The following is a 56,325-nucleotide window of genomic DNA, read 5'->3' as shown; positions in this document are numbered from 1 at the left end:
GTCGAGGCATCGAGCCTCGACCACGCGCTGCAGCTCGCCACCGAGGCCCGCGACAAGCGGCAGCCGCTCTCCATCGGCCTGCTCGGCAACGCCGCCGACCTGCTGCCGCAGCTGCTCGCGATGGACGCCCCGATCGACATCGTCACCGACCAGACCAGCGCCCACGACCCGCTGGCCTACCTGCCGACCGGCGTCGCCTTCGAGGACATGGCGACCTACGCGGCCGAGAAGCCCGCCGAGTTCACCCAGCGCGCCCGCGAGTCGATGGCCCGGCACGTGGAGGCCATGGTCGGCTTCCAGGACCGCGGCGCGGAGGTCTTCGACTACGGCAACTCGATCCGCGGCGAAGCCCAGCTCGCCGGTTACGACCGGGCGTTCGCGTTCCCCGGCTTCGTCCCCGCGTACATCCGGCCGCTGTTCTGCGAGGGCAAGGGCCCGTTCCGCTGGGCCGCGCTGTCCGGCGACCCGAAGGACATCCACAAGACCGACAAGGCCGTCCTCGACCTGTTCCCGGAGAACGAGTCGCTGCACCGCTGGATCAAGATGGCCCAGGAGAAGGTGCACTTCCAGGGCCTGCCCGCGCGGATCTGCTGGCTCGGCTACGGCGAACGCGACAAGGCCGGCGAGCGGTTCAACGACATGGTGGCGTCCGGCGAGCTGTCCGCCCCGATCGTGATCGGCCGCGACCACCTCGACTGCGGCTCCGTCGCCTCCCCCTACCGGGAGACCGAGGCGATGCTCGACGGCTCCGACGCGATCGCCGACTGGCCGCTGCTCAACGCCATGGTCAACGTCGCCTCCGGCGCGTCCTGGGTGTCCATCCACCACGGCGGCGGCGTCGGCATCGGCCGCTCCATCCACGCCGGTCAGGTCACCGTCGCCGACGGCACCGCGCTGGCCGGCGAGAAGATCCGCCGCGTCCTCACCAACGACCCCGGCATGGGCGTCATCCGGCACGTGGACGCCGGCTACGACCGGGCCTCGGAAGTTGCTCAGGAGCGGGGCGTTCGCGTCCCGATGGCCGAGCTGTGACCGAGGGCTTCGACGCGATGTGGGCGGAGCTGCTCCCCGTGGGCCGCTCCGCCTCCTCCGGCGGCTACCGCCGGTACGCCTGGAACTCCGCCGACGCCGAATGCCGGTCCTGGTTCGAGGAGCAGGCCCGCGCCCGCGGCCTGCACTACGAGATGGACCGCAACGGCAACCAGTGGGCCTGGCTCGGCGACCCGACCGCCGGGAACGCCGTCGTCACCGGCTCGCACCTGGACTCCGTCCCCGACGGCGGCGCCTACGACGGCCCGCTCGGCGTGATCTCCTCGTTCGCCGCACTCGACGAACTCCGCTCGCGCGGCACCGAGTTGACCCGCCCGCTGGCGATCACCAACTTCGGCGACGAGGAGGGCGCCCGGTTCGGCGTCGCCTGCGTGGGCAGCCGGCTCGCCACCGGCGTCCTCGACCGGGACGCCGCCTACCGGCTGCGCGACGCCGACGGAGTGTGGCTGGCCGACGCGATGCTCAAGGCCGGCCACGACCCGGCGCAGATCGGCCCCGACCCCGAACTGCTCGGCCGGATCGGCGCGTTCGTCGAACTCCACATCGAACAGGGCCGGTGGCTGACGGACGAACAGCCGGTCGGCGTGGCCAGCGCGATCTGGCCGCACGGCCGTTGGCGGTTCGACTTCCACGGCGAGGCCAACCACGCCGGCACCACCCGGCTCGCCGACCGCCGTGACCCGATGCTCACCTACGCCACCACCGTCCTCGGCGCCCGCAAGAAGGCCCGCCTCGCCGGGGCGCTCGCCACCTTCGGCAAGGTCGCCGTCGAACCCAACGGCACCAACGCCATCGCCTCACTCGTCCGCGGCTGGCTCGACTCGCGGGCGGCCGACGAGGCGACGCTCGGTGAACTCGTCGACGCCATCGAGAAGTTGGCGGTCGAACGCGGCGACCGCGACGGCGTCCGGGTCACCCTCACCCGCGAATCCTTCACCCCCGTCGTCGACTTCGACGGCCCGCTCCGCGACCACCTGGCCGGGCTGCTGCACGCCCCCGTGCTGCCCACCGGAGCGGGACACGACGCCGGAATCCTGGCGTCCACCGTCCCGACCGCCATGCTGTTCGTACGGAACCCCACCGGTGTCTCGCACTCCCCGGCCGAACACGCCGAGCAGGCCGACTGCCACGCGGGCGTCGCCGCCCTCGCCGACGTACTGGAGGACCTCGCATGCCGCCCGTCGTGACGTACTGGGCCGAACACGCCTGGCTGCCGCACGCCGACGGCCACGCGGTCCGACGCGACGTACTGATCGCCGTCGGCCCCGGCGGGCGGATCGCCAAGGTCACCCCCGAGAGCGGGCCCTGCCCCGCCGGGGCGGTCCGGCTGGCCGGACTCGCCCTGCCCGGGCAGGCGAACGCGCACTCGCACGCCTTCCACCGGGCACTGCGGTCCAGCGTGCAGGTCGGATCGGGGACGTTCTGGACCTGGCGCGACACCATGTACCGGGTCGCCTCCGCGCTCGACCCCGACACCTACCTGGCGCTCGCCACCGCCACCTACGCCGAGATGGCGCTGGCCGGCATCACCGCCGTCGGCGAGTTCCACTACCTGCACCACGCGCCCGGCGGCGTCCGGTACGACAACCCGAACGCGATGGGCGAGGCGCTGATCGAGGCCGCGCAACGGGCCGGCATCCGGATCACCCTGCTCGACACCTGCTACCTGTCCTCCGGCTTCGGCGCCGAACCCACCGAGACCCAACTCCGGTTCTCCGACGGTGACGCCGAATCCTGGGCTTCCCGGGTCTCGTCGCTGACCGGCGCGGAACACGCCCGGATCGGCGCCGCGGTGCACTCCGTGCGGGCCGTCCCCGCCGAACAGCTCGGCACCGTCGCGCACTTCTCCGCGATGCGAAAGGCCCCGCTGCACGTCCACCTCTCCGAACAGACCGCCGAGAACGACGCCTGCCTCGCCGCGCACGGCGTCACCCCCACCCGGCTGCTCGCCGACCACGGCGTCCTCGGACCGCGCACCTCGGCCGTCCACGCGACGCACCTGACCGACGAGGACATCCGCCTCCTCTCCGACAGCACCACCACCATCTGCATGTGCCCCACCACCGAACGGGACCTCGCCGACGGCATCGGCCCCGCCAAGCGGCTGGCCGCCGCAGGCTGCCCGATCAGCCTCGGCTCCGACAGCCACGCCGTCATCGACCCGTTCGAAGAGGCCCGCGCGCTGGAACTCGACGAACGGCTGCGCACCCGGACCCGTGGTCACTGGACGGCGAACGCGCTGCTCCGGGCCGGCACGGCGGACGGGCACGCCTCGCTGGGCTGGTCCGAGGCCGGGCGGCTGGAGGCGGGCGCACTGGCCGACTTCTGCGTGGTCGCGCTGGACAGTGTGCGGACGGCGGGCGCGCCCCCGGAACTGGGTGCGGAGATCGCGGTGTTCGCGGCGAGTGCGGCGGACGTGCGGCACCTGGTGGTGGGCGGGCGGCACATCGTCAAGGACGGGGTGCACCAGCTTGTGCCGGACGTTGCCGGGCAGCTGGCCGACGCTGTGGGCGCACTGCGGTAGCGAAACTCCCTGAGGCGCGACCTCACCGACGTTCACCTTCCGCCTCGCGCAGTTCCCCGCGCCCCTGACGGGGCGCGGGGGTTGAGTGGGGCCGGAACACCACTTGAGGACAACGACCTTCATGAGTCTGCTGATCAACAACATCGGTTCACTGGTGACCAACGACCCGGAGCTCGGGGACGGGCCGCTCGGGCTGCTGGCCGACGCCGCCGTGGTCATTGAGGGCGATCGGGTGGTGTGGGTGGGGCGGAGCGGCGATGCCCCCGCCGCGGACGAGAGCTTCGACGCCGCCGGGCGGGCGTTGCTGCCCGGGTTCGTGGACAGTCACTCGCATCTGGTGTTCGCCGGGGACCGCACCGCGGAGTTCAACGCGCGGATGTCGGGCCGTCCGTACTCGGCCGGGGGGATCCGGACCACGGTGGCGGCGACCAGGGCCGCGTCCGACGCCGAGCTGAACGCGAACCTGACCCGCTACCTGTCGGAGATGTTGCGGCAGGGCACCACGACGGTGGAGGTGAAGTCGGGGTACGGGCTGAGCACCGTCGACGAGGCGCGGTCGCTCCGGATCGCGGCGGGGCACACGCAGGAGACGACGTACCTCGGGGCGCACGTGGTGGGCCCCGAGTTCGCGGAGGACCCGGCGGGGTACGTCGAGCTGGTGACGGGGGAGATGCTGGAGGCGTGCGCCCCGTTCGCGCGGTGGGTGGACGTGTTCTGCGAGCGCGGGGCGTTCGACGGCGACCAGGCGCGGGCGGTGCTGACGGCGGGGATGGCGAAGGGGCTGCGGCCGCGGATCCACGCCAACCAGCTGAGCTTCGGTCCGGGCGTGCAGCTCGCGGTGGAGCTGGGCGCGGCGTCCGCCGACCACTGCACGCACCTGACCGACCAGGACGTGGCGGCGCTGGCCGACGGTGACACGGTGGCCACCCTGCTGCCGGGCGCGGAGTTCTCCACCCGGGCGCCCTACCCGGACGCCCGGCGGCTGCTGGACGCCGGGGCGCGGGTCGCGCTGTCCACGGACTGCAACCCGGGTTCCAGCTTCACCAGCTCGATGCCGTTCTGCCTGGCCGTCGCGGTGCGCGAGATGGGCATGACCCCCGACGAGGCGGTGCACGCCGCCACCGCGGGCGGGGCGCTGGCGCTGCGCCGCACCGACGTGGGCCGGGTCTCCCCGGGTGCCCGGGCGGACCTGCTGCTGCTGGACGCGCCGTCGCACGTGCACCTGGCGTACCGTCCGGGCGTCCCGTTGACCGCCGCCGTCTGGCAGGGCGGGGTCCGGAAGGTCTAGTGCCGCCTTCAAGGGCGGTGGCCGACGCGAGGCGGGTCGCCGGGTGTCAGCGGCGGGGACGCTTCTTCGCCGCCGGCTCGTCCAGGTCCAGGGTGGTGAGTGCCGTGGACGCGGGGATCCCGGTGCCGGCCGAGGCCGCCAGCCGCGTCCTGACCTCGCGAGGGGTACGGGGCCGCCAGCCGGGGCCGTCGCAGCAGGACGAGTGGAAGGTGACTCCGGCGTTCAGCAGCGCGGTGAGCGCGCGCCAGCCGGCGGTGTCGCGGCGGGCCGGCACGGCGAGGTCGTGGCCTGCGTCGATCAGCTCGCCCCGGCACCGCGGGCAGTGGTGCACTCGCCGCGGCTCCGACCTCTTCTTGCAGGAGGCCCGGCAGGCCAGGCAGACGAAGTGCCGGCTCGAACTGATTCGACGGAAGCACATCTGCGCATCGTAGGGTTCCGCCGCCGGGGGCGGAACACCGAATCGCCCCCCAGCTCCGAAGGGCTGGGGGGCGATCCGACCGGGATCGGCCGGACAGGCCTAGCGAACGTCGCCCATCAGCTTGCCGACCCGGCCGCGGGCGGCGAACAGGCCGACGCCGGCGGCGATGGCCAGCAGGCCCTGGACGGCGAAGTACCAGGTGGAGCCGACCACGCTGTCGCCCAGCGCCAGCTGGGCCAGGGCGGCCACGCAGTCGCCGGCGGTGACCGCGAGGAACCAGATGCCCATCATCTGGCTGGCGTACTTGGCGGGCGCCAGCTTGGTGGTGACGGACAGGCCGACGGGGGAGAGGGTGAGCTCGCCGGTGGTCTGGATCAGGTAGACCATCGCCAGCCACAGCGGGGTGACCTTGGCGCCGCCGTCGGCCGCCGCCATCGCCAGCATCATCACCAGGAACGACACGCCGATCATCAGCAGGCCGAAGGCAAACTTGGAGGTGGTGGAGGGGTTGCGGTTGCGGCGGGCGGCGGCGTTCCACAGCCAGGCGAACACCGGGGCGAGCGCCATGATGTACAGCGGGTTCAGCGACTGGAACCAGCTGGACGGGAACGAGAAGCCGAACAGGCTGCCGGCGGTGTTGCGGTCGGCGAACACGCTGAGCGTCGAACCGGACTGGTCGTAGATCATCCAGAACACCGCGGCGGCGGCGAAGAACCACAGGTAGCCGCTCATCCGCGAGCGCTCCTCGCCGGTCAGGTCGGGGTCGCGGCGGATCCGGCTGAAGACCAGGACGGGGACGGCGATGCCGGCCAGCGAGAGCGGCCAGATCGCCCAGTCGACGCTGAAGTTGCCGGTGCCGACGACCACGCCGTAGAACACCGCGGCGGCGGCCAGCCACAGGCCGGCCTTGCGCAGCACGTTGCGGCGCTCGTCGGGGGTGATCGGGGCGCTGACCACGCTGGAGCGCGGGCTGAGGTGGCGGGTGCCCAGCAGGTACTGGATCAGGCCGAGGGCCATGCCGACGCCGGCCATCGCGAAGCCCAGGTGCCAGTCGACCTTCTGGCCGACGGTGCCGATGGCCAGCGGCGCGAGGAAGGCACCGAGGTTGATGCCCATGTAGAAGATCGTGAAGCCGCCGTCCCGGCGCGGGTCGTTGGGCCCGTCGTAGAGGTGGCCGACCATGGTCGAGATGTTGGCCTTCAGCAGGCCGGAGCCGACCGCGATGAAGACCAGGCCGGCGAAGAACGACGCCGAGGCGGGCACGGCGAGCAGGAAGTGGCCGACCATGATGATCGCGCCGCCGAGGGCGACGGTGCGCCTGGCGCCGAGCAGCCGGTCGGCGATCCAGCCGCCGGGCAGCGCGAGCAGGTAGACCATCGCGTTGTACACGGAGTAGACCGCGGTGGCGGTGGCGACCTGCATCTCCAGGCCGCCGTCGGCCGCCTTGGCGGACATGTAGACCACCAGCAGAGCGCGCATGCCGTAGAAGCTGAAGCGCTCCCACGTCTCCGTCATGAAGAGGGTGGCGAGGCCGCGGGGGTGGCCGAGGAAGGTCCGTCCGTTACCGGGGGAGGTCCCTACCTCTGACTCCAGGGTGCTCGAAGCCATGCTGTTTCCTTGCCTGTCTTGCTCGGGTTCTCCACCACTGTAAGTCGCGAGTTCGGTTGACTGCGGAGCGTGAATGGTATTCAGAAGGTAAAGCGGAGTGTCATTGCACTGCGCCTTTCGATGCTCAGGCAGGAGAATTGCCTGCGATGACAAGGCTCGTGCGAAGAATGTCCATGTAAGCGCAGTTGTTGCGGAAGATGCCCGCAAACGCAAATCGATCACGCCCTGTGACAGTGTTCACAGCGGTCAAGTAGGGCGCGTCACAACCCCCGAAGACCCCCTGATCAGGCGTGCCCGAGCGGTCTACCATCGCCCCTATGACCTGTGTGCTGCTGGCCGAGGACGACCCGGCAATCTCCGAACCGCTGGCCCGCGCCCTGCGCCGCGAGGGCTACGAGGTGCTCGTCCGCGAGGACGGACCGGCCGCCCTGGGCGCCGGCCTCAGCGAGGACGTCGACCTGATCGTGCTGGACCTCGGGCTTCCCGAGATGGACGGCCTGGAGGTGTGCCGGCGGCTGCGTGCCGACGGCAAGAGCTTCCCGGTCCTGGTGCTCACCGCCCGCGCGGACGAGGTGGACACCGTCGTCGGCCTGGACGCCGGCGCCGACGACTACGTCACCAAGCCGTTCCGGCTGGCCGAGCTGCTCGCCCGGGTCCGCGCCCTGCTCCGGCGCGGCAACGTCGACCAGCTCACCACCGGCGCGCACGGCGTGAAGATCGACATCGAGTCGCACCGCGCCTGGCTCGGCGAGGAGGAACTCACCCTCTCCGCCAAGGAGTTCGAGCTGCTGCGGGTGCTGGTGCGGGACGCCGGACGAGTGGTCACCCGCGAGGAGATCATGCGCCAGGTCTGGGACACCACCTGGTGGACCTCCACCAAGACCCTGGACATGCACATCTCCTGGCTGCGCAAGAAGCTCGGCGACGACGCCGCCAACCCGCGCTACATCGCCACCGTGCGCGGCGTCGGCTTCCGTTTCGAGAAGAACTGAAGGTCCACCCGGCGTGAAGCGCAGGATGATCAACTCACTGCTGGGCGTCGTCCTGGTGGTGGTCGCGGTGTTCTGCGTGCCGCTGGCCCTGATCGAGAAGCAGTCCATCACCAACGCCGCCAACGACCGGGTGGACGCGGTGTCGGTCCGGGTGCTCGGTCTGGTGGAGAGCCGGCTCGTCGCCAACGAGCCGGTCACCGGTGAGAAGTTCGCCGCCGTGGTGACCGAGAACTTCTACGTCACCGTGGACATCCCCGGACAGCCGCAGATTGTCCTCGGCCGCCCGGTCGAGGGGCCGGCGCTGACCGCCACCGAGTCCGGGGCCAGCGGTGAGACCGTCACCGTCGCACAGTCCCGCGCCGCGCTCGACCACGAGATCGGCAACATGCTGCTGCTGCTCGGCGTGGTCGCGCTGCTGGCCGTGCAGGCCGCCGTGGCGCTCGCCGTCTGGCAGGCCAAGCGGCTGGCCCGCCCGCTCACCGACCTCGCCGAGACCGCCGAACGGCTCGGCTCCGGCGACCCCCGGCCGCAGGGCCGCCGCTACGGCGTGCCCGAACTCGACCGGATCGCCGAGGTGTTGGACACCAGCGCGGAACGCATCGCGCGGATGCTCACCGCCGAACGCCGGCTCGCCGCCGACGCCTCCCACCAGCTGCGCACCCCGCTCACCGCGCTCTCCATGCGGCTGGAGGAGATCACCGCGCTCGCCGAGGACCCGGACACCGTCCGCGAGGAGGCCACCATCGGCCTCCAGCAGGTCGAACGGCTCACCGACGTGGTGCAGCGGCTGCTCACCAACCAGCGCGACCCCAACAGCCCCACCGCGGTGAGCTTCTGCCTGGACGAGGTCATCAAGCAGCAGGTCGAGGAGTGGGCCCCGACGCTGCGCGACAGCGGACGCCGGCTGGTCGTCGAGGGCCTGCGCGACGTCGAGGTGATCGGCACCCCCGGCACCGTCTCCCAGGTGCTGGCCACCCTGATCGAGAACTCGCTGATGCACGGCGCCGGCACCATCACCCTGCGGGCCCGCCGCTCCGGCAGCTCGGTGGTCGCCGAGGTGCAGGACGAGGGGCCGGGCGTCCCCCGGGAACTCGGCAACCGGGTCTTCGAACGGGCCGTCAGCGGCCGCAACTCCACCGGGATCGGACTGGCCGTCGCCCGCGACCTCGCGGAAGCCGACGGCGGCCGCCTCGAACTGCTGTCGCTGCGGCCGCCGGTGTTCGCACTGTTCCTCGCCTACGCGGGCGAGTGAGGACGCGTCAGTTGGCCAGCGTGGAACGGCTGCCCTCGGCGGCCAGCAGCAGCTCGGCCTCCTGCACCACCTCGGGGTCCTCCAGCTCCGGCATCGCCTTGAACACCCAGGTGCGGTAGGAGATGAACCGGAACACGGTGCCCGCCGCCAGGCCGAGCACGTTCTTCGCGATCACCTGGCTGAAGTGCGACTGGAAGCCGAGCACGTGCACCGAGAATGCCAGGATGCCGTTCTCGATCAGCAGGCCGATGCCGCTGAACAGCAGGAACAGCGTGATCTCCCGCTTGCGGGAGGCGGCGTCGCGGTCTTTGTAGAGCCAGAAGCGGTAGCCCAGATAGTTGGTGCCGATCGCCACCGCGCCGGAGATCACACCGGCCGCCGAGTAGATCAGGCCGCTGGCCTGGAGACAGGCGGTGAAGACCACCAGGTTCACCAGGAAACCGACGCCGCCGATCACGGCGAAGCCGACCGCTTCCAGCGACAGACCGCGCAGTCGCTGGGACAACGAAGGACGCGATTCTGTGGTGCTCGTCATCCGGGCGGCTCCGTGTGCTTCACATGATCGGATAAGTGGTGTCGTGCAATCCGGCCCACCAGGCTACCCGCCCCTTCTGAGTGCTCCGTACCACGCCCGGTGCGTACGCCCCACCCGCACGCCGGTGTTGGGGCTTTGACCGGCCCGGATATCCTGGAGCGCGTGACTGTAGCGGGCAATGCGAACTTTCCAGTGGTCGGAGTCATCGGCGGCGGGCAGCTCGCCCGCATGATGCACCAGGCGGGTATACCGCTGGGCATCCGCTTCAAACTCCTCGCCGACACCCCCCAGGAGTCGGCCGCGCAGGTGGTCGGCACCACCGTGCTCGGCGACTACCGCGACCTCGACGTGCTGCGGGCCTTCGCCGCCGACTGCGACGTCATCACCTTCGACCACGAGCACGTGCCCACCGAGCACCTGCGCGCCCTGCAGGCCGAGGGCGTCGCCGTCCGCCCCGGGCCGGACGCGCTGGTCAACGCCCAGGACAAGGGCGTCATGCGGGCCAAGCTCGACTCCATCGGCGTCCCCTGCCCCCGGCATCGGATCGTCGCCGACCCGGCCGACGTCACCGCGTTCGCCGCGGAGGGCGTGGGCTACCCCGTCGTCCTGAAGACCGTGCGCGGCGGCTACGACGGCAAGGGCGTCTGGGTCGTCAAGGGCGAGGCCGAGGCCGCGGCCCCGTTCCTGGCCGGCGTGCCCGTGCTCGCCGAGGAGAAGGTCGACTTCGTCCGCGAACTCGCCGCCAACGTGGTGCGCTCGCCCAGCGGCCAGGCCGTCGCCTACCCGGTGGTCGAGTCGGTGCAGGAGAACGGCATCTGCGCCGAAGTCACCGCCCCCGCCCCCGACCTGGACCCGGCGCTCTCCGACGAGGCCCAGCAGCTCGCCCTCCGGATCGCCGGCGAACTCGACATCACCGGCCACCTCGCGGTCGAACTCTTCCAGACCCGCGACGGCCGCATCCTGGTCAACGAACTCGCCATGCGCCCGCACAACTCCGGCCACTGGACCCAGGACGGCGCCGTCACCTCCCAGTTCGAGAACCACCTCCGGGCCGTCCTCGACCTCCCCCTCGGCGACCCCCGCCCCCGCGCCAAGTGGACCGTCATGGTCAACGTCCTCGGCGGCGACTACCCCGACATGTACCACGCCTTCCTGCACTGCATGGCCCGCGACCCCGGCCTCAAGATCCACATGTACGGAAAGGACGTGAAGCCCGGCCGCAAGGTCGGCCACGTCAACGTCTTCGGGGACGACCTCGAAGACGTCCGCGAGCGCGCCCGCCACGCGGCCGCCTACCTGCGAGGAACGATCACCGATTGACCTTCCCCTCCTCCTCGGAGGGGGTCCCTCAGCCTCGCGACCGAGCCGCCGCGCGTGAGCGCGGCGGTGGGACGACTTCCTGCTTCATCGACGACTGCCCGCCCGGAGTGCTCCGTTGAGGTCTTACGCCGTCTCCACAGGCTGCTGCCGCCAGCCCGGCGGCCAGGATGTTGCGTGCCGCGTTGATGTCCCGGTCGTGGACCGCGCCGCAGCCGCACTCCCAGTCGCGGACGGTCAGGGGCATGGTGTCGCGGACGGTTCCGCACGCGCCGCACAGCTTGGAGCTGGGGAACCACCGGTCGACGGTGATCAGCTCACGGCCGTACCAGACACACTTGTACGTCAATATGGCCCGCAACTCGCTCCAGGAACAGTCCGCGACAGCGCGGGACAGCTTCCGGTTCCTGAGCAGACTGCGAACCGTCAGGTCCTCGATCACGACCGCTTGGTTCTCGCGGACGAGCCGAGTGGTGAGCTTGTGCAGGTGGTCCCGGCGCCGGTCGGCGATTCGCGCGTGGACGCGGGCGACCTCGCGCCGGGCCTTCTCCCAGTTCGCCGATCCCTGAGCTTTGCGCGCGAGGGCTCGCTGGGCCCTGGCCAGGCGTTCCCGGTCGGCACGCTCGTGCTTCGGGTTGGGGATCTTCTCGCCGGTGGAGAGCGTCACCAGGGAAGTGATGCCGACATCGAGCCCCACAGCCGAGTCCAGCACGGGCAGTGGCCGGATGCCCGGGTCGTCGCACAGCATCGACACGAACCACCGTCCCGCCGCGTCCCGCGAGACGGTCACCGTGGACGGGGTGGCGCCCCCGGGCAGTGGCCGCGACCAGACGATGTCGAGCGGTTCGGCCATCTTTGCCAGCGTCAGCAGTCCGTCCCGGTAGCGGAATGCGGAGCGGGTGTACTCGGCGCTGTCACGGGATCGCTTCTTCGATTTGAATCGGGGGTGTTTCGCCCGCCTCTGCCAGAAGTTGGTGAACGCTGTCTGCAAGTGCCGCAGGGCCTGCTGCAGGGGCACGGAGGAGACCTCGGCGAGGAACGACAGCTCCTCGGTCCGTTTCCACGCCGTCAGCATCGCCGACGTCGCGCCGTAGCCCACCCGCTCGCCGCGTGCCGCCCAGGCCTCGGAACGGGCCGCCAGCGCCCGGTTGTAGACGAGGCGCACGCATCCGAACGTGCGCAACAGCTCGGCCGCCTGCGCATCGGTCGGGCGGAAGCGGAACCTGAAGGCCCGCTTGACGTGAACGGCACTCACAGCCCACACGCTAGAACCTGCCACTGACACTGCGTCGGATGGCGACTTTGCTCCCGGCCGAAACCGGGGCATCAATGAAAGGATTGCTATGACTCAGGCCCCCCTTGTCGGCATCGTGATGGGCTCCGACTCCGACTGGCCCGTGATGGAGGCCGCCGCGCAGGCGCTCGACGAGTTCGAGGTGCCGTACGAGGTGGACGTGGTGTCCGCGCACCGGATGCCGCGCGAGATGGTCGCGTACGGGGAGCAGGCGCACGGGCGCGGGCTGAAGGCGATCATCGCCGGGGCCGGCGGCGCGGCGCACCTGCCGGGGATGCTGGCGTCGGTGACGCCGCTGCCGGTGATCGGGGTGCCGGTGCCGCTGCGGTACCTGGACGGGATGGACAGCCTGCTGTCGATCGTGCAGATGCCGGCCGGCGTGCCGGTGGCGACGGTCTCGGTGGCGGGGGCGCGCAACGCGGGCCTGCTCGCGGTGCGGATGCTGGCCGCGTTCGACGCCGAACTGGCGGAGAAGATGGTCGAGTTCCAGGCCGAGCTGAACAGCCAGGCGACCGAGAAGGGGCGCAAGCTTCGGGCCAAGGTCGCGGGGAACGAGTCCTTCGGCTTCGGCAAGTAGTAGAACGGGGGGATGACTCCCGAACTGATCGACCGTGCAAGGGCCGTCCTCCGCACCACCCCCGTGGTGGACGGCCACAACGACCTGCCGTGGGCGATGCGCGCCCAGGTCGGCTACGACCTCGACGCCATCGACCTGACGGCCGATCAGAGCCACCGGCTGCACACCGACTTCGGCCGCCTGCGGGCGGGCGGGGTCGGTGCCCAGTTCTGGTCGGTGTTCGTGCCCGCCGAGCTGTCCGGCGACAGCGCGGTCAGCGCGACGCTGGAGCAGATCGACTTCGTCCGGACGATGACCGAGCGGTACCCCGAGCACCTGCGGCTCGCGCTGACCGCCGACGACCTGGAGAGCGCCCGCGAGGCGGGCCTGATCGCCTCGCTGATGGGCGCCGAGGGCGGACACTCCGTCAACTCCTCGCTGGCCACCCTGCGGGCGCTGTACGAGCTCGGTGTGCGGTACCTGACGCTCACCCACAACTCCAACGTGCCGTGGGCGGACTCCGCCACCGACGAGCCGGTGCACGGCGGCCTCACCAAGTTCGGCGAGGAGGTCGTCCGGGAGATGAACCGGCTCGGCATGCTGGTCGACCTCTCGCACGTCTCCGCCGACACCATGCGCGACGCGCTGCGGGTCTCCGAGGCCCCGGTGGTCTTCTCGCACTCCTCCTCCCGCGCGGTCTGCGACCACCCGCGCAACATCCCCGACGACGTGCTCGCCGCGCTGCCCGGCAACGGCGGCGTCGCGATGGCCACCTTCGTGCCGATGTTCGTGCTGGCCGACGCCATCGAGTGGACGTACGCCGCCGACGCCAACATGACCGCGAACGGGTTCAGCCCGTTCGACAACTCCCCGGAGGCGATGGCCGTGCAGCAGGCCTTCGCGGCCGAGCGCCCGCGCCCGATCGCCACCGCCGCCGACGTGGCCGACCACCTCGACCACATGCGCGAGGTGGCGGGCATCGACCACATCGGCATCGGCGGCGACTTCGACGGCACCCCGTTCCTGCCGTCCGGCCTGGACGACGTGGCCGGCTACCCGGTACTGATCGCCGAACTCCTGCGCCGCAGCTGGTCCGAGGCCGACCTCGCCAAGCTCACCTGGCACAACGCCGTCCGGACGCTGCGCGAGGCCGAGACGGTGGCCCGCCGCCTGCGGTCCGAGCGCGGGCCGTCGATCGCCACCCGGGAGCAGCTGGACGGCGCATGAACGACCGGCTTGACCCTGCCCCTGGGGCAGGCCCGACGCTGACCGGCGTGGAGGAAGAACGGCTGCTCAGCACGGGTGAGTTCGCCCGCCGGGGCCTGCTGTCGCCGAAGGCGCTGCGGCTGTACGACCGGCAGGGCCTGCTCCCGCCGGACGTGGTCGACCCGGTCACCGGCTACCGGTACTACCGGGCCGGCCGGCTGCGCACCGCGCGGCTGATCGTCCGGCTGCGCGGCCTGGACATGCCGCTCGCCACGGTCGCCGAGGTGCTCGCCCTGCCGAGCGCCGAGGCGGCCGGGCGGGTCGCCGCGTACTGGGCGGCCGTCGAACGGCGCACCGCTTCGCAGCGGGCGCTGGCCGAACACCTCCGCATCCAACTCAGCGGACTGGAAGGAATCGACGAGATGTACCGGATCGAACAGCGCGAGGTGCCGGACCAGCTGGTGCTCACCGAGCAGCGCCGGGCCAGGCCGGAGGAGCTGGACGAGTTCATCGGCGGCGCCACCAGCAGGCTGACGAAGACGGCCGAGGGGCTCGGCGGCACGGTCGCCGCTCCGTTCGTGATCTACCACGGGGAGGTCAACGAGGACGCCGACGGCCCGGTCGAGGTCTGCGTGCCGATCGACCCGGCCCGGGCCGGCGAGGTCACCGTCCCGCACCGGGTCGAGCCCGCGCACCGTGAGGCGTACACCCGGATCACCAAGGCACAGGTGGACTTCCCGCAGATCCTCACCGCCTACGACGCGGTGTGCGGGTGGATCGAGTCGGCGGACACCGAGCGGACCGGGCCGGGCCGGGAGGTCTACTTCGCCGACTTCATGGCCGCCGGCCCGGACGAGCCGGTCTGCGACATCGCCTTCCCCGTCCGGGCGGTCTGACCCGGCGTCACAGCCGGGGCAGTTCGATCGCCGGGCAGCGGTTCATCACCATGTCCAGCCCGGCGGCCCGGGTACGGCCGTAGGCGGCCTCGTCGACCACCCCGAGCTGGAACCAGACGGCCTTGGCGCCCTTCGCCACCGCCTGGTCGGCGACCTCGCCGGCCAGCTCGGAGTTGACGAACACGTCCACCACGTCGACCGGGAACGGGATCTCGGCGAGCGAGGCGTAGCCCTGCTCGCCGAGCACCGTCTCGGCCTTCGGGTGCACCGGCACGACCCGCTTGCCGGCCCGCCGCAGCACCTGCGCCACCCCGTACGCGGCGCGCGCGGTGTTGGTGGACAGGCCGACCACGGCCCAGGTGTCGCCGCTGGAGGTGAGGATCTTCCGGACGGTGGCGTCGTCTCCGTAGCTCATGCCGGTGAGAACCCGCCGCCCCGCGCGGTCATTCCGCGAACGGCCGGCCCATCGCCCGGTACGTCCAGCCGGCGGCCCGCCAGGCGTCGCCGTCCAGCACGTTGCGGCCGTCCAGCAGACGGCGCTCCGCGACCAGGGCGCCGACCTCGGCCGGGTCCAGCTCGCGGAACTCCTGCCACTCGGTGAGGTGCAGCACCACGTGCGCACCCTGGACGGCCTCCAGCGCGGACGCCGCGTACGACAGGCTGGGGAACATCTTGCGGGCGTTGTCCATGGCCTTCGGGTCGTAGACCGTCACCTGGGCGCCCTGGAGCTGGATCTGGCCGGCCACGTTCAGGGCCGGCGAGTCCCGGATGTCGTCCGAGTTCGGCTTGAACGCCGCGCCCAGCACCGCCACCCGGCGGCCCAGGAAGCCGCCGCCGCACTGCTCGCGGGCCAGCTCCACCATCCGGGAGCGGCGCCGCATGTTGATCGAGTCGACCTCGCGCAGGAAGGTCAGCGCCTGGTCGGCGCCCAGCTCCCCGGCCCGGGCCATGAACGCCCGGATGTCCTTGGGCAGGCAGCCGCCGCCGAAGCCCAGCCCGGCGTTCAGGAACTTGCCGCCGATCCGCGCGTCGTAGGAGAGCGCCTTGGACAGCTGCACCACGTCGGCGCCGGCGCTCTCGCAGACCTCGGCCATCGCGTTTATGAACGAGATCTTGGTGGCCAGGAAGGAGTTCGCGGCGGCCTTCACCAGCTCCGCGGTCGCGAAGTCGGTCACCACGAACGGCACGCCGTCCGCGATCGGGCCCGCGTACACCTCGCGCAGCAGCTGCTCGGCGCGCTCGCTGCGCACGCCCACCACCAGGCGGTCCGGGTGCAGGGTGTCGCCGACGGCGTAGCCCTCGCGCAGGAACTCCGGGTTCCAGGCCAGCTCGACCTGCTCGCCGGCCGGGGCCAGCGCGGCCAGCCGCTCCGCCAGCCGGTTCGCCGAGCCCACCGGCACGGTGGACTTGCCGACCACCAGGACCGGCCGGTCCAGGTGCGGGGCGAGCGAGTCGACCGCGGCGTCCACGTAGCTCATGTCGGCCGCGAACTCGCCCTTGCGCTGCGGCGTGTTGACGCAGATGAAGTGCACGTCGCCGAAGGCCGCGACCTCTTCCCAGGAGTCGGTGAACCGCAGCCGCCCGGTCGAGCCCTCGTGGCCCTCCACGTGCTTCAGCAGCAGTTCCGACAGCCCGGGCTCGAACATCGGCACCCGGCCCGCGGCCAGCGACGCCAGCTTCTCCCGGTCGATGTCCAGCCCGAGGACCTCGAAACCGAGCTCGGCCATGCACGCGGCATGCGTGGCGCCCAGGTAGCCGGTACCGATCACCGTGATGCGCGGAGCCACGGGCGTTCCCTTCCGTTCGGGCCGTTCCAGGCAGTGCGACGGCCGCACGCACAGATGGTATCGGTACCGCTACCACCTGCGGGATCCGCCGATTTCACGGTTTCCCCCCGAAAGTCTGTACGGAAGGTTCACAATGCGCGCATGACTGCCGAGGAGCGGCCCGACGGGGCCGACGAGGACCAGGGGTTACTCAGCATCTTCGACCGCGACGACGAGCAGGACCCTTCGAGTGAGGAGAACGAGGGCGGGAAGGCGCCGCGCCGCCGCCGGGGCCGCCGGCTGCTGCTGTGGACCCTCGTCGTGCTGCTGGTGCTGTTCGGCACCGGCTTCGGCGCCCTGGTGTGGACCGCCGACCACTACGCGTCCTCGGTGGCCCGGATCCCGAACGCCTTCCCGACCGGCACCGCCGCGCAGCCCACCGCCGTCCCGCACACCGGCCAGACCTTCCTGCTGGTCGGCCTGGACGCCCGCTCCGACCAGCCCACCACCGGCAAGGACGCCAAGGCCCCCGCCTGGCAGCTGGGCGCCCAGCGCAGCGACACCATGATGCTGATGCACATCTCCGCCGACCGGAAGTCCGTCTCCGTGGTGTCCATCCCGCGCGACACCTGGGTGCCCGTCCCCGGCCACGGCAAGGCGAAGATCAACGCCGCGTACTCCTGGGGCGGCCCCGCGCTGATGGTGCAGACCGTCCAGGACCTCACCCACATCCGGATCGACCACATCGCGGTGATCGACTGGAACGGCTTCCAGGCCCTCACCGACGCCGTCGGCGGCGTCGACATCACCATCCCGCGCACCATCGAGGCCAAGGGCGACGCCCGCGAATGGCTGGCCGGTACCCACCACATGGACGGCGCCGAGGCCCTGCTCTACGTCCGCGAACGCCACGGCCTGCCGAACGGCGACCTCGACCGCACCAAGCGCCAGCAGAACTTCCTGCGTTCGCTGATGCTCCGCACCATGAACTCCGGCACCCTCTCCAGCCCCGGCAAACTCACCGGCCTGCTCGGCACCGTCGGCGACGTGGTCTCCGTCGACGACCGGCTCAGCAACAGCGACCTCTATGACCTCGCCTGGAGCCTGCGCGCGGTCCGCCCCGACGGCGTCCACTTCATGAACGCCCCCTTCGGCGGCTTCGACTCCATCGACGGCCAGTCCGTCGTCCTGATGGACGACGGCGCCGCCGGCCTGCTCTGGGACGCGATGCGCGGCGACCGGATGGACGAGTACCTCACCGAGCACCGCACCAGCGGCGACACCCTCGGCGACAAGGTCGACTGACGTCGGCGTGCGCGCCTACGATGGGCATTACTCAACGGTAACTATCGCAAGGGGCAGAGCAGATGGCGGGTAACTCCGGAGCGGACTTCGACCTCTACCGACTGAGCGAGGAGCACGACATGCTCCGCGAGGCGGTGCGTTCGCTGGCGGAGGCGAAGATCGCCCCGTTCGCGGCGGCGGTGGACGAGGAGGGGCGGTTCCCTTCGGAGGCCCTCGAGGCGCTGCAGGCGAACGACCTGCACGCGGTGCACGTGCCGGAGGAGTACGGCGGCGCGGGTGCGGACGCGCTGGCGACGGTGATCGTGATCGAGGAGGTGGCGCGGGTGTGCGCCTCCTCGTCGCTGATTCCGGCGGTGAACAAGCTGGGTTCGCTGCCGGTGCAGCTGTCCGGTTCGGAGGAGCTGAAGGCCAAGTACCTGGGGGCGCTGGCCCGCGGTGAGGGCATGTTCTCGTACTGCCTGTCGGAGCCGGAGGCGGGTTCGGACGCGGCCGGCATGAAGACCCGGGCGGTGCGGGACGGCGACTTCTGGGTGCTCAACGGCGTGAAGCGGTGGATCACCAACGCGGGTGTGTCGGAGTTCTACACGGTGATGGCCGTGACCGACCCCTCGCTGCGGTCGAAGGGCATCTCGGCGTTCGTGGTGGAGAAGGGCGACGAGGGCGTGTCGTTCGGCGCGCCGGAGAAGAAGCTCGGCATCAAGGGTTCGCCGACGCGTGAGGTGTACTTCGACAACGTGCGGATCCCGGCGGACCGGATGATGGGCGCCGAGGGCACGGGTTTCGCGACGGCGATGCGGACGCTGGACCACACCCGGGTGACGATCGCCGCGCAGGCGCTGGGCATCGCGCAGGGCGCGCTGGACTACGCGAAGGGCTATGTGAAGGAGCGCAAGCAGTTCGGGAAGGCGATCGCGGAGTTCCAGGGCGTCCAGTTCATGCTGGCGGACATGGCGATGAAGCTGGAGGCGGCGCGGCAGTTGACGTACGCGGCGGCGGCGAAGTCGCAGCGCGGTGACGGTGATCTGACGTTCTTCGGGGCGTCGGCGAAGTGCTTCGCTTCGGACGTGGCGATGGAGGTCACGACGGACGCGGTGCAGCTGCTGGGCGGGTACGGGTACACGCGGGACTACCCGGTGGAGCGGATGATGCGCGACGCGAAGATCACCCAGATCTACGAGGGCACCAACCAGGTCCAGCGCATCGTCATGGCCCGCAACCTGCCGTAGCAGGCGAGAACCACCAGGGGCGTTGGGAGCTGCGAGGGTGCGAAACCGGGGGCGCGGGGAACTGCGCGAAGCGGAAGGTGCCCGTCGGCAAGATCGCGACGTAGGGCAATGACTTGCACTTGATCGCGACCTAGCTGGCGTGCGCTCCTTGCCCGCGCAGTTCCGCCCCCTCGCTTCGCTGGGGGGACCCCCAGCGCCCCCGGTTGTGCTCTCCCTGGTCACGCTCTCCCTGGTTCGGCGCCCTCATCCCCACACGCCGGGCCGGGGCGCCGGCCCAAATTTCGTTGGGCCCAGTGGAACGCGTGAGCACCGCGTTCGCGCCGATGACGGTTCCGGCGCCGACCGTGAGGACGCCCGACTTGCAGACGATCTTCGCGCCGGCGCAGACCACCACCCCGTCCTCCAGGACGACCCGTCGCATCGCGGATTCCTCCTGCGGGACCCAGGGGTCGGCGCGGCCGATGGTGACGCCGTTGTAGAGGGTGACGTTCGCGCCGAGGGTGGTGAAGGGGTGCAGGACGGTGCCGAAGCCGCGGTGGTAGACGAGCAGGCCGGGGCCGATCTCGGCGGCGGCGGGGACCTCCACGCCGTAGAGGGCCAGGGCTTCCTGGACCAGGCGGCCGAACAGCCGGCTTCGGCGGCGGTAGATGAGGGAGGTCACCAGAGACATGGCGGACATTGTTCCGGCGAGCTGCCTGATGAAGGGTCAACGACGCGCCGGAGGGCGGGAGTTCGAAACCTCCCGCCCTCCGGTGGTGGTCACTTCGTGTCGGGAACCGCGGTGTCGTTCTTCATCGCGTCGAAGACGGCCTTGGACTTCGTCGGGTCCCACTTGACGGCGGATTCGCCGGTGGGGGTGCGGAAGTCGGGGTTGCCGATCGGGACGGTGATGGTCTGGCCGGCGCCGCCGGTGACGCCCTTCATGGCGAGGAACATCGAGCCGAGGTCGGTGAGGCCGGCGTCGTTGTCGACGATCAGGGTGTCGAGGCCGGCGGAGGCCAGCGGGTAGAAGGTGAAGGGGTTGAGCAGGGTGCCGGGGGAGGCGGCCTGCTTGGCGAGGGCGCCGAGGAACTTCTGCTGGTTCCGCATCCGGCCGAGGTCCTGGTCGGCCATCTGGTGCCGCTGGCGGACGAAGGCGAGGGCCTGCTTGCCGGTCAGGGTCTGGGTGCCGGCCTGGAGGTCGAGGCCGGAGTCCTTGTCCTTGATCGGCTGGTCGATGGTCATCTCGACGCCGCCGACGGCGTCGACCAGGCCGACGAATCCGGCGAAGCCGATCTCCGCGTAGTGGTCGATCCGCAGGCCGGTGTTGGTCTCGACGGTCTGCACCAGGAGCCGGCCGCCGCCGCTCGCGAAGGAGGCGTTGATCTTGTGGGTGCTGGCGGCTATGGACTTTCCGCTGCCGGAGGTGTCCTGGTGGGCGGGTATCTGCACCCAGGAGTCGCGCGGGATCGACATCAGGGTGTTTCCGTGGTCGCCGATGTGCAGGATCATCATCGAGTCGCTGCGCTTGCCCTCGGCGGAGCCGGTGTGGAGGTTGTCCTCCTGGGCGTCGGTGAGGCCCTCGCGGCTGTCCGAGCCCACGATCAGCCAGTTCGTTCCCTTGCCGGCCGCCGGGCGGCCCGGGTAGTCGGCGAGCACGTTCTCGTGCCGGAGCTTGCCGTCGGCCCAGAAGTAGGTGCCGATCCCGGTGGTGAGCAGCGCCAGGACCAGGCCGAGCGCCGAGTATCCGATGATCTTCTTGCGCGAGCGGCGCGGCCGGGCCGACTGCGGGGCGCCGTCGCCCCGCGGGTTCGGCTCCGGCTCGTACGACGGCTGCCCGTACGGCGGTTGGCCACCGTACGGAGGCTGGCCGCCAGGGCCGCCAGGGTCACTAGGGGCACCAGGCCCGCCCGGGTTGCTGGGCCCGCCGTACGGGGGCTGGTCGGGGCGGGAGAGCGGGACGCCCGTGCCGCGCGGATTCAACGACGGAGGCAGCGGCGGCTCCCCGCCCGCCCCGCCCCGGCCGCGTGCCGCGTCGCCCTGCCCGTATGCGCCGCCCCCCGGGCGCTCCTGCCACGTGTTCATGAGGGGAAGGATGCCCGAACCTCGGGCCGCGTGGTGATCGTCCGGCTCGGAGGGGGCTCCTTGTGGCCGTTTTGATGCAGGGCCCGGACCGTTCGGTGCGGTGTTCACCGGCCGGACACGGCCTTGACCCGGTAAAACCGCACGTGTTTGCATGGCCGCATGGAGCAGCGGAAGGTCCTCACCCGTCGGCGGCACGTCGACCACGGTCGGGTGTCCTGCTCGCTGTGTCGCGGCTGAGTCCTCGCCGCGCATTCACCCCCGGGCGAGCCCGCGCCCTCGCCCTCGCGTTCCCGTTTCTTCCGTTTCCGGCCGCCGTGCCCGCGGCCGTACGCACCGAGGTGACTCCATGGCCGTGATCCTTTCCGTCTCCGGCTCCCCGTCCGCGACCTCCCGCACCACGAAGCTGCTGCGCCACGTCGACCGCCGGCTGGTCTCGCACGGCCACCGGGTGGAGGCGCTGGACGCCCGCTCGCTGCCCGCCGGGGCGCTGCTGGCCGCCGATACGGCCGATCCGGCGATAGCCCGCGCCGTCGAGCTGTTCGAGCGGGCGGACGCGGTGGTGATCGGCACGCCGGTGTACAAGGCCGCCTACTCGGGGCTGCTGAAGGCGCTGCTCGACCTGCTGCCGCAGTACGCGCTGCGCGGCAAGACCGTTCTTCCGCTGGCCACCGGCGGCTCCACCGCGCACGTGCTGGCGGTGGACTACGCGCTGCGGCCGGTGCTGAACTCGATGGGCGCCGCGCACATCACCCAGGGCTGGTTCGTGCTGGACCGGCACATCGTGGTGCGCGAGGACGGCGGCACCGAGCTGGAGCGGGAGACCGAGGTGCTGCTGACCCCGGTGGTGGACGCGTTCTCCGCCGCGCTCCAGCCGCGGGCCGAACTGGCCGTCACGGCCTGACAGTTCGTCAACCACCGGGATCGGGACCCTTACCCCGCGGGGCGCGGACCCCTAGGGGAGAGGGCCCCGACCCCGGAGCGTTTCCCGGTGGTGGCCTTCGTCCCGGTGGAGGACGTAAGGGCGCGGTTAAGACGGGAGGCTTGAGGACATCGGGCGGACCCCACCCCACCTCAAGGAGCAAGCAGTGACCACGGCAGCGAGCGCCGCGCACCTCACACCCGTAGCCGAGCAGAACGACGTCGCCGCCCGGGCCCGGCAGGTGACCAAGGCGTACGGGACGGGCGAGACCCGGGTGACGGCGCTGAACGCGGTCGACGTGGACATCGAGCGCGGCCGGTTCACCGCGATCATGGGTCCGTCGGGCTCCGGCAAGTCGACCCTGATGCACTGCCTGGCCGGCCTGGACAGCGTCTCCGAGGGGCGGATCTGGATCGGTGACACCGAGGTCACCGGCCTGAAGGACAAGCAGCTGACCCGGCTGCGCCGCGACAAGATCGGCTTCATCTTCCAGGCGTTCAACCTGCTGCCGACGCTGAACGCGCTGGAGAACATCACGCTGCCGATGGACATCGCCGGCCGCAAGCCCGACCGGGCGTGGCTGGAGCAGGTGATCGAGACCGTCGGCCTGTCCGGCCGGCTCAAGCACCGGCCCGGGCAGCTCTCCGGCGGCCAGCAGCAGCGCGTCGCGGTGGCCCGGGCGCTGGCCGCCCGGCCCGAGATCATCTTCGGCGACGAGCCCACCGGCAACCTGGACTCCCGTTCCGGCGCGGAGGTGCTCGGCTTCCTGCGCCGCTCGGTCGACGAACTCGGCCAGACCATCGTCATGGTGACCCACGACCCGGTGGCCGCCGGCCACGCGGACCGGGTGCTGTTCCTGGCCGACGGCGTGATCGTCGACGAGATGCACAACCCGACCGCCGACTCCGTCCTGACCCGCATGCGCCGTTTCGACGGCAAGCGCACCAGCTGAGACGGGACCGGGAACGATGCTGCTCAAGACTTCGCTGCGGAGCTTCCTCGCGCACAAGTGGCGCCTGGTGCTCTCCCTGCTGGCCGTGGTGCTCTCGGTTGCCTTCGTGGCCGGCACCCTGGTCTTCTACAACACCGCCACCACCACCTTCGACCGGCTGTTCGCCGCCACCGCCTCCGACCTGTCGGTGCGCAAGGCGCAGGACGAACTGACCGCCGACGGCCCCGGCCGGGCCCCGACCGTCCCGGTCGACGTCCAGAAGAAGCTCGCCGCCGAACCGGGCGTCAAGGCCGCCGTCGGCAACGTCTTCGCCTCCACCGCGACCCTGGTCGACCCGGCCAGCAACAAGCTGGTCGGCCCGACCTCCGGCGCCCCCACCCTGACCGGCAACTGGACGGACTCGCCGCGCACGTCGGTCGACATCACCTCCGGCCACCAGCCCCAGGGCGTCGACCAGTTGATGCTGGACGCCGACACCGCCAAGAAGTCCGGCCTCGGCCTGGGCGGCAAGCTCCGGGTGATCACCGAGACCGGTAACTACGACTTCACCATCTCCGGCATCGTCACCTTCCGGACCACCAACCCCGGTGCGGCGCTGGCCTTCCTGGACACCCCGACCGCGCAGCGGGTGCTGCTCGGTACCGAGGCGTACACCTCCGTCGAGCTGTTCGGCGACGGCAGCCGCAGCAACGACGAGCTGAAGACCGCCGCGCTGGCCGACCTCGGCAACGGCTTCGAGGCGAAGACCGCCGCCGAGCAGCAGAAGGAGAACTCGGCGGGCGTCGGCTCGTTCCTGAAGTTCATGAAGTGGGCGATGCTCGGCTTCGCCTTCCTGTCGGCCGCCGTCGGCATCTTCCTGATCGTCAACACCTTCTCCATGCTGGTCACCCAGCGCACCCGGGAGATCGGCCTGCTGCGCGCCATCGGCGGCAGCCGGTCGCAGGTCAACCGCTCGGTGCTGGTCGAGGGCCTGATCCTCGGCCTGATCGGCTCCACCATCGGCATCGGCGCCGGCCTCGGCCTGGCCGCCGGCATGATCCAGCTGATGAAGGCGACCGGGATGAACCTGGACGCCTCCTCGCTCCAGATCACCTGGGCCGTCCCGGTGGTCGGCTACGCCGTCGGCCTGCCGGTCACCCTGCTCGCCGCGTTCTTCCCGGCCCGCCGCGCCGCCCGGATCACCCCGATGGCCGCGCTGCTCGACCACTCCGCCCCGGCCGAACCGCGCGCCAACCGGATCCGGGCCGCGGTCGGCCTGCTGATCACCGGTGCCGGCGTCGCCGCGCTGGTGCTCGCCGCGGGCTCGCCCGGCTCCACCGGCGGGATGCTGCTCGGCCTCGGCCTGCTGGCCACCCTGGCCGGTTCGGTGGTGCTCGGTCCGCTGCTGGTCTCCATGCTGGTCCGGCTGTTCGGCGGCCTGCTGCCCGCACTGTTCGGCCCGGCCGGGCGGCTCGCCCAGCGCAACGTGGTCCGCAACCCGCGGCGCACCGGCTCCACCGCCGCCGCGCTGATGATCGGACTGGCCGTGGTGATCGGCGCCTCGGTGGTCACCTCCTCGATGGTCGGCTCGATGACCTCGCAGATCGACAAGTCCGTCGGCGCCGACTACGTGGTGGACGGCGGCCACGGCGCCCTCACCCCCGCCATGGTCGACGCCGCCCGGCGCACCAACGGCCTCGACCACCTGACCGAGCAGCGGAACGTCCCCGCCGAGATCACGCTGCCCGACGGCGGTACCCTGCGCACCCGGCTCGCCGTCTCCGGCGCCAGCCTGCTGAAGGACTTCCGGCTCCCGATCGCCTCCGGCAACGCCGAGGCGGTGTTCGCCGACGGCGGCATCTCGGTCGGCCAGGACTTCGCCGACGAGCACCACCTCAAGGTCGGCGACCAGCTCAACGTCAACTACGGCGAGGGCCGCGGCCAGACCCTCAAGGTCGCCGCCGTCATCAAGACCGGCAACCAGCTGTTCGACCAGCGCTTCTTCACCGGCACCGACACCGTCGCCAAGGCGATGAACGGTCAACTGCCGCCCGTCGGCGTACTGCTCGGCGCCGCGTCGGCCGGCGCCGACAAGGGCGCGGTGCTCGCGGACCTGCAGAAGTCGCTGGCCGACTACCCGCAGCTGGTGGTCAAGGACCAGGCCGGCTACAAGGAGATGGTCAAGTCCCAGTTCGACCAGCTGCTCGCCATGGTCTACGGCCTGCTCGGCCTGACGATCGTGGTCGCCGTCCTCGGCGTGGTCAACACGCTGGCGCTGTCCGTGGTCGAACGCACCCGCGAGATCGGCCTGCTGCGCGCCATCGGCCTGTCCCGCCGTCAGCTGCGCCGCACCGTCCGCCTGGAGTCCGTGGTGATCGCCCTGTTCGGCGCCGTCCTCGGCACCGTGCTCGGCCTCAGCTGGGGCGTCACCGCCCGCGCCGTCCTCGCCGAACAGGGCCTGACGGTGCTGACCATCCCCACCGGCACAGTCGTCACCGTGCTGATCGGCTCCATCGTGGTCGGCCTGGTCGCCGCCCTCGTCCCGGCCTTCCGCGCCGCGAGGATGAACGTCCTGGCCGCCATCGCCACCGACTGACCGCTTGTCCCGACCAGCAGGCCCGCCCGGAATCCCCGGGCGGGCCTGCCGCCGTCTCAGGCCACGGTGAAGTGACTGCCGTTGCGCACCCCGAGCCGCGCCGAGACCGGCACCTGCGCCCCGTCCGCCACCGTCAGCTCGCGCATCCCCGCGCCCAACCGGGCCGCCCGCTGACCCCGGTACCGGAACCACACCGACACCACGTGCCGCCCCTCCGTCACCGGCACCCGGTTGACGCCCCAACGGGCCCGCGACCGAACCCCGTCCACGTCCACCACCGGCTCCGTCGCCATCCGGTGGAACCAGGCCGTGAACCAGTGCGGACGCACCTCGACCACCAGCACCGCCATTGCGGACACCCCCGTCGGATCGCTCTCCTCTTTAACGTAGCTCCACGGCTGAGCGTCAGCAGCGGTTCGGGCAACGGGAATTGAAGCTTCCTTTACCTCCGGTGCGAGCGCCCCGGAAGGCGCCTGCCAGAATCGCGCGCATGTCGGAATACCCCGCGCCCCCGTTGCCCGCCGCGCCCGCGCTGACGCTGGCCGCCGCCGACCAGTGGCGGGCCGCCCGGGTGTGGCGGCGGCTGAACAGCCGCTGGCTGGCGCTGCTGCCGGTGGTGACGGTGGTGCTGGCGATCGCGTTCGACCGGACGCCGGACCGGTGCGACTCGCTGCGGGCCTGCACCGTGCCGTACGCCGAGAGCGCCGCACCCGCCGTGCTGCTGGTGGAATTCCTGGCGCTGCTGCTGCGCCGCCGCACCAGCTTCGTGGTGCCCGCCGCGGCCGGCCTGCTGCTCTGGTTCCTGCCGAACGCGCTGCCCGGCCCTTGGCTGCCCACCGCCGCCTGCGCCGCGCACCTGCTGGCCGCCGCCGCGCTGTACCGGGAGGACGCCGGCCTGCGCCGCGCCGAGGCCCAACTGGCCACGCTGATGGGCCCGCCGGTGCCCTACCCGTGGACGCTGCGGGGTGCCGACTCCCCGATCGACCCGCCGTCCCGGCCCCGGGTGCGGCACATCCTGGCCGCCCTGTTCGGGGCGGCCGCGGTGGTGCTGCTGGCGGTCGGTGTGCGGCAGACCGAGGACGACCTCGCCCGGGCCGCCCGCGCCGACCGGACGTGGGGCACCGTCCGCAGCATCCACGACGGCGGAGACAGCGCCACCGTCGAGTACCGGCTGCCGCACGAGTACCGGACGCTCACCGCCGAGGTGGACGGCGACCGCACGGTCGGCGACCAGGTCCCGCTGCTGGTCGACGGCACCGGCTGGTACCGGGCCGCCGACGAGTGGCAGGACTCCGCCGCGTGGTGGCTCGGCGTCGGCGCGGCCGGCACCTTCGCCGTCCTGCTGCTCCTCTCCGCACGCCGCACCACCGTGGCGCGCCGAACCATCGGCGACAGCGCCCCCGCCCTGCGGGTCCGGGCCCGGCGGACGGCGAGCGGCGTCCTGGAAGTACTGCCGGTGGACGGCGGCGACCGCGAGGCCGGCCTGTGGCGAGTGATGCCCTTCGGCGACGAAGCCGCCCAGTACGCGCCCGCCGACCTCGACGGCCCGGCCGCGTGGATACCCGACCCCGAGGACGACGAGGACGACGAGGACGACGAGGACGACGAGGGCGAGGACGACGAGGACACGCCGGTCGCCCTCGGCAAGGCCGACGCCCCCGTCGAAGCGCTGCTCTACCACTGGGGCGGCGGCCGCAACCGGCTGGTGGTGCTCCGCTCCCCGGAGACGCCGCACAAGTGGACGGCCGCCCGCGCCGTCGTCCTGGCGGCCCCGTCCAAGCGGGACCGCGACGGCGAAGCGCGCGACGAGGAGGCGCAGGTGAAGGCCCAGGTCGCCCGCAGCCTGGCGGACGACCGCGCCGAAGACCCCGGCGGCAGCCCGGAACCGGCCCGGGTGTTCGGCCTGCCCACCGCGCTGCGCTGTGCGGCGGCCCCGGTCGCCGCCGTGCTGATCGGCGCGGTGATGAACTTCCTCGCCGATCAGGACAGCCTGGTGGACAACCTGCTCCGCCCGCTGGTGATGGGAAGCGGGCTCCTGCTCGGCGTGATGGGCGGGTTCGGCTGGCAGCTCGCGGTGGACCGCGACGGCGTCGTCCTCAGCGGCGTGCTGCGGGTGCGCCGGGCGAGCTGGCAGCAGGTGACGGCGGCGGCGCTGCACAGTGGCCGCGTCACGGTGCGGTACCGCAGCCGGCCGCTGTTCGGCTTCAGCGCGGGCCCGGCCCGCCTGCTGCACCGTCACTTCGGCGGCGAGTTCGATCCGCAGCAGGTCGCCCGCATCGTCACCGCGCTCGCCCAGCGCCCGGAGCGCCGCCCGCTGACGGCGCTGCCCGCGGGCACGGTCGGCTCGATGCTGTGGCTGAACCGCCTGGTGCTCGCCGGGTACATGGCGTGGGCGGTGGCCCAGTACCTGCTGCGCTGACCGCCCGTCAGGCCGGGCAGCTGATCTCGCTGCCGCTCTCCGCCCCGGCCACCGGGCTGCTGCCCGCGGCGGCCGGTTCGGGCGCGGTGGCGGCGGCCGGGCCCTTGTATTCGCTGCCCGCCACCACCTGGAGGGTCGCGCCGAGGTTCGGGACCTTGACCAGCTCGGCGTCCGGCAGCGCGGCGGCCAGCACCTTCACCGACTCGTCCCAGTGCGGGTCGTAGCGGATCACGGTGCGGGTGGCGGCCGGTCCGTTGCCGGGGGCGTTGGACGGGGTGCCGGTGGTGGCGAACCCGGCCTTGCGCAGGTCCTCGTCCACCCGGGTGCCCAGGCCCTGCACGCCCGCGCCGTTCAGCACCTGCACCCGGATCTGCCCGGGAGGAACCGTTCCGGCAGCCGGCGCCGTCGTGGGGGCCGCCGCCGTCGGCGCCGGACCGGTCAGCGGCCGCCCGGCGCGGACCGCCTCGAACAGCGCCTTCGCGCCCTTCTCGTCCCACAGCACGGTCGAGCCCCAGCCCTGCACCGGGTGGTCCACCGAGGACAGCGGCACCGTCGCGAAGTCCGCGTTCGACGCCGACACGTCCTTCAACCGGGTCGCGAAATCCAGCAGTTCGGCGTTGCCCAGGCCCTTGTCCACCTTCACCGAACGCAGCACGGTGTCCATCACCCCGGTCAGCTTCGCCGGGTTGAGCAGGGTGCCGCCGGAGGACGCCTGGTGCAGCAGCTGCGCCAGGAACTTCTGCTGGCGGTGCATCCGCCCCAGGTCCGAGGAGCCGTCCACGTGCCGGGCCCGGACGTAGCGCAGCGCGCCCGCGCCGTCCAGCCTGCTGGTGCCGGCCGGCAGGTCGAGGCCCGAGTAGTCGTCCTTCAGCGGCTTGGGCGAGCACACCTGGACGCCGCCGAGGGCGTCCACGGTGGAGACGAAGCCGAGGAAGTTCACCTCGATGTAGTGGTCGATCCGCAGCCCGGTGTTCTGCTCCACGGTGCGCACCGCGAGCGGCGCCCCGCCCATCCCGTACGCGGCGTTGATCTTGCCCTTGGAGGCGGCCACCTGCTTGCCGGAGATCCGGTCCTGGTGCGCGGGGATGTCCACGTACGAGTCGCGCGGCACGGACACCACGGTGGCCCGGCCGCGGTCCGCGGACAGCTGGACGACCATCATGGTGTCGGTGCAGTGGCAGGACTCGCCGCCCGCGTGCAGGACGTTCTTCAGGGTGGCTTCCGGGATGCCGTCCCGCTCGTCGGTGCCGACCACCAGGAACGTCGACGCCCCGTCGTCCGCGGGCCGGTCGGGGCCGCCGCCGATCGCGTCCACCCGGCCCAGCGAGGAGCCGACGCCGTTCAGCACCGCCCAGCCCGCGCAGGAGGCGGCCAGCACCGAGAAGGAGAGCGCCCCCGCCGTCCACAGCCCCCAGCGCCTGCGGCGCGTCCGACTGGATTTGGACAGGCGAACGAGCTGGCGCTGAACAGGCATTCTCCGGATGCTAAGCGCTGCGGCCCGCCCGGCCCCGACGGCGCGCCGGACCGGGACCGACCCGGGCCGACACCGGGCGGTCCGCGCCGGTACGCTCGGGCACGATGAACACCAAGGCTGCTGAGGAGCTGCCGGCGGTCTCCGTGATCATGCCGGTGCTCGACGAGGAACGTCACCTGCGCACTGCCGTCCACCGGATCCTGGAACAGGAGTACGGCGGCGAACTGGAGGTGGTGATCGCACTCGGCCCGTCCACGGACCGGACCGACGAGATCGCCGCCGCCCTGGTCGCCGAGGACCCGCGGGTGCGCACCGTCCCCAACCCGACCGGCCGCACCCCCGCCGGCCTGAACGCCGCGATCCGGGCCAGCCGGCACCCCGTGGTGGTCCGGGTGGACGGCCACGGGCTGCTGACGCCCGGTTACATCGCCACCGCCGTCCGGCTGCTGGACGAGATGAACGCCGCCAACGTCGGCGGCATCATGCACGCCGAGGGCGAGACCGAGTGGGAGCGGGCCGTCGCCACCGCGATGACCTCGAAGATAGGTGTCGGCAACGCCGCCTTCCACACCGGCGGCCTGGCCGGCAAGGCCGACACCGTGTACCTCGGGGTGTTCCGCCGCGAGGTGCTGGAGCAGCAGGGCGGCTACAACGAGGAGTTCATCCGCGCCCAGGACTGGGAGCTGAACTACCGGATCCGGCAGGCCGGCGGACTGGTCTGGTTCACCCCGCAGCTGAAGGTCACCTACCGGCCCCGGCCGACCCCGCGCGCGCTCGCCAAGCAGTACAAGGACTACGGCCGCTGGCGCCGCGTCGTCACCCGCTACCACCGCGGCTCGGTCAACCTGCGCTACCTGGCCCCGCCGTTCGCCCTGCTCGGCGTGGTCGGCGGCCTGGTGCTGGGCGCCGCCCTGCACCCGGTGTTCCTGGTGTTGCCGGGCGGCTACTTCGCGGCGATCATCGCCGGCGGCCTGGCGGAGGGCCGCGGCCTGTCCGCCAAGGCCCGGGTGCAGGTCCCGCTGGCCCTCGCCACCATGCACCTGAGCTGGGGCTTCGGCTTCCTCACCTCGCCGCGCAAGCTGGCCCGCAAGGTGATCGCCTCCACCCCGCCCGCACCGATCGACCCGGCCACCACCGCCGGAGCTTGACCGGCGGTCCAGGACGGTCCCCGGAAGCCCGGACGGGGGCCGTCCACCCGCGCTAGGGTCGCGCCATGACGAGCAGCGCTCCCAGGATCGAGGCCACCGCCGACGTCGACCCGCGCGCCAACCTCGGCCCGGGCAGCGCCGTCTGGCACCTCGCCCAGGTCCGCGAGCACGCCGAGATCGGCGCCGAGTGCATCATCGGGCGCGGCGCCTACGTCGGCCCGGGCGTGAAGCTCGGCGACCGGGTCAAGCTGCAGAACCACGCCCTGGTGTACGAGCCCGCGGTGCTGGAGGACGGCGTCTTCGTCGGCCCCGCCGCCGTCCTCACCAACGACCTGTACCCGCGCTCCGTCGACCCGGACGGCCGGCTCAAGCGCGGTGACGACTGGCACGCCCGCGGCGTCACGCTCCGGCAGGGCTGCTCGATCGGCGGCCGGGCCGTGCTGGTGGCCGGTGTCACCGTCGGCCGGTGGGCGCTGATCGCGGCCGGCGCGGTGGTGCACCGGGACGTCCCCGACTTCGCGCTGGTCGCCGGGGTGCCCGCCCGCCGGATCAAGTGGGTCGGCCGGGCCGGCGAACCGCTGGAGCCCGCCGGCGAAGGCCACTGGCGCTGCCCGCGCACCGGCGAGCAGTACACCGAGACCGCCCCCGACACGCTCGTGCCGGACGCCGAACTCCCGTCCTGACCTGCCTACTTGAACTTCGACGCGCAGACGTTGGTGTCGTCCGCCCGGACCCGCTGGAGATCCTTCGGCGCTTCGGTCGGCACCGCCGACGGCGAGCCCGCCCCGACGAAATCGGCGCCCAGCAGCACCGTCACGCCGTCCCGGCCACCCGCCCGCACGGCCGTCGCGGGCAGCCCGAGCGCGGCGGCCACCGCCCGCGCCCGGTCCTCCTGGCCCGCCGGGTAGGACACCGAACTGGCCTGCCGGACCTCCGCGTTGCTGGCGAAGGCGGCCAGCGCGAATCCCTTCGCCCTCAGCACCGAGACCGCCCGCCCGGCCTGCCCGGGCGTCCCGGTGCCGTTGCGGACCGTCACCTTCACGTCGTCGGCGTCCAGCTGGGACGGGGTCGGAGCGGGGGAAGGTGACGCCTGCTGCTGCGCGACCTCGGTCAGCGAACGGTCGGCGGCGATCATCGCGAACAGCTGCTGCGCGTCACCCGGCTTGAGGACCAGCCGGTTGCTGTCCGTCGGGTCGTCCAGCACCGGCACCGTGGTGAAGGTGATGTTCCCGGTGTTCACCCGGGAGATGTCCAGCGCCAGGTCCTTCAGCCGGTTGACGTCGTTGATGGCGCTGTCCACGGTCAGCGCCTTGGAGGCGGCGTCCGCCAGGCTCCACAGCTTGGCCGGGCTGGTCAGGGTGTCGCTGCTCTTCATCTTGCGGACCATCGAGCTGATGAACTGCTGCTGGAGCGGAATGCGCGTCAGATCACCGCCCAGTCCCACCGCGTGGCGGGTCCGGACGAACGCCAGCGCCTCCTCGCCCTGCACCACGTGCCGCCCGGCGGACATCTTCAGGTGCGAGTACGGGTCGTCGATGGCGGTGGCCGCGCACACCTCGACGCCGCCGACCGCCGTGGAGAGTGACTTCACCGCCTCGAAGTTGACCATCATGAAGTGGTTGATCCGGACGCCGGTCAGCTTCTCCACGGTCTTCCAGGTGCAGCCCGGGTCCCGCCCGTCCTGCCCCAGACTGCTGTTGAACATCGCCCGCGCCTCGCCCGGGATCCGCTTCTCGCCACTGCGGCACTCCGGGACGGCCACCATCAGGTCGCGCGGGATCGACAGCACCGTGGCGTTGCTGCGGTCCTTGGAGATGTGGAACAGCAGCGTGGTGTCCGCGTGCCCGGTGGACCCCTCGTCGCCGTACTCGCGGCCCAGGCCGACCCGGCTGTCGGTGCCGATCACCAGCAGGTTCAGCGCGTCGTTGGTCGCCTGCGGGCGCTCCGACTCGTCGCCGACCTGGACCTTCACCGAGGAGATGTTCCGATTGAAGTGCCGGTACACGTAGAACGCCCCGCCGCAGCCCGCCGCCAGCACCAGGCCCAGCGAGCCCGCCACCCAGGTCAGCACCCGCCGCCCGCGCACCACCCGGCCGCGCCGCCGCGCCGCCCGTCCGCCCGGCGCCGCACTGGCACCCGAGGGCCTGGACGGCCGCGCCCGCCGACTTGAGTGCTGCCGGCCCGAGTTGTCCGAGTCACCCCGGTTCGGGTGTCCGCTGTTCATCCGGGCCACCCTAGAGGAGCCCGCCCGGCGAACTCCCCGGCTCCGGGCGGCCGTCACCCGTCGGAGCGGCGGAAAACGGCAACGGCGCGCCCCGCCCGGATCACCTCACCGGGCAGTGCGCGCCGTTGCCGCAGAACTGTTCGGCCACGCGGGCCGGGCCGGGTCAGCCGAGACGCAGCGTCACCCGTTCGGATTCGATCCGCTGCTGCCACTGACCATCCGTCAACTGTTCGGAGTTCCGGCACAGAACGACCGAGGCCCCGGCCGCCAGCGGCGCCAGCAGGCCCGCTTCCAACCCCGTCCAGTCGTCGAACGACAGCGTCGACAGAACCCGGCTGCCGCTGTCCAGACCCAGCCGGGCCGCGCCCTCCCGGGCCAGCGCCACGGCCTGCTCGCCCGTCAGCTTCAGCGCCAGGCCGTCCACCGACGACTCCAGCGCCGCCGCCTGCGGATCCACCGGCGAGTACGGGGCGAACCGGTCGCCCTGCCCGGGCACCTCCGCCGCGTAGTCCAGGAACCCGTCCGGCCGCTGCGGGAACCGGCCGCCCAGCGGACGCAGCGCCAGCGCCACCCGCTCCCCGGGGCACTCCTGCGCCGCCTCCAGACCCTCCGGACCCGACACCACCAGGTCCGCGTCCTTCGGCTCACCGCCCGGCACCGCGACCACACCCACCGACCAGCACGCCAGCAGCCACACGGCGGTCTGCCAGTGCGCCGGCAGCAGCAGCGCCGCCCGGTCGTCCGGCGAGGCGTTCAGCTCGTCCTGCAACAGGTTGGCCGTCTTCGCCACCCAGTTGTCGAAGGTTTTCGCCGACAACTCCACCCGTTCCCCGGTCGAGTCGTCGTAGAAGGTCACCAGAGGGCGGGACGGATCGGCACCGGCCCCGGCGCGCAGGTAGGCCTGCAGCAGCTCGGCGGGGGTGCGGGCGTCGGCAGCGAAAGGCGCAGTCATGGTGCGCCCCAGCCTACGTCCTGCGCACGCCCGGACGGGAGGGTGCCCGCCCGTCCACCCGCCTCTCCGCGTTACCCTCGCAGACGCCCCCGCGAACGCGCACACCCCGAGGAACCCGATGCCAGAGCTGACCCGACAGTGGCGGCCCGGCTACCCCCTCGACCTCGGCCGCACCCTCTACCCGCTGCAACGCGGCACCGGCGACCCCGCCTTCCACCGCACCCCCGACGGCACCGTCTGGCGCGCCTCCCGCACCCCCGACGGCCCGGGCACCCTGCGCATCCGGCCCGACCACGACGAGATATCCGCCACCGCCTGGGGCCCCGGTGCAGGCTGGCTGCTCGAACAACTCCCCGCCCTGCTCGGCGCCGAGGACGACCCCGCCGGGCTCGTCCTGCCCCCCGGGCCGCTCCGCGAAGCCCAACGCACCTGCCCCGGACTCCGGTTGACCCGCACCGGCCTGGTGATGGAATCCCTCGTCCCCGCCATCCTGGAACAGAAAGTCACCACCGGCGAGGCCTACCGGGCCTGGCGCACCCTGCTCCGCGACTACGGCACCCCCGCCCCCGGCCCCGCCGCCGACCTCGGCCTGCGCGTCACCCCCACCGCCCGCGACTGGTCCCTGATCCCCAGCTGGGCCTGGCACCGCGCCGGCGTCGACCCCAAACGCTCCGCCACCGTCCAACGCGCCGTCCGCCTCGCCGCGAAGCTCGAAGCCGCCTCCACCATGCCCTCCGCCGACGCCTTCGCCCGCCTCACCGCCGTCCCCGGCATCGGCATCTGGACCGCCGCCGAAACCCTCCAGCGCAGCAACGGCGACCCCGACGCCGTCTCGGTCGGCGACTTCCACCTCCCCAACATCGTCGGTTGGGCCCTCGCCGGCCGCCCCCGCAGCGACGACGCCCAAATGCTCACCCTCCTCGAGCCCTACCGCCCCCACCGCTACCGCCTCTGCCGCATCCTCCCCCTCACAGGCGCGCGCCCACCCAAGTACGGTCCGCGCCTCACCCCGAACGACCACAGGGGACGCTAGGGGCGCGGAGGGCCCGGAGGGCCCGGAGGGCCCATCAGGGGCCCGGGGAACGGCGGCGCCAAGTCTGCGGATGACCAACAGGGCACTGTGCGTCCCGCCGTTTCCGGTCCCCGTCCGTACCGTTACCTCACCGTCAGAAAGTCATCCGCCGAGCGTGGTTGACGATCCCTCGGCCCCTCCGCCGGCCGCCCCACAGCAATCGCCCCCATGGGATCCCACCCGGCGGGCAGGTCCAGAACCTCCCGCACGGTCTCCCGGCAGAACATCGTCGACGACACCCACGCGGACCCGTACCCCTCGCCGGTGAGGGTGACCAGCAGGTTCTGCACCGCAGCCCCGATCGCGACCGTGAACATCTCCCGCTCGGCCCCGGCCCGCCGCCCGTCGGGGTAATCGTGCGACCCCTCCATCACCAGGCACGGAATCACCAAGTACGGCGCCCCGCGCAGCACTTCGCCACGCGCAGTACGCTGCGCGATCCGCTCCTCGGACCACCCGTCGAGCTCCCGCAGGTCCCGCTGCCAAGCGCCCAGCATCGCGTCCAGCAGCCGGGTCCGGCTCTCCGCGGATTCGAGCAGCACGAACCGCCACGGAGTGGTGTGGTGCGGCGCGGGCGCGGTGACGGCAGCGGCGACCGCCCGTCGCACCGCGCCCCCGTCCACCGGCTCATCCGTGAAGGAACGTACGGTCCGCCGCAGCGTGACGGCCTCCCGGATCGCCTCCGACGTCCCCAGCCGGAACATGTCGTCCTTCGCGGAGCGGATGATCGCCCGGACCCCGTCCCCGTCCTCCGCGGTGACCAGGCCGGCCAGGCCTCGCACGATCGCGACGGGCGTGCCAGTGGCCTTGCCCTTCACCAGGTCGGCGGCGGCGGCCAGTTCGTCGGCGGTGGCGGTGACGGTCAGCTGCAACTCGTTGCCGTGGCTGTCGGTCCGCCCCCGGTGGTCCTCCAGCACACGCAGCCCTGCCGCCCCGATGGCCACGTCCGTGAGCCCGTTGCGCCAGGGCCGCCCGAAGGTGTCGGTGACGATCACGGCGAGCCGTCGGCCCGTCAACTGCTGGAGCCGGGCGCGCAATCGGCGCGCGGATTCGTCCGGGTCGAGCGGCAGCAGCAGGACGGTGCCGGGGGCGGTGTTGGACGCGTCGACGCCCGCGGCGGCCATCACCAGGCCGTTGCGGTTCTCGACGATCCGGACGGGGCCGCGCCGGGCGACCACCCGGACGGTCTCGGCGTCGATCGCGGCTTCGCGGTCGTCCGCGTGCAGCAGCCGGCCCTCGGCCTTGGAGACGATCTTGGACGTTATCACCAGGATGTCGCCGTCCTCGAACTCGCCCGCCTTGGCGATCAGTTCGGCGATGTCGTCGCCCTCGGCGATCTCCGGCAGTCCGGTGACCGGCATCAACCGCAGTCCGTCGGTGGTCACTTGGCGACCTCGGCGGCCAACTTCAGTGCGGCGCGGGCCATCTCGGCGGTGGCGTCGACGTCGGTCATCAGCAGCGGCACGGCCCGGCAGGCGATGCCGGCGGCCTCCACCTCGGCGACGGCGGCGGCGTCCGAGCTGTCCACCAGCCAGCCGTCCAGCAGCCCGCCGTTGCCACGAGAGCCGTAGTGCCGGGCAACAGCGGCGGCCGAGGTCTCCACGCCGACAGCGGCGAGCACCTTGTCGGCCATGCCGCGCACGGGCGCGCCGCCGATGATGGGGGACAGGCCCATCACGGGGGCGTTCGCACCGGCCACCGCCTGCCGGATGCCGGGGACGGCGAGGATGGTGCCGATCGACACCACCGGGTTCGACGGCGGGAGCACCACCAGGTCGGCCCCGGCGATGGCCTCCAGCACGCCGGGCGCGGGCTTCGCGGTGTCCGCGCCGACCGGAATGATCGCCTCGGCGTCGACGGCGGCGTGCAGCCGCACCCAGTACTCCTGGAAGTGCACCACCCGCGGCCCGTCCGCGTCGGTGATCCGGACGTGAGTCTCCACCCGGTCGTCGCTCATCGGCAGCAGTCGCACGCCGGGCTGCCAGCGGTCGCACAGCGCCTCGGTGACGGCGGACAGCGGGTAGCCGGCGCCGAGCATCTGGGTCCGGACGATGTGGGTGGCGAAGTCCCGGTCGCCGAGCCCGAACCATTCGGGGCCGACGCCGTAGGCCTTCATCTCCTCCTTGATCGACCAGGTCTCGTCGCGGCGGCCCCAGCCCTGCTCCTCGTGGATGCCCTCGCCGAGGGTGTACATCACGGTGTCCAGGTCGGGGCAGACCTTCAGCCCGTACAGGTGGATGTCGTCGCCGGTGTTCCCGATGACGGTGATCTCGTCGGTGGGCGAGACCGCCGCCCGGAGTCCGCGCAGGAACCTGGCCCCGCCGATGCCGCCCGCCAGTGCAGTGATTCGCATGACTTCATCCTGCCAGCGGGTCAGTGCACCCGGTGACGGAGCTGCTGGGTCGCCGCCGGGTACTGGTTCATCTCGACCAGGCCGGGCGTGTACAGGTGGACGGAGACCGCGGGCTCCAGCGAGGCGTTGACCATCTCGTGCAGGTGGCCGGTGGAGAGCACCCGCAGGCCGCCGGGGGTCAGGGCGCGCGTGCCCTCGCCGCCCGCCGTCAACGAGCGTTCGGTGAGCTCACCCTGAAGGACGGTCATCACGCCGGCCGAGCGGCCGTGGTCGTGGAAGCCGCTGGACTGGCCGGGCAGCCAGCTGAGCAGCCACACCTCGTAGCCGGGGCCGGTCTCCAGCCGGGAGTACCAGCGGGTCAGCGCGTCGTAGCGGACCAGCGGCTCCCAGCGGGCGCGGTCGGCGGCGATCTCCCGGACCAGCCGGGCGTAGCCGGCGACGGTGGTGGGGTGCGCGGGCAGGTCGGTGCGGGCCAGGTGCGGGAAGGCCGTCGGGTCGCCCGCGATGGACACGTCGCTCAGACCGTCCGTCCAGCGAGGGGTGGCCACGGGCAGGGGCAGGGGCTTGCGGTCGCGGTTGCGCTTGCGGAGGCGGGGCATTCGCACGGTGTGACGTCCTCGGGTTCGGCTGCGGGCATGGATCAGCCGGATCCGCGAGAGCGTTCAGGGGGGACTGTCGCGCGGTCGGCCTCTGTTCCGGGGGCGGCGCGCGGTGGGACGCGGGCGCCTAGATACAGCGGAGACAGCGGCAACAACACGAGGAGTTCGCGGCAGCACCGAGGAGCGCCTGGCGGCGCCGGTCGGCGGAAAGGGCCGGGAACTCTGACATGCCGCCAAGCAGACCGCAACCGACCCTCCAGTGTCAAGGAGCCAGGTCGGACATTCGGGTCACATCGTCCTGGAACCGCCGGATGGGGTGATAAACGCCCAATCAGGTTTGGATGGGAAGATCACGGGGAAAGGACGGCGTGAGATCGCCTCGAACCGGCAGGTCGGGCACGATCGGGCGGGCTGACGACAGGTCAGGAACCAGGTGGGATGTCCAGGTTGTCCGGATATGTACACTATTCGTAGTGGCTTGGTTCCGGGGAGTGAATCCTTGGCCCAATACCAGAGCTCGGCTTGACTGGGCCAGAGTGACGCAACTGTAATTTCTCTCGTGTCGTTCCGCCGCACCGGCAACGGCAACACCACGGGGACGCCAAGAGGGGCAGAGGAGGCGCGCCAGAATGAGCGAGCTCTTTGAGCTGTTGATCGGTGAGGGCATCGAGGAAGACGAAGAGGAACTCGGCTGGCAGGAGCGCGCGTTGTGCGCCCAGACCGACCCCGAGTCGTTCTTCCCCGAGAAGGGCGGATCCACCCGGGAGGCCAAGAAGGTCTGCCTGGCGTGCGAGGTCCGCGCCGAGTGCCTGGAGTACGCCCTCGCCAACGACGAGCGGTTCGGCATCTGGGGCGGTCTCTCCGAGCGCGAACGCCGCCGTCTGAAGAAGAGTGCGGTCTGACCTCCCCGCAGACCTCACCCGTGTCGGCGCCTCACCACCAGGTGGGGCGCTTTCGCATTCCCGCAACATCCGGGCCGGCGGCGCCGATACCCGTTGCACCGTCTCTTCACACCACCCGGGACAACCGGATCGCCCGGAGCCGTTAGTGTGGTGCGTCATCTGCCGTCAAACCCGAACCGGTGGTCCGCGCACCCGATGACTGTCTACAGCCACCAGAGCGGCTTCTCCGCTGCCAGGCCTCCCGCCTACCCGCGCCATCTGGTCACGGCGGTGATCGTCTCGCACGACGGCGCCCGCTGGCTGCCCCAGGCGCTCGCCGGGCTGCTCGGCCAGGACCGGCAGGTCCAGCGCATCCTCGCGGTCGACACCGGCTCCACCGACAACTCCCCACAGCTGCTCGCCGACACCCTCGGCGACTGGCTCCCCGACAGCGGCCCGCAGGTCCTCGGCCGCCGGGTCGGCTTCGGCCGCGCCGTCGGCGAAGCCGTCTTCAACAGCCCGCCGCTGCGCCCCGAAGACCTCACGTACAGCCTCGACCCGTCCGGCTACGACCCGGTCACCGGCGGCTGGGACGACTTCGGCGACCCGCTCGCCCACGAGGACGACCTCGGCCGCGGCGGACCGCGCGAGACCAAGCCGGTCGAATGGCTCTGGCTGCTGCACGACGACTGCGAACCGCAGACCGACGCCCTGCGCCGCCTGCTCCAGGTCGCCGACTCCACCCCGACCGCCGCCGTGGTCGGCCCCAAGCTCCGCTCCTGGTACGACCGCAGGCAGCTGCTCGAAGTCGGCGTCACCATCGCCCGCTCCGGCCGCCGTTGGACCGGACTCGACCGCCGCGAGCAGGACCAGGGCCAGCACGACCAGGTCCGCCCGGTGCTCGCCGTCTCCACCGCCGGCATGCTGGTGCGCCGCGACGTGTTCGAGGAACTCGGCGGATTCGACCAGGCGTTGCCGCTGATGCGCGACGACACCGACTTCTGCTGGCGGGTCAACGCGGCCGGCCACCGGGTGGTGGTCGCCCCCGACGCGGTGCTCCGGCACGCCGAGGCGGCCAGCCGCGAACGCCGCGCCATCGACTGCGGCCCCGCCCACCCGCACCGGGTCGACAAGTCCGGCGCCGTCTACACCCTGCTCGCCAACTCCAAGGGCGCGCTGTTCCCGTACGTCCTGCTCCGGCTGATCATCGGCACCCTGCTGGGGGTGATCGTCAACCTGGTCGGCAAGGACCCGCGGAAGGCGTACGACGAGATCGCCGGTCTCGGCCACGAACTGCTGCGCCTGCCGCGGCTGATGGCCGCCCGCGCGCGCCGCCGCAAGACCCGCTCGGTCGACTCGCTGGACGACCGCACCCTCTTCCCCGCGCCCGGCGCCACCGCCCGGCTCGCCGTCGAGAACGTGGTCGGCTCGCTGGGCATCGGCGGCGCCGACGACGCCGGTGCCGGCCGGCACGGCTCCGTCGAGTCCGGGCCCGGCGAGGACGAGACCGACGACCTGGTGGTCGAACAGTTCGCGCTGATCAAGAAGCTGATGCGGCGGCCCGCCCCGGTGCTGTTCGCCGCGCTGCTGCTGTTCTCCCTGGTCGCCTGCCGCAACCTGATCGGCTCCGGCTTCCTGCAGGGCGGCGCGCTGCTGCCCGCCAGTGACGGCGCGGCCGGGCTGTGGAACATGTTCGCCGACCCCTGGCACCCCGTCGGCACCGGCTCCACCGCCGCCACCCCGCCCTACCTCGGCGTGCTGTCCATCCTCTCCTGGGCGCTGTTCGACCACGCCGACCTGGCGATCACCCTGATCGTGGTGCTGTCCGTGCCGCTCTCGGCGGTCGGCGCCTACCTGGTCTCCCGGCCGCTGATCGGGTCCAAGCTGGTCCGCGCCTGGGCGAGCGCCACCTACGCGCTGCTGCCCGCCGCCACCGGCGCGCTGGCGCAGGGCCGGATCGGCACCGCGGTGCTCGCCGTGCTGCTGCCCCCGCTGGCCCGCGCCGCCGCGATCACCGCCGGCCTCGGCATCCGCAAGGAGACCGCCGCCAAGGGCGCCCGCCCCGGCTGGCGCTCCGCCTGGATGACCGTGCTGCTGCTCACCGTCAGCACCGCCTTCGTCCCGCTCACCTGGGCCATAGCGGTGCCGCTCTGCGTGGCCGCGCTGGTCCACGCGGTGATCCGCGGCGGGGCGTTCGGCTCCGGTGTGCAGGCGGTGCGGCTGCTCGGCCTGCGCGTCCTGGTGATCCTCGGCGTGCCCGTGCTGGTGCTCGCCCCCTGGTCGGTCCAGGTCCTCATGCACCCGTCCCGGCTGCTGCTGGAGGCCGGCGTCCCCGGCTTCAGCGGCCCGGCCGCCGACCCGCTCGGCCTGGTGCTGGTCAACCCCGGTGGCGCCGGTGTTCCTCCGGTGTGGCTGTCGGCCGGCGTGGTGCTGTCCGCGCTCGCCGCGCTGCTGCGTGCCGACCGCCGCCGCGCGGTGCTCGCCGCCTGGGGCGCGGCCGCCGCCGGACTGATCTTCTCGGTGGTGGTGGCCGGTACCACCGTCACCCCCGCCTCCGGCGGTCCCGACGTCGCCGCCTGGGCCGGCCCCGCCACCCTGCTGGCCGGTGTCGCGCTGCTGGCCGCCGCCGCGATCGGCGCCGACGGCGCCAACGCCCGGGTCTCCGGCATCGCGTTCGGCTGGCGCCAGCCGGTCGCCGCGCTGGTGCTGGCCTTCGCCGTGCTGGCCCCGGTCGGCACCGCCGCCTGGTGGGCGATCGTCGGCGCCGACGGCCCGCTGCGGCGCGACGTCGCCGCGCAGGTCCCGGCGTTCATTGCGGAGGCCGGCGACACCTCCGACCGCTCCCGCACCCTGATGGTCAGCGGCGATGCCGAGGGCTCCGCGATCCGTTACGCGCTGGTCCGCGGCGCCGGCCTGACCACCGGTCAGGCCGAGGGCACCGTGGACGAGGCCGCCGACCAGCAGATCGGCAAGATCACCGCCAAGCTGCTGGCCGGCTCCGGCGGCGACCTGGCCCGCACGCTGGCCGGGTACGGCGTCAGCTACATCCAGGTCAAGGACCCGGTGATCGGCAAGGTCCGGGACGTCCTCGACACCACCCCGGGCGTGATCCGGCTCAGCCTGGACAACGGCGTCGGCCTCTGGCAGGTCACCGCCGTCCCCGGCACCCGGGCCCAGATCGTCAGCCCGGGCACCGTCCCGGTGGTCGTCCCGGCGGGCGCCCACGACATCTGGACCACCATCCCGGCCGGCCCGGCCGGCCGTCAGCTGCGGCTCGCCGAACAGGCCGACCCCGCCTGGCAGGCCACCCTGGACGGCAAGCCGCTCACGGCCGTCACCGTGGACGACTGGGCGCAGGGCTTCGAGCTGCCCACCCAGGGCGGCCGGCTGGAGGTCACCCGCAGCGGCAGCCTGCTCCACACCGGCTGGGTCTGGGCGCAGCTCGCGCTCGGCGTGGTCGTGCTGGTGCTGGCACTGCCCGGCCGCCGCAACCACAACGACGACGACCTGCCGGAGGAGGTGGTGGCCGCCCAGACCCTGGCCGCCGCCGCCCAGGCCCAGGCCCCCGCCCCCGGCAGCCGCCGGGCCCGCCGGCTCGCCGAACGCGGCGAGGGCGAGGACCAGCAGGCCGAACCCGGCGTCTACGCCCCCGGCATCCCGCCCCAGCAGGCCGGCGAACCCGAGCCCGCCCCGGCCTACCAGGCCGAGCCCGAGCCGTTCGCCGACCCGTACCAGGCCGATCCCTACCAGGCGGACCCGTACCAGCAGCAGGGCTACCAGTCCGACGGCTACGGCTACGACTACACCCAGCAGCAGCCGGTCGGCGCGCCGTACCAGCCGGAGACGTACGACCAGTTCGGCCAGCAGCAGCCCGGCTACGGCTACGACACCCCGCCCGCCCAGGGCTGGACCGACCCGTACGCCGCCGGGTACCCACAGGAGGACGGGCAGCAGCAGACCTGGCTGCCCGAACAGCAGCAGCCCACCACCTACTACGACCCCAACGACCCCTACGGCGGCGGCCACCACCCGCAGCAGCCCGGGACGGGGAGCTGACCCGCGATGAAGAAGCCCACCCTGAAGGCCCCCAAGCTGAAGGCGCCCGACCTGAGCGCGGTCAAGGGCGGCAGCCGCACCGGCCAGTCACTGCTGGCCGGGGTCGCCGTGCTCGGCCTGGTGTTCGGCATCGCCGAACTGCGCGCCCCCGTCGCCCAGTCCAGCGGCGAGGCCGGCCAGCGCACCACCGCGCAGGTCGAACGCACCTCGCTGGTGTGCCCGATGCCGATGCAGGGCGCGGTCGGCTCGACCAGCCTGACCCTGTTCAGCCCCGAGGGCGGCACCGGCAGCGCGGGCACCGGCGTGCTCGGCGACGTCAGGCCCGAGAACGTGCTGGCCGCGCAGAACCCCGTCCGGCCCGCCGCCGGCCCCTCCGGCGACCCGTCCGGCCAGCCCTCGGGCCAGCCGTCCGACGCGCCGTCCGGCGGCCCCGGCAAGCAGGCCGGGGCGGCGTTCGACGCCCGGGTGACGCTCGCCAAGCCCGGCGTCCCGGTCAGCGGTCCGGCCGCCAACAACGACAACGCCCCCGGCGCCTTCGCGATCGCCACCGGCAACCTCGCCCCCGGCTTCACCGTCAGCCAGACCACCACCTCCGAGCAGGGTGCCACCGCGCTGTCCGGCGTCCGCTGCGCGCCCTCCGGCACCAGCTTCTGGTTCTCGGGCGCCAGCACCGTCTCGGACCGGTACGACTACATCACCCTGGTCAACGCCGACAGCCTGCCCGCCGTGGTCGACCTGCGCATGTACGGCGACAAGGGCCTGATCGACAACGAGCTGGCCACCGGCATCGCGGTCGCCCCCGGCACCTCGCAGTCACTCGCGCTCAACGGGTACACCAAGGGCGCGGTCACCGACCTCGCCGTGCACGTGGTCGCCCGCAGCGGCCGGATCGGCGCGGGCCTGCACGCCCGCGACGGCAACAAGGGCGCCGACTGGCTGGAGCCGTCCGCCGACCCCGCGACCAGCGTCACCATCCCCGGCATCCCCGCGGACGTCACCACCGCCCACCTGGTGGTGGCCACCGACTCCTCGGACGACGCCGACCTGAAGGTCCAGCTGTCCGGCAAGAACGGCTGGTACACGCCCGTCAACAAGGAGAGCATCCACGTCAAGGCCGGTATGACCGCCGTCCTGGACTTCCAGTTCACCCAGGAGACCCGGGACGGCGTCAGCGCGCTCCGGCTCACCCCGTCCGACCCCAAGCGCGCCACCGCCCCCGTGGTGGCCGGACTGCGGGTCGACCGGGAGAACAAGGGCAAGACCGAGGCCACCTGGCTGGCCGGCGGCGCCCCCGTCGGCCCCCGGGCCTCGATCGCCGACAACCGCGGCGGGCAGACCACCCTGATGCTGACCGCCGTCGACTCCGACGCGAAGGTCCGGGTCTCCTCCTCGGCCGGCGCCAGCGGCGGCACCCCCGTGACCAAGGAGGTGTCGGTTCCGGCGGGCACCACCGTCGCCGTGGACGGCATCGAACCGGCCGGCCTGAACGGGCCCTTCGCGATCACCGTGGAGACCCTGAGCGGCGGCCCGGTGATGGCGGCCCGTCAGCTGGCCACCAACGTCAAGGACATCCCCACCTTCACCACCCAGCAGCTGCGCGACGACCACGCCACCGTCCAGGTGCCGCAGGTCGCGGGCGACCCCGGCGTGGTGCTCAAGTAGCGCGCCGCGGCGAGGAGCAGCGGGCCCCCGGCCGGCTACTCCTCGCCGTACCGCGGGTCGATCGCGTCCGGCGACAGGCCCAGCAGCTCCGCGACCTGCTCGATCAGGATCTCGTGGACCAGCGCGGCCCGGTCCTCCTTCGACTTGGCGCGGATCTCCACCGGCCGCCGGTAGACCAGGATCCGGCTGCGCCGCCCCGCCCGCCCGGGAATCACCCGGCCGAGCGGCACCACGTCCGGCTCCGGCTCGCCCTTGACGGGCAGCGGCACCTCCAGGACGGCGAACTCCACGTCCTCCAACTGCGGCCAGCGCCGCAGCAGGCGCTCCATCGACTCCCGGACGTAGTCGTCGAAGAGCTCGGAGCGGGTCAGCGAAATGGGCACCTGCGGCGGGGCCAGTGGCCCGCGCAGGCCACGGCCGTGCCGGTCGCGGTGCCTGCGGCGACCGGAACCGGGCGGGGACGGGGGTGTTGAGCTGTCCATAGCAGTGTCGAGGGTAGTCCCTGGATGCCCGGAAGTGGACCACTCGAGCACGGCGCGTGACGGCACCGGGACACGCGAGCCGGGGGCGGGTCTTCGCGGCCCGGTCCCACTTGCGGTACCGTCCACCCTCGTGAGCTCTGTACGTCGTTGTTCGCGGACCGCGTGCGGCCGTCCGGCCGTGGCGACGCTGACGTACGTCTACGCGGACTCCACCGCGGTGCTCGGCCCGCTCGCGACGTACGCCGAACCCCACTGCTACGACCTGTGCGCCGAACACGCCGAGCGCCTGACCGCCCCGCGCGGCTGGGAGGTCGTGAGGCTGGCCGCCGAGACCAGCCCGCTGCGGCGCAGCAGCGACGACCTGGAAGCGCTGGCCAACGCGGTGCGCGAGGCCGCCCGCCCGCAGGAGCGGACGTCCCGTCAGAGCCCGCCGCCGGACGGCGAGTCCGGCCGCCGCGGCCACCTGCGGGTGCTGCGTTCCCCGGACAACTGACCGGCCCCGCACCGGCCTGACACCTGAGGTTCCCCGGAGCCGGGTACGCTGCCCATCTGCGGCTCGGACGGCGCGTCCGGTATGCGCGCAGCACATCGCAGCACACACACGGGAGCATTCTGGTGCGGGACCTCAAGCAGCTTGTGAAGGCGTACGACGTCCGGGGCGTCGTGCCGGACCAGTGGGACGAGTCGCTGGCGTACGCGTTCGGTGCGGCCTTCGTCGAGGTGATCGGCGGCAACGCCGTCGTGGTCGGCCACGACATGCGCCCGTCCTCGCCGTCGCTGTCCCGCGCGTTCGCCGAGGGCGCTGCCTCGCGCGGCGCCGACGTGGTCGAGATCGGCCTGTGCTCGACCGACCAGCTGTACTACGCCAGCGGCAGCCTGGACCTGCCCGGCGCGATGTTCACCGCCTCGCACAACCCCGCCCAGTACAACGGCATCAAGCTGTGCCGGGCCGGCGCCGCCCCGGTCGGCCAGGACACCGGCCTGGCCGACATCCGCGAGCTGGTCGAGTCCTGGCTCGACGAGGACGGCAAGGTGCACGTCCCGGCCTCCGACGCCGTCACCGGCACGCTGTCGGCCAAGGAGACCCTGGACGGCTACGCCGCGCACCTGCTCAAGCTGGTCGACCTGACCGCGATCCGCCCGCTGAAGGTCGCCGTCGACGCCGGCAACGGCATGGGCGGCCACACCGTGCCCACCGTGTTCGACGGCCTGCCGCTGGACGTCGTCCCGATGTACTTCGAGCTGGACGGCACCTTCCCCAACCACGAGGCCAACCCGCTGGACCCGGCCAACCTGGTCGACCTGCAGGCCAAGGTCCGCGAGGTCGGCGCCGACATCGGCCTGGCCTTCGACGGCGACGCCGACCGCTGCTTCGTGATCGACGAGAACGGCGACCCGGTCTCCCCGTCCGCGATCACCGCCCTGGTCGCCGAGCGCGAGATCGCCCGCGCCCAGGCCGCCGGCGAGGCCAACCCGACGATCATCCACAACCTGATCACCTCCTGGACCGTCCCCGAGGTGGTCCGCGACCTCGGCGGCGTCCCGGTCCGCACCCGGGTCGGCCACTCCTTCATCAAGCAGGAGATGGCCGTCACCGACGCGGTGTTCGGCGGCGAGCACTCCGCGCACTACTACTTCCGCGACTTCTGGCGCGCCGACACCGGCATGCTGGCCGCGCTGCACGTGCTGGCCGCCCTCGGCGGGCAGCAGGCGCCGCTGTCCGCGCTGACCGCGCGGTACAACCGGTACGCGGCCTCCGGCGAGATCAACTCCACCGTCGCCGACCAGGCCGCCGCCACCGAGCAGGTCCGCGCCGCCTACGCCGGCCAGGACGGCGTCACCGTCGACGAGCTGGACGGCCTCACCGTGGCCGGCCCGGACTGGTGGTTCAACCTGCGCGCCTCCAACACCGAGCCGCTGCTGCGCCTGAACGCCGAGGCCAAGGACCCGGCGAAGATGGAAGAGCTGCGGGACGGCGTGCTGGCCATCGTGCGGGCCTGACCGCACGGTCAGCCAGCCGCTGACTTTTCGGGTGCCCCGGCCGGTAGGGTTGCCACCGGCCGGGGTACTGCTGTGTCACCGGCCATCCGTACCGCGACACCCACAGATCCGGAGCCCGACCACCATGAGCCTGCCGTCCTTCCTGCTGGAGATCCTGGTCTGCCCGGAGTGCCGCGCGCCGCTCGCCGAGGAGACCGAGGGCGAGACCCACGAGCTGCGCTGCACCGGTGAGGCCTGCGGCCTGGTGTACCCGGTCCGCGACGGCATCCCGGTCCTGCTGGTGGACGAGGCCCGCCGCCCGTCCTGACCCTGCCCCGCCAGTCGCTGGAGGCCAGCCGCCATGTTCGACGACTCCCTGCTGGACGACCCGGCCGCCCTGCAGCGTGCCGACCGCCGACGTGAACTGCTGTCCCTGGCCGGGGCGGGTGCCCGGATCCGGGTCGCGCTGCGCCGCGCCGACGCGGCCGGCGTGAACGGGCTGAACCCCGAGGGCCGCCCGCGTGCGGTGCTGGTCGCCGGGCACGGCGGGGTGCTGACCGCCGCCGCGGTGCTGGCCGCGCTGGCGGTGCCCAGCTGCCAGGTCTGGCCGCTGCCGCCCGCCGATGCCCGCCCCGCCGGGCCCGCCTTCACCGACGGCGAGTCCTGGCAACTGCCCGGCTGGGCAGGCCCGTTGGATCTGGTGGTGCTGGCCAGTGCCGGCGGCCGCGAAGGCGGCATGATCAACCTGGCCGAGCAGGCGTACACCCGCGGCTGCGCGATCGCGGTGATCGCCCCCGACGGCTCGGAGCTCGCCGAGGCGGCCCTCCAGGTGCGCGGCCTGCCGCTGCCGTTCGAACCGAGCGCGGTGGAACCCGACGGCGCCGATGCCGAACCCGACCTGCCCGCCGAGGACCCGGCCGCGCTGTGGGCGGTGCTCGCCCCGCTGCTCACCCTCGCCGACCGGATCGGCGTCGCCCCGCTCGTCCCCGGCTCGCTGGAGGCCGCCGCCGACCGCCTGGACGAGGTGGCGGTGCGCTGCCGCCCCGACGCCCAGGCGTACGACAACCCGGCCAAGACGCTGGCCGGTCAACTCGCCGAGACCGTCCCGCTGCTGTGGTCCGACGGGGCCCCGGCCGCCGCCGCGGGGGAGCGGTTCGCCGCCGCCCTCGCCGACCGGGCCGGCCTGCCCGCGCTGACCGCCCGCCTCCCGCAGGCGCTGACCGCGCACCGCGGCATGTTCAACGGCCGCCTCGGAGCCGGCGCGGACCCCGACGACTTCTTCCGCGACCGGGTCGACGAGCCGGTGCCGCTCCAGCTCCAGGTGCTGATGCTCCGCCACACCCCGGGCGTCGCCGAACTCGAGGAGCCGACCTGGCCGGTGGCGCGCGCCCGCCGACTGGCGGCCGCCCACGAGGTGCGGATCACCGAGCACACCTCCAGCCTGGAGGACCCGCTACAGGCACTGGCCGAGCTGATCGGCCTGACCGATTTCGCGGCCGTGTACCTGGGCCTGGCCACCAGGAACTGACACGGTATCGTCCCTTCGTCAACCAAGGCCCGGCAAAGTTCGGGCCCTTGCGGAGGGAAGTACCGGGTTGAGTACCGAAGGCGGGACCAAGGCACTGGTCGCGGCACTGTCCGCGAACATCGGAATCGCGGTCAGCAAGTTCGTGGCGTTCGCATTCTCCGGCTCCTCCTCGATGCTCGCCGAGGGCGTGCACTCGCTGGCCGACTCCGGCAACCAGGTGCTGCTGCTGGTCGGCGGCAAGCGCTCCAAGCGGGCCGCCACCGAGGAACACCCCTTCGGGTACGGCCGCGAGCGGTACGTCTACGGGTTCCTGGTCTCCATCGTGCTGTTCAGCCTCGGCGGCATGTTCGCCATCTACGAGGGCTACGAGAAGATCGCCCACCCGCACGAGCTGGAGAACTGGTACTGGCCGGTCGGCGTGCTGGTGTTCGCCATCCTGCTGGAGGGCTGGTCCTTCCTCACCGCGTTCCGCGAGGCGTCCAAGGCCAAGGGCAAGCACGGCTGGGCGTCCTACATCCGCCGCGCCAAGGCCCCCGAGCTGCCCGTGGTGCTGCTGGAGGACAGCGGCGCGCTGGTCGGCCTGCTGCTGGCGCTGCTCGGCGTCGGCCTGACCGTCATCACCGGGGACGCGGTGTGGGACGGCATCGGCACCCTGTGCATCGGCCTGCTGCTGGTGGCCATCGCGCTGGTGCTGGCGCTGGAGACCAAGTCGCTGCTGATCGGCGAGTCCGCCGAGGCCGAGGTGGTGGCGCGGATCCGCGAGGCGCTGGTCGACCACGACACCGTCACCGGCGTGATCCACATGCGCACGCTGCACGTCGGCCCCGAGGAACTGCTGGTCGCCGCGAAGATCGCCGTCAACGCGGAGGACAGCGCCGCCGTGGTCGCCGAGGCCATCGACCGGGCCGAGGTCCGGGTGCGCAAGGCGGTGCCGATCGCCCGCGCCATCTACCTGGAGCCCGACATCTGGTCCGAGGAGAAGGCGCTGGCCGGACCGGACGCCGAGGCGACGCCGGGTGGTCCCGGCCCGAACGCCCACTGAGCCGCGTCCAATCGGTGTAGATTCGTCGGAGTGCCAAACGTCGCTGCTGATGGCGGTCGAGCGGAGCTCCGCTCCGGTCGAAGGAGAGAGGTCCTCCGACGGATTGTGCCGCAGCAGAGGGATGCCACCGCGCCCCTCTGCCGCTCAGCACACCCGTAACCAGGCCCATCCAGCTCATCCAGCGAGGAGTTCGCATGTCCACCCAGCCCACCGGCGACTACAAGGTCGCCGATCTCTCCCTGGCTTCGTTCGGTCGCAAGGAGATCCAGCTCGCCGAGCACGAGATGCCCGGCCTGATGTCGATCCGCGCCGAGTACGCCGAGTCCCAGCCGCTGGCCGGCGCCCGGATCACCGGCTCGCTGCACATGACCGTGCAGACCGCCGTGCTGATCGAGACCCTCACCGCCCTGGGCGCCGAGGTCCGCTGGTGCTCCTGCAACATCTTCTCCACCCAGGACCACGCCGCCGCCGCCATCGCGGTCGGCCCGAACGGCACCCCCGAGGACCCGCAGGGCGTCCCGGTCTTCGCCTGGAAGGGCGAGACCCTGGAGGAGTACTGGTGGTGCACCGAGCAGGCGCTGACCTGGCCGAACGGCCAGACCCCGAACATGATCCTGGACGACGGCGGTGACGCCACCCTGCTGATCCACAAGGGCGTCGAGTTCGAGAAGGCCGGCGCCGCGCCGTCGCCCGACACCGCGGACAACGACGAGTTCCGGATCATCCTGGAGCTGCTCAACCGCACCCTGGTCGAGACCCCGCAGAAGTGGACCGAGGTCGCCGCCACCATCAAGGGCGTCACCGAGGAGACCACCACCGGCGTCCACCGCCTGTACGAGATGCACCGCGACGGCAAGCTGCTGTTCCCGGCCATCAACGTCAACGACTCGGTCACCAAGTCGAAGTTCGACAACAAGTACGGCTGCCGCCACTCGCTCATCGACGGCATCAACCGCGCCACCGACGTGCTGATCGGCGGCAAGGTCGCGGTCGTCTGCGGCTACGGCGACGTCGGCAAGGGCTGCGCCGAGTCGCTCCGCGGCCAGGGCGCGCGCGTCATCGTCACCGAGATCGACCCGATCTGCGCCCTGCAGGCCGCGATGGACGGCTACCAGGTCGCCACGCTCGAGGACGTCGTCGAGATCGCCGACATCTTCGTCACCACGACCGGCAACAAGGACATCATCATGGCCTCGCACATGGCCCGGATGAAGCACCAGGCCATCGTCGGCAACATCGGCCACTTCGACAACGAGATCGACATGGCCGGCCTCGCCAAGCTCCCCGGCGTGGTGAAGACCGAGATCAAGCCGCAGGTCCACGAGTGGCGCAAGGAGGACGGCAAGACCATCATCGTCCTCTCCGAGGGCCGCCTGCTGAACCTCGGCAACGCGACCGGTCACCCGTCCTTCGTGATGTCCAACTCCTTCGCGAACCAGACCATCGCGCAGATCGAGCTGTTCGCCAAGACCGAGCAGTACCCGGTCGGCGTCTACGTCCTGCCGAAGCACCTGGACGAGAAGGTCGCCCGCCTCCACCTCGACGCCCTCGGCGTCAAGCTCACCACCCTCACCCAGGAGCAGGCCGACTACATCGGCGTCCCGGTCGAGGGCCCCTACAAGGCGGAGCAGTACCGCTACTGACGTCCCGCCCCCGTCACGCCGGTGCCCGGCACCCCCACCGCGGGGGTGCCGGGCACCGGCGCGTTCGCGGGCCTAGGGCAGCACGTCCACCGACCACTCGCGGTCGTCCGCGCCGCGCGGCACCACCCTGGTCAGCCAGACCTGCAGCTTGCTCTGCTCGTCCGACGCCGGATGCAACTCGTCCACGCACCAGCGCATGCCCTTGCCGGACGTGCAGAGCCCGGTGTCCCGCAGCGGCAGCGTGGCCTCCCCGGGGCCCTCCGGCACCGCCGACACCGTGACGGCGTGGCCGCCCCGCTCCTGCAGGCCCACCCGGGCCGTCCACAGGTCCGAACCGCCCACCGTGTGCCGCAGCGACGCCTGGGTCACCACCGCCTCCGCCGGCAGCGAGGAGAACGCGACCGGCATCGGCGGCGTGTACTTCCCCATCACCACCCCCGTCGCGACCCGCAGTGGCAGCTGCTGCCGGTCCGCCTCCGCCAGACCCGTGCTGTCCAGCTGGAACCAGCGCCCGTCCGGGCCGCGGAACCGCAACAGGTTCAGCGTCCTCGCGAACCCCGGGTCGCTCGACGTCATCCAGTACGCCTCCTGCCCGTTCACCGGCGGCGCGTCCACCCGCACCCCGTCGCCCGGGCCCAGCAGCGGGTCCACCAGCGGGGTCACCCCCACCGGGAACGCGGTCAGCGTGAAGTGCGGCCCGGCGCCCGTGGCCACCACCTCCACCCCGGCCGAGCTCGACCGGAACTCCACCTCCGTCACCTCGGCCGGCAGCCAGCCGAACCGGGCCGGCACCGTCAACACCGTGTGGCCGGGCACCGGCGCCGGCCACCCGGCACCCCGATCCGTCGGCCGGGCGGACGGATCCCACCCGTCCCCGTTCCCGCCCAGCAGCGTGAACGACCCCGCCGCCAGCACCGCAGCAGCAGCAGCCGCCGCCACCACCGACCAGGACCGCCGCCGCAGCACCGCCCGGCCCCGCCGCACCGCCAGCGCCGGATCCACCCGCGACGGCGGGGCCGACACCTCCTCCGCGGCCACGAAGCGCGCCATTCGCACGGACAGCTCTTCCCCGTCCCCGGTCATGCCTCCGACCTCCCCGCCGGACGAAGCCGCACCGAACGCCGCAGCGCCCGCAACGCCCGCGAACTCTGGCTCTTCACATTGCCGCTCGAACACCCCAGCTCCTCCGCCGTCTGCTCGACCGTCAGATCGCAGTAGTAGCGGAGCACCACGGTGGCCCGCTGGCGCGGCGGCAACGCTGCCAACGCCTCCCGCAGGTCCAGCGACACCGCCAGATCCGCCTCCACCGGCGCCGGCCCCTCCGGTGGCCGCGCCGCCGGCCTGGTCCGCCGCCACCACGCGGTGCGCTGCTCCGCCAGGAACGCGTTCACCAGCACCGCCCGGGCATAGCCGTCCGGATTCTCCGCCCGGCTCACCCGCCCCCAGTGCAGATACAGCTTGGTGATCGACTCCTGCACCAGGTCGTCCGCACGATGCCAGTCCGCGCACAGCAGATACGCGACACTCCGCAACCAGACCGCCCTGGAGGTCACGAACGCGGTGAACTCCTCGTCCCGCGCCAGCTCCGCCATCTCCGGAGCCCCTCCTCCCAGTGGACCGACGGCACAACCGCGCCGCCGACCCCCTGATGCGGCCCGCCCCCGCAAAGGTTGCATGCCGGATTACGTAGGCTTCCCCCCATGCCGAACGGCCGCTACACCCTCCACGACCCGCACGACGGAACCCCGCTCGGCGAGGAACGCTTCCAGTGCGCCCCCGGCCCGGCCGGCTGGCGCTACGTCGCCAAGAGCTACCGTCCCGACGGCACCGTCCTCGGCACCACCGACCTCACCCTGGACGCCCGCCACCGCCCGATCCGCGTCGAACTCCGCAGCGGCGGCTGGCAGGTGCGCGGCGGCGCACTCGACGGCGTGCACTGGGTCCGGGCCGCCGCCGACCCCGCCACCTCCGACGCCGTCGAGGGCGAGGACCGGGCCCACGCCTTCACCGGCGACTCGCCCGCGTTCCTGATCGCCACCGCGCGGCTGCTCGACCTCGACCCCGGCAGCAGCGCCCGGATCCGCCTGGTCTCCTTCACCGGCCAGGCCCTCGCCCCCCGCACCCTCGACCAGAGCTGGCAGCTGCTCACCGTCGAGGACCACCCCACCGACACCGGACCGCTCCCCGTCGAGCACTACCGGGTCACCGACCTCGAAACCGGCGAACTCCGCGACGTCCACCTCACCGGGGACGTGCTGCTCGCCGCCCCCGGCATCGACCTCGAAGAACTCGACAGCCCGCCCAACCCCCGCCGCTGACCGCTCCGTTCACGCCGGCGGCGCGAACCCGCCGCCGCCTTCGCCGGCGGGCGGCTGGGAGGGCAGCGGGGGCGCCGCAGGTGCTGCGGCCTTCGCGAGGGGGACGGGCTGCCCGGTTGGGACCGGGGGAGCCGCGGGGGCCGGGGGAGCGGCCTCCGCGGGCTGCGCCTGCTGCGGGACGCCGAGCATCCGCACCGGTTTCCCGTTCGGCTGCTGCGGCGGGCCCACCGGGGCCGGACCGGCCTGCGCCGGAACCGGCATGCCCGTCGGAACCGGCATGCCCGTCGGAACCGGCATGGGCACCGGCGCCCCGTACATCGGTGCGCCGTACGCCGCCGGGGCCGCCTTCTCCCACTCGCGGCGCTGGCGTTCCATCGTCACCGCGCCCAGGTACGCCATCGGCGGCAGGCCCTGCGGCACCGACCAGCCGATCCGTTCGGCCAGATCGGCGGCCAGCCGGTCCGCCAGACCGGTTGCCACCGGCTGGTCCAACTCACGCATCCGGCTGAGCAGTTGGCGGATCGAAAGCCACAGGCTGTCCGGCACGCCGGACAGGTCCAGCGCCACCAGATCGGCCCCCAGCATGTGCATCACCTGCGGCGGCACCGGCGGCACCATCCCGTGGCCGCTGGCGCTCTGCGGCAACCGCTCCCGGATCACCAGCGTCCCCGCGAAGATGTCGCCCAGCCGGCGCCCCTGCTCCGAGAACAGCGACACCACCACGGCCGGCATCGCCATCAGACCGAAGTCGATGACCCCCACCAGCCCGCGCACCAGCGCGTGCCGGAAGCGGATCGGACCACCGTCCGTCCGCACCACCCGCAGCCCCAGCGCCGCCTTCCCCACCGACCGTCCGCGTGACAGCGTCTCCACCATCACCGGCAGCAGCACCGTGAAGAACACCATCAGCGCGATCACGAAGGCGTCCCCCGCCGCCCCCTCCATCGCGGACAGCCCGAAGAGCATCGCGATCCCGCAGAGGAAGTACCCCATCATGTAGACCACTGCGTCCAGCAGCCGGGCCAGGGCCCGTGACGGCAACCTCGCCGCCCGCAGCCCCAGGACGACCGCCTCACCGGTCACCAGCTCGCTCACGCCACCCACCTGTTCCGCTCCCGGGCGCGCCGGACGACCCACGTCGCGCGACCCGCCCCCCTCGATCAACAGCGGCAAACATACGGCTGCCCACCCCCGCCCGGTAACCCCGGGAGCCGCATCCGATATCCCCCGACGCGCCACGCGCCGCCTCTGGCATGCTGAGCCCCGCACCGCCCCGGCCGCACACCAACCAGTGCCCGCCGTCCTGCCCCGCCGCGCACCCGGAGAGAGCCGCAATGGACCTGGACGTCTTCGTCGCCGCCCACCAGGCGGAATGGCACCGGCTGGAGATACTCAGCGGCCGCCGCCGACTCACCGGCGAGGAGTCCGACGAGCTGATCACCCTGTACCAGCGCGCCACCAGCCACCTCGCCCAGGTCCAGGCCGCCGCCCCGCACCCCGGCCTGGAGGGCCGTCTCACCACACTCGTCGTCCGCGGCCGCAACGCCGTCGCCGGCGCCCGCAGCTCCTCCTGGCGCGACGCGGCCCGCTACTTCACCGTCAGCTTCCCCGCCGCGCTGTACCGCTCCCGCCGCTGGTGGCTGACCATCGGCCTGGTCTTCTTCCTGCTCAGCGCCCTGCTCGCCTGGTGGATCGGCACCAGCCCCGAGGTCCGCAACTCCCTGATCCCGCCGGACCAGCTGAACGAGCTCACCAAGCCCGGCGGCGAGTACGAGGCCTACTACACCGACCACCCCTCGGCGAACTTCGCCGCCAAGGTGTGGACCAACAACGCCTGGGTCACCGCCTACTGCCTGATCTGCGCGGTCGTGCTCGGCATCCCGGTCATCCTCATCCTGCTCACCAACATGATCAACCTCGCCGCCGGCCTCGGACTGATGGCCTCCGCCGGCCGCCTCCCGCTCTTCCTCGGCCTGCTCATCCCGCACGGCCTGCTCGAACTCACCGCCGTCTTCGTCGCCGCCGGCCTCAGCCTCCGCCTCGGCTGGACCGTCATCGACCCCGGCCCCCGCACCCGCACTGTGGCCCTCGCCGAGGAAGGCCGCGCCGTCATCGGCTCGGTCATCGGCCTCACCGCCGTCCTCCTGGTCACCGGAATCATCGAAGGCTTTGTCAGCGGCTCCGCCCTCCCCACCTGGCTCCGGGTCGGCATGGGCCTCACCGTCGAAGCCCTCTTCCTCGTCTACGCCCTCGTCCTCGGCAAGCGCGCCGCCGCCGCCGGCGAGCTCGGCGACGTCGAGGCCGCCGACCGCACCGACCACCAGCCGATGGCCGCCTGACCCACGGCGTGCCTGGTCAGGGGCGCGGTTTTAAACCTGGTAGCCTGTTGATCACCCCGAGGGATCATTGACTTGATCTTTTCGTGTCAGTAGGTTTGAACGGTTGGGCGCGATTGGACTTACGGTCCGCCCGGGCGTAGGGTCTACGACATCGCAGGAACAAGGTGGGCGCCCGAGAGGGTGCAGAACCGGTTCCGGCGAAAAACCCCGAAGCAGAGCAACGCAGAACCTTTGATAAGGTCTGTAGCGAAGTCGAAGGAATTCCCACTTCAGCGGGAATCGAAAATCGGATCGAATGAAACTCCGGAAAACGGGGCGGAAAACATCTGATAAGCTGAGAACACGAAAGAACGAAGCGCCCGGAGGGCCTGCTGGAAGGCAGACCGAAGGAAGTGTCCGTTCCTTGAGAA

The 56,325-nt window shown here is 72.3% G+C and carries 49 protein-coding genes (1 of these 49 only partly in view); 30 read left to right on the top strand and 19 right to left on the bottom strand.

The window, feature by feature from the left end; translation table 11 throughout:
- From hutU to hutI, 4 genes are all read left to right on the top strand, one after another.
- On the top strand, positions 1-1,032 hold the 3' portion of the coding sequence (gene hutU / locus ACFYST_RS30980) for a urocanate hydratase (RefSeq protein ID WP_387644854.1). 636 nt of this gene lie to the left of the window's left edge; 1,032 of the gene's 1,668 nt are visible here — the last part of the coding sequence; its start codon lies off the left edge, out of view; its stop codon occupies positions 1,030-1,032.
- Between the two features lie 17 nt (positions 1,033-1,049).
- Positions 1,050-2,237: an allantoate amidohydrolase gene (locus ACFYST_RS30975; protein WP_387867209.1), complete on the top strand. Its 1,188-nt coding sequence runs from the start codon at positions 1,050-1,052 to the stop codon at positions 2,235-2,237.
- Positions 2,222-3,574 (top strand): formimidoylglutamate deiminase, encoded by a 1,353-nt coding sequence (locus tag ACFYST_RS30970; protein ID WP_387867122.1) that lies wholly within the window; start codon positions 2,222-2,224, stop codon positions 3,572-3,574. Before ACFYST_RS30975 ends, ACFYST_RS30970 begins: the two co-directional genes overlap by 16 nt.
- A gap of 121 nt (positions 3,575-3,695) precedes the next feature.
- The gene (gene hutI / locus ACFYST_RS30965; protein ID WP_387867119.1) at positions 3,696-4,862 is read left to right on the top strand and encodes an imidazolonepropionase; all 1,167 of its coding nucleotides are present in this window, start codon (positions 3,696-3,698) and stop codon (positions 4,860-4,862) included.
- Positions 4,863-4,908: 46 nt separating this feature from the next.
- On the opposite strand, the gene ACFYST_RS30960 is transcribed toward hutI, so the two are convergent.
- Entirely contained in the window at positions 4,909-5,280 is a 372-nt protein-coding gene (locus ACFYST_RS30960) for a hypothetical protein (RefSeq protein WP_387644862.1), read from the bottom strand.
- A gap of 99 nt (positions 5,281-5,379) precedes the next feature.
- On the bottom strand, positions 5,380-6,888 hold the full coding sequence (locus tag ACFYST_RS30955; RefSeq protein ID WP_387867117.1) for a peptide MFS transporter: 1,509 nt from the start codon (positions 6,886-6,888) through the stop codon (positions 5,380-5,382).
- 317 nt (positions 6,889-7,205) lie between these two features.
- On the opposite strand from ACFYST_RS30955, the gene ACFYST_RS30950 reads away from it, so the two are divergent.
- A complete protein-coding gene (locus tag ACFYST_RS30950) occupies positions 7,206-7,880 on the top strand; it encodes a response regulator transcription factor (protein WP_014136090.1) in 675 nt (224 codons plus the stop codon).
- A gap of 13 nt (positions 7,881-7,893) precedes the next feature.
- Complete coding sequence (locus ACFYST_RS30945; RefSeq protein ID WP_387644867.1) at positions 7,894-9,132, top strand: ATP-binding protein; 1,239 nt, start codon at positions 7,894-7,896, stop codon at positions 9,130-9,132.
- A 7-nt stretch (positions 9,133-9,139) separates the two neighbouring features.
- On the opposite strand, the gene ACFYST_RS30940 is transcribed toward ACFYST_RS30945, so the two are convergent.
- The gene (locus ACFYST_RS30940; RefSeq protein WP_387644870.1) at positions 9,140-9,667 is read right to left on the bottom strand and encodes a GtrA family protein; all 528 of its coding nucleotides are present in this window, start codon (positions 9,665-9,667) and stop codon (positions 9,140-9,142) included.
- A gap of 162 nt (positions 9,668-9,829) precedes the next feature.
- Here ACFYST_RS30940 and ACFYST_RS30935 point away from each other — a divergent pair, with 162 nt between their 5' ends.
- Positions 9,830-10,987: a 5-(carboxyamino)imidazole ribonucleotide synthase gene (locus ACFYST_RS30935; protein ID WP_387867114.1), complete on the top strand. Its 1,158-nt coding sequence runs from the start codon at positions 9,830-9,832 to the stop codon at positions 10,985-10,987.
- A 28-nt stretch (positions 10,988-11,015) separates the two neighbouring features.
- On the opposite strand, the gene ACFYST_RS30930 is transcribed toward ACFYST_RS30935, so the two are convergent.
- Entirely contained in the window at positions 11,016-12,269 is a 1,254-nt protein-coding gene (locus ACFYST_RS30930) for an RNA-guided endonuclease InsQ/TnpB family protein (RefSeq protein WP_387867112.1), read from the bottom strand.
- Positions 12,270-12,327: 58 nt separating this feature from the next.
- On the opposite strand from ACFYST_RS30930, the gene purE reads away from it, so the two are divergent.
- The 3 genes from purE to ACFYST_RS30915 are packed head-to-tail and all read left to right on the top strand — an operon-like array spanning position 12,328 to position 14,936.
- Positions 12,328-12,855 carry a 5-(carboxyamino)imidazole ribonucleotide mutase gene (purE, locus tag ACFYST_RS30925; RefSeq protein ID WP_387644877.1) on the top strand — a complete coding sequence of 176 codons (528 nt, stop codon included), beginning with the start codon at positions 12,328-12,330 and terminating at the stop codon, positions 12,853-12,855.
- Positions 12,856-12,867: 12 nt separating this feature from the next.
- Positions 12,868-14,061, top strand: a complete 1,194-nt coding sequence (locus ACFYST_RS30920; protein WP_387867110.1) for a dipeptidase — start codon at positions 12,868-12,870, stop codon at positions 14,059-14,061.
- 47 nt (positions 14,062-14,108) lie between these two features.
- A complete protein-coding gene (locus ACFYST_RS30915) occupies positions 14,109-14,936 on the top strand; it encodes a MerR family transcriptional regulator (RefSeq protein WP_387867108.1) in 828 nt (275 codons plus the stop codon).
- 7 nt (positions 14,937-14,943) lie between these two features.
- On the opposite strand, the gene ACFYST_RS30910 is transcribed toward ACFYST_RS30915, so the two are convergent.
- Entirely contained in the window at positions 14,944-15,351 is a 408-nt protein-coding gene (locus ACFYST_RS30910; protein ID WP_387867107.1) for a CoA-binding protein, read from the bottom strand.
- A gap of 28 nt (positions 15,352-15,379) precedes the next feature.
- A complete protein-coding gene (locus ACFYST_RS30905) occupies positions 15,380-16,723 on the bottom strand; it encodes a UDP-glucose dehydrogenase family protein (protein ID WP_387867105.1) in 1,344 nt (447 codons plus the stop codon).
- A gap of 141 nt (positions 16,724-16,864) precedes the next feature.
- Between ACFYST_RS30905 and ACFYST_RS30900 the strand changes: the two genes are divergently transcribed.
- Together ACFYST_RS30900 and ACFYST_RS30895 are read left to right on the top strand one after the other, a co-directional pair.
- Positions 16,865-18,007 (top strand): LCP family protein, encoded by a 1,143-nt coding sequence (locus ACFYST_RS30900; protein ID WP_387867103.1) that lies wholly within the window; start codon positions 16,865-16,867, stop codon positions 18,005-18,007.
- Positions 18,008-18,069: 62 nt separating this feature from the next.
- Entirely contained in the window at positions 18,070-19,233 is a 1,164-nt protein-coding gene (locus ACFYST_RS30895) for an acyl-CoA dehydrogenase family protein (protein WP_387867101.1), read from the top strand.
- A 130-nt stretch (positions 19,234-19,363) separates the two neighbouring features.
- On the opposite strand, the gene ACFYST_RS30890 is transcribed toward ACFYST_RS30895, so the two are convergent.
- Positions 19,364-19,903, bottom strand: a complete 540-nt coding sequence (locus ACFYST_RS30890) for a serine O-acetyltransferase (protein ID WP_387867099.1) — start codon at positions 19,901-19,903, stop codon at positions 19,364-19,366.
- Between the two features lie 89 nt (positions 19,904-19,992).
- Complete coding sequence (locus tag ACFYST_RS30885; RefSeq protein ID WP_387867097.1) at positions 19,993-21,297, bottom strand: LCP family protein; 1,305 nt, start codon at positions 21,295-21,297, stop codon at positions 19,993-19,995.
- Positions 21,298-21,643: 346 nt separating this feature from the next.
- Here ACFYST_RS30885 and ssuE point away from each other — a divergent pair, with 346 nt between their 5' ends.
- The 3 genes from ssuE to ACFYST_RS30870 all read left to right on the top strand — a co-directional run bounded on the left by ssuE (position 21,644) and on the right by ACFYST_RS30870 (position 25,743).
- Complete coding sequence (gene ssuE, locus ACFYST_RS30880) at positions 21,644-22,198, top strand: NADPH-dependent FMN reductase (RefSeq protein WP_387644899.1); 555 nt, start codon at positions 21,644-21,646, stop codon at positions 22,196-22,198.
- A gap of 184 nt (positions 22,199-22,382) precedes the next feature.
- Positions 22,383-23,168, top strand: a complete 786-nt coding sequence (locus ACFYST_RS30875; RefSeq protein ID WP_387867095.1) for an ABC transporter ATP-binding protein — start codon at positions 22,383-22,385, stop codon at positions 23,166-23,168.
- Positions 23,169-23,184: 16 nt separating this feature from the next.
- Complete coding sequence (locus ACFYST_RS30870) at positions 23,185-25,743, top strand: ABC transporter permease (RefSeq protein WP_387867092.1); 2,559 nt, start codon at positions 23,185-23,187, stop codon at positions 25,741-25,743.
- 56 nt (positions 25,744-25,799) lie between these two features.
- On the opposite strand, the gene ACFYST_RS30865 is transcribed toward ACFYST_RS30870, so the two are convergent.
- Positions 25,800-26,093 (bottom strand): hypothetical protein, encoded by a 294-nt coding sequence (locus ACFYST_RS30865; protein ID WP_387867090.1) that lies wholly within the window; start codon positions 26,091-26,093, stop codon positions 25,800-25,802.
- 140 nt (positions 26,094-26,233) lie between these two features.
- On the opposite strand from ACFYST_RS30865, the gene ACFYST_RS30860 reads away from it, so the two are divergent.
- Complete coding sequence (locus tag ACFYST_RS30860) at positions 26,234-28,162, top strand: hypothetical protein (RefSeq protein ID WP_387867088.1); 1,929 nt, start codon at positions 26,234-26,236, stop codon at positions 28,160-28,162.
- A gap of 7 nt (positions 28,163-28,169) precedes the next feature.
- Here ACFYST_RS30860 and ACFYST_RS30855 read toward each other — a convergent pair whose 3' ends face one another.
- On the bottom strand, positions 28,170-29,636 hold the full coding sequence (locus tag ACFYST_RS30855; protein ID WP_387644909.1) for an LCP family protein: 1,467 nt from the start codon (positions 29,634-29,636) through the stop codon (positions 28,170-28,172).
- 104 nt (positions 29,637-29,740) lie between these two features.
- Here ACFYST_RS30855 and ACFYST_RS30850 point away from each other — a divergent pair, with 104 nt between their 5' ends.
- Together ACFYST_RS30850 and ACFYST_RS30845 are read left to right on the top strand one after the other, a co-directional pair.
- The gene (locus ACFYST_RS30850) at positions 29,741-30,784 is read left to right on the top strand and encodes a glycosyltransferase family 2 protein (protein WP_387644911.1); all 1,044 of its coding nucleotides are present in this window, start codon (positions 29,741-29,743) and stop codon (positions 30,782-30,784) included.
- 65 nt (positions 30,785-30,849) lie between these two features.
- The gene (locus tag ACFYST_RS30845) at positions 30,850-31,467 is read left to right on the top strand and encodes an acyltransferase (protein ID WP_387867085.1); all 618 of its coding nucleotides are present in this window, start codon (positions 30,850-30,852) and stop codon (positions 31,465-31,467) included.
- Positions 31,468-31,472: 5 nt separating this feature from the next.
- Here the strand turns inward: ACFYST_RS30845 and ACFYST_RS30840 are convergent, their stop codons facing one another.
- Together ACFYST_RS30840 and ACFYST_RS30835 are read right to left on the bottom strand one after the other, a co-directional pair.
- Entirely contained in the window at positions 31,473-33,008 is a 1,536-nt protein-coding gene (locus ACFYST_RS30840; protein WP_387867082.1) for an LCP family protein, read from the bottom strand.
- Between the two features lie 163 nt (positions 33,009-33,171).
- Positions 33,172-33,960 (bottom strand): TIGR03089 family protein, encoded by a 789-nt coding sequence (locus ACFYST_RS30835; protein ID WP_387644920.1) that lies wholly within the window; start codon positions 33,958-33,960, stop codon positions 33,172-33,174.
- A gap of 118 nt (positions 33,961-34,078) precedes the next feature.
- Here ACFYST_RS30835 and ACFYST_RS30830 point away from each other — a divergent pair, with 118 nt between their 5' ends.
- Positions 34,079-34,993: a DNA-3-methyladenine glycosylase family protein gene (locus ACFYST_RS30830; protein WP_387867080.1), complete on the top strand. Its 915-nt coding sequence runs from the start codon at positions 34,079-34,081 to the stop codon at positions 34,991-34,993.
- Positions 34,994-35,115: 122 nt separating this feature from the next.
- Here ACFYST_RS30830 and ACFYST_RS30825 read toward each other — a convergent pair whose 3' ends face one another.
- From ACFYST_RS30825 to ACFYST_RS30815, 3 genes are read right to left on the bottom strand one after another with little or no spacing between them, the layout of a single operon-like run.
- The gene (locus tag ACFYST_RS30825) at positions 35,116-36,393 is read right to left on the bottom strand and encodes a coenzyme F420-0:L-glutamate ligase (protein ID WP_387867206.1); all 1,278 of its coding nucleotides are present in this window, start codon (positions 36,391-36,393) and stop codon (positions 35,116-35,118) included.
- Between the two features lie 20 nt (positions 36,394-36,413).
- A complete protein-coding gene (gene cofD / locus ACFYST_RS30820; RefSeq protein ID WP_387867077.1) occupies positions 36,414-37,385 on the bottom strand; it encodes a 2-phospho-L-lactate transferase in 972 nt (323 codons plus the stop codon).
- Positions 37,386-37,405: 20 nt separating this feature from the next.
- Positions 37,406-37,984, bottom strand: a complete 579-nt coding sequence (locus tag ACFYST_RS30815; RefSeq protein WP_387645023.1) for a cysteine dioxygenase — start codon at positions 37,982-37,984, stop codon at positions 37,406-37,408.
- Between the two features lie 629 nt (positions 37,985-38,613).
- Between ACFYST_RS30815 and ACFYST_RS30810 the strand changes: the two genes are divergently transcribed.
- From ACFYST_RS30810 to ACFYST_RS30800, 3 genes are all read left to right on the top strand, one after another.
- Entirely contained in the window at positions 38,614-38,886 is a 273-nt protein-coding gene (locus tag ACFYST_RS30810; RefSeq protein WP_014136066.1) for a WhiB family transcriptional regulator, read from the top strand.
- A gap of 195 nt (positions 38,887-39,081) precedes the next feature.
- Positions 39,082-42,921, top strand: a complete 3,840-nt coding sequence (locus ACFYST_RS30805) for a glycosyltransferase (protein WP_387867074.1) — start codon at positions 39,082-39,084, stop codon at positions 42,919-42,921.
- A 6-nt stretch (positions 42,922-42,927) separates the two neighbouring features.
- Positions 42,928-44,583 carry a DUF5719 family protein gene (locus ACFYST_RS30800; protein WP_387867071.1) on the top strand — a complete coding sequence of 552 codons (1,656 nt, stop codon included), beginning with the start codon at positions 42,928-42,930 and terminating at the stop codon, positions 44,581-44,583.
- 35 nt (positions 44,584-44,618) lie between these two features.
- Here ACFYST_RS30800 and ACFYST_RS30795 read toward each other — a convergent pair whose 3' ends face one another.
- A complete protein-coding gene (locus tag ACFYST_RS30795) occupies positions 44,619-45,065 on the bottom strand; it encodes a metallopeptidase family protein (protein WP_387867069.1) in 447 nt (148 codons plus the stop codon).
- Between the two features lie 34 nt (positions 45,066-45,099).
- Here ACFYST_RS30795 and ACFYST_RS30790 point away from each other — a divergent pair, with 34 nt between their 5' ends.
- The 6 genes from ACFYST_RS30790 (at position 45,100) to ahcY (ending at position 51,258) form a co-directional block, all read left to right on the top strand.
- On the top strand, positions 45,100-45,558 hold the full coding sequence (locus tag ACFYST_RS30790; protein ID WP_387867068.1) for a DUF3499 domain-containing protein: 459 nt from the start codon (positions 45,100-45,102) through the stop codon (positions 45,556-45,558).
- A 119-nt stretch (positions 45,559-45,677) separates the two neighbouring features.
- The gene (locus ACFYST_RS30785) at positions 45,678-47,066 is read left to right on the top strand and encodes a phosphomannomutase/phosphoglucomutase (RefSeq protein ID WP_387645026.1); all 1,389 of its coding nucleotides are present in this window, start codon (positions 45,678-45,680) and stop codon (positions 47,064-47,066) included.
- Between the two features lie 124 nt (positions 47,067-47,190).
- The gene (locus ACFYST_RS30780; protein ID WP_100590227.1) at positions 47,191-47,373 is read left to right on the top strand and encodes a Trm112 family protein; all 183 of its coding nucleotides are present in this window, start codon (positions 47,191-47,193) and stop codon (positions 47,371-47,373) included.
- A 33-nt stretch (positions 47,374-47,406) separates the two neighbouring features.
- Positions 47,407-48,573, top strand: a complete 1,167-nt coding sequence (locus ACFYST_RS30775) for an SIS domain-containing protein (RefSeq protein WP_387867066.1) — start codon at positions 47,407-47,409, stop codon at positions 48,571-48,573.
- A gap of 67 nt (positions 48,574-48,640) precedes the next feature.
- Positions 48,641-49,615 carry a cation diffusion facilitator family transporter gene (locus ACFYST_RS30770; protein WP_387867065.1) on the top strand — a complete coding sequence of 325 codons (975 nt, stop codon included), beginning with the start codon at positions 48,641-48,643 and terminating at the stop codon, positions 49,613-49,615.
- Positions 49,616-49,809: 194 nt separating this feature from the next.
- The gene (gene ahcY, locus ACFYST_RS30765; protein WP_387644945.1) at positions 49,810-51,258 is read left to right on the top strand and encodes an adenosylhomocysteinase; all 1,449 of its coding nucleotides are present in this window, start codon (positions 49,810-49,812) and stop codon (positions 51,256-51,258) included.
- A 72-nt stretch (positions 51,259-51,330) separates the two neighbouring features.
- On the opposite strand, the gene ACFYST_RS30760 is transcribed toward ahcY, so the two are convergent.
- A complete protein-coding gene (locus ACFYST_RS30760) occupies positions 51,331-52,341 on the bottom strand; it encodes a hypothetical protein (protein ID WP_387867063.1) in 1,011 nt (336 codons plus the stop codon).
- Positions 52,338-52,850, bottom strand: coding sequence for a SigE family RNA polymerase sigma factor (locus ACFYST_RS30755; protein WP_387867061.1), 513 nt, complete (start codon positions 52,848-52,850; stop codon positions 52,338-52,340). Before ACFYST_RS30755 ends, ACFYST_RS30760 begins: the two co-directional genes overlap by 4 nt.
- A 108-nt stretch (positions 52,851-52,958) precedes the next feature.
- On the opposite strand from ACFYST_RS30755, the gene ACFYST_RS30750 reads away from it, so the two are divergent.
- Positions 52,959-53,576, top strand: a complete 618-nt coding sequence (locus tag ACFYST_RS30750; protein ID WP_387644952.1) for a hypothetical protein — start codon at positions 52,959-52,961, stop codon at positions 53,574-53,576.
- A gap of 9 nt (positions 53,577-53,585) precedes the next feature.
- Here ACFYST_RS30750 and ACFYST_RS30745 read toward each other — a convergent pair whose 3' ends face one another.
- Positions 53,586-54,671 carry an RDD family protein gene (locus tag ACFYST_RS30745; RefSeq protein ID WP_387867058.1) on the bottom strand — a complete coding sequence of 362 codons (1,086 nt, stop codon included), beginning with the start codon at positions 54,669-54,671 and terminating at the stop codon, positions 53,586-53,588.
- 239 nt (positions 54,672-54,910) lie between these two features.
- Here ACFYST_RS30745 and ACFYST_RS30740 point away from each other — a divergent pair, with 239 nt between their 5' ends.
- Positions 54,911-55,915, top strand: coding sequence for a stage II sporulation protein M (locus ACFYST_RS30740; protein WP_387644956.1), 1,005 nt, complete (start codon positions 54,911-54,913; stop codon positions 55,913-55,915).
- The last annotated feature ends 410 nt before the right edge of the window (positions 55,916-56,325 follow it).

It is taken from the genome of Kitasatospora sp. NPDC004614, from assembly GCF_042873675.1.
In the GTDB taxonomy this organism is placed as follows: domain Bacteria; phylum Actinomycetota; class Actinomycetes; order Streptomycetales; family Streptomycetaceae; genus Kitasatospora.
Note: the sequence above shows the minus strand (reverse complement) of the source record. Positions and strands in the feature narration are given on the sequence as shown.

What these genes read in the sequence shown, in the direction of transcription:
- ACFYST_RS30975 (WP_387867209.1), top strand. Translation starts at nt 1,050, where the DNA reads ATGTGGGCGGAGCTGCTCCCCGTGGGCCGCTCCGCCTCCTCCGGCGGC.
- ACFYST_RS30970 (WP_387867122.1), top strand. Translation starts at nt 2,222, where the DNA reads ATGCCGCCCGTCGTGACGTACTGGGCCGAACACGCCTGGCTGCCGCAC.
- hutI (WP_387867119.1), top strand. Translation starts at nt 3,696, where the DNA reads ATGAGTCTGCTGATCAACAACATCGGTTCACTGGTGACCAACGACCCG.
- ACFYST_RS30960 (WP_387644862.1), bottom strand. Translation starts at nt 5,280, where the DNA reads ATGTGCTTCCGTCGAATCAGTTCGAGCCGGCACTTCGTCTGCCTGGCC.
- ACFYST_RS30955 (WP_387867117.1), bottom strand. Translation starts at nt 6,888, where the DNA reads ATGGCTTCGAGCACCCTGGAGTCAGAGGTAGGGACCTCCCCCGGTAAC.
- ACFYST_RS30950 (WP_014136090.1), top strand. Translation starts at nt 7,206, where the DNA reads ATGACCTGTGTGCTGCTGGCCGAGGACGACCCGGCAATCTCCGAACCG.
- ACFYST_RS30940 (WP_387644870.1), bottom strand. Translation starts at nt 9,667, where the DNA reads ATGACGAGCACCACAGAATCGCGTCCTTCGTTGTCCCAGCGACTGCGC.
- purE (WP_387644877.1), top strand. Translation starts at nt 12,328, where the DNA reads ATGACTCAGGCCCCCCTTGTCGGCATCGTGATGGGCTCCGACTCCGAC.
- ACFYST_RS30920 (WP_387867110.1), top strand. Translation starts at nt 12,868, where the DNA reads ATGACTCCCGAACTGATCGACCGTGCAAGGGCCGTCCTCCGCACCACC.
- ACFYST_RS30910 (WP_387867107.1), bottom strand. Translation starts at nt 15,351, where the DNA reads ATGAGCTACGGAGACGACGCCACCGTCCGGAAGATCCTCACCTCCAGC.
- ACFYST_RS30900 (WP_387867103.1), top strand. Translation starts at nt 16,865, where the DNA reads ATGACTGCCGAGGAGCGGCCCGACGGGGCCGACGAGGACCAGGGGTTA.
- ACFYST_RS30895 (WP_387867101.1), top strand. Translation starts at nt 18,070, where the DNA reads ATGGCGGGTAACTCCGGAGCGGACTTCGACCTCTACCGACTGAGCGAG.
- ACFYST_RS30890 (WP_387867099.1), bottom strand. Translation starts at nt 19,903, where the DNA reads ATGTCTCTGGTGACCTCCCTCATCTACCGCCGCCGAAGCCGGCTGTTC.
- ACFYST_RS30885 (WP_387867097.1), bottom strand. Translation starts at nt 21,297, where the DNA reads ATGAACACGTGGCAGGAGCGCCCGGGGGGCGGCGCATACGGGCAGGGC.
- ssuE (WP_387644899.1), top strand. Translation starts at nt 21,644, where the DNA reads ATGGCCGTGATCCTTTCCGTCTCCGGCTCCCCGTCCGCGACCTCCCGC.
- ACFYST_RS30870 (WP_387867092.1), top strand. Translation starts at nt 23,185, where the DNA reads ATGCTGCTCAAGACTTCGCTGCGGAGCTTCCTCGCGCACAAGTGGCGC.
- ACFYST_RS30865 (WP_387867090.1), bottom strand. Translation starts at nt 26,093, where the DNA reads ATGGCGGTGCTGGTGGTCGAGGTGCGTCCGCACTGGTTCACGGCCTGG.
- ACFYST_RS30860 (WP_387867088.1), top strand. Translation starts at nt 26,234, where the DNA reads ATGTCGGAATACCCCGCGCCCCCGTTGCCCGCCGCGCCCGCGCTGACG.
- ACFYST_RS30855 (WP_387644909.1), bottom strand. Translation starts at nt 29,636, where the DNA reads ATGCCTGTTCAGCGCCAGCTCGTTCGCCTGTCCAAATCCAGTCGGACG.
- ACFYST_RS30850 (WP_387644911.1), top strand. Translation starts at nt 29,741, where the DNA reads ATGAACACCAAGGCTGCTGAGGAGCTGCCGGCGGTCTCCGTGATCATG.
- ACFYST_RS30845 (WP_387867085.1), top strand. Translation starts at nt 30,850, where the DNA reads ATGACGAGCAGCGCTCCCAGGATCGAGGCCACCGCCGACGTCGACCCG.
- ACFYST_RS30840 (WP_387867082.1), bottom strand. Translation starts at nt 33,008, where the DNA reads ATGAACAGCGGACACCCGAACCGGGGTGACTCGGACAACTCGGGCCGG.
- ACFYST_RS30835 (WP_387644920.1), bottom strand. Translation starts at nt 33,960, where the DNA reads ATGACTGCGCCTTTCGCTGCCGACGCCCGCACCCCCGCCGAGCTGCTG.
- ACFYST_RS30830 (WP_387867080.1), top strand. Translation starts at nt 34,079, where the DNA reads ATGCCAGAGCTGACCCGACAGTGGCGGCCCGGCTACCCCCTCGACCTC.
- ACFYST_RS30825 (WP_387867206.1), bottom strand. Translation starts at nt 36,393, where the DNA reads ATGCCGGTCACCGGACTGCCGGAGATCGCCGAGGGCGACGACATCGCC.
- cofD (WP_387867077.1), bottom strand. Translation starts at nt 37,385, where the DNA reads ATGCGAATCACTGCACTGGCGGGCGGCATCGGCGGGGCCAGGTTCCTG.
- ACFYST_RS30815 (WP_387645023.1), bottom strand. Translation starts at nt 37,984, where the DNA reads ATGCCCCGCCTCCGCAAGCGCAACCGCGACCGCAAGCCCCTGCCCCTG.
- ACFYST_RS30810 (WP_014136066.1), top strand. Translation starts at nt 38,614, where the DNA reads ATGAGCGAGCTCTTTGAGCTGTTGATCGGTGAGGGCATCGAGGAAGAC.
- ACFYST_RS30805 (WP_387867074.1), top strand. Translation starts at nt 39,082, where the DNA reads ATGACTGTCTACAGCCACCAGAGCGGCTTCTCCGCTGCCAGGCCTCCC.
- ACFYST_RS30800 (WP_387867071.1), top strand. Translation starts at nt 42,928, where the DNA reads ATGAAGAAGCCCACCCTGAAGGCCCCCAAGCTGAAGGCGCCCGACCTG.
- ACFYST_RS30795 (WP_387867069.1), bottom strand. Translation starts at nt 45,065, where the DNA reads ATGGACAGCTCAACACCCCCGTCCCCGCCCGGTTCCGGTCGCCGCAGG.
- ACFYST_RS30780 (WP_100590227.1), top strand. Translation starts at nt 47,191, where the DNA reads ATGAGCCTGCCGTCCTTCCTGCTGGAGATCCTGGTCTGCCCGGAGTGC.
- ACFYST_RS30775 (WP_387867066.1), top strand. Translation starts at nt 47,407, where the DNA reads ATGTTCGACGACTCCCTGCTGGACGACCCGGCCGCCCTGCAGCGTGCC.
- ahcY (WP_387644945.1), top strand. Translation starts at nt 49,810, where the DNA reads ATGTCCACCCAGCCCACCGGCGACTACAAGGTCGCCGATCTCTCCCTG.
- ACFYST_RS30760 (WP_387867063.1), bottom strand. Translation starts at nt 52,341, where the DNA reads ATGACCGGGGACGGGGAAGAGCTGTCCGTGCGAATGGCGCGCTTCGTG.
- ACFYST_RS30755 (WP_387867061.1), bottom strand. Translation starts at nt 52,850, where the DNA reads ATGGCGGAGCTGGCGCGGGACGAGGAGTTCACCGCGTTCGTGACCTCC.
- ACFYST_RS30750 (WP_387644952.1), top strand. Translation starts at nt 52,959, where the DNA reads ATGCCGAACGGCCGCTACACCCTCCACGACCCGCACGACGGAACCCCG.
- ACFYST_RS30740 (WP_387644956.1), top strand. Translation starts at nt 54,911, where the DNA reads ATGGACCTGGACGTCTTCGTCGCCGCCCACCAGGCGGAATGGCACCGG.